Origin of the sequence: Streptomyces chisholmiae (assembly GCF_031845445.1) — a bacterium.
Classification (GTDB): Bacteria; Actinomycetota; Actinomycetes; order Streptomycetales; family Streptomycetaceae; genus Streptomyces; species Streptomyces chisholmiae.
Genome location: NZ_JAVREO010000017.1, coordinates 112,903 through 154,746, shown reverse-complemented (window position 1 = coordinate 154,746; position 41,844 = coordinate 112,903). Strand labels below are relative to the sequence as shown.

The 41,844-nt window shown below is 74.7% G+C and carries 41 protein-coding genes and 1 pseudogene (1 of these 42 only partly in view); 11 read left to right on the top strand and 31 right to left on the bottom strand.

The features are described 5' to 3' along the window. Both RM844_RS25205 and RM844_RS25200 read right to left on the bottom strand, forming a co-directional pair. Positions 1-1,024: pseudogene (locus tag RM844_RS25205) on the bottom strand (SUKH-4 family immunity protein); the annotation flags it as partial. Positions 1,025-1,029: 5 nt separating this feature from the next. After that, positions 1,030-2,004 carry an SMI1/KNR4 family protein gene (locus RM844_RS25200; protein ID WP_311669659.1) on the bottom strand — a complete coding sequence of 325 codons (975 nt, stop codon included), beginning with the start codon at positions 2,002-2,004 and terminating at the stop codon, positions 1,030-1,032. A 142-nt stretch (positions 2,005-2,146) separates the two neighbouring features. Between RM844_RS25200 and RM844_RS25195 the strand changes: the two genes are divergently transcribed. Beyond that, positions 2,147-3,073, top strand: coding sequence for an SUKH-3 domain-containing protein (locus RM844_RS25195; RefSeq protein WP_311669658.1), 927 nt, complete (start codon positions 2,147-2,149; stop codon positions 3,071-3,073). 59 nt (positions 3,074-3,132) lie between these two features. Here RM844_RS25195 and RM844_RS25190 read toward each other — a convergent pair whose 3' ends face one another. Then, on the bottom strand, positions 3,133-4,113 hold the full coding sequence (locus RM844_RS25190; RefSeq protein ID WP_311669657.1) for a nucleoside triphosphate pyrophosphohydrolase: 981 nt from the start codon (positions 4,111-4,113) through the stop codon (positions 3,133-3,135). Between the two features lie 85 nt (positions 4,114-4,198). Further along, positions 4,199-4,867 (bottom strand): SurA N-terminal domain-containing protein, encoded by a 669-nt coding sequence (locus RM844_RS25185; protein ID WP_311669656.1) that lies wholly within the window; start codon positions 4,865-4,867, stop codon positions 4,199-4,201. A gap of 433 nt (positions 4,868-5,300) precedes the next feature. On the opposite strand from RM844_RS25185, the gene RM844_RS25180 reads away from it, so the two are divergent. Further along, positions 5,301-6,089 carry an ABC transporter ATP-binding protein gene (locus RM844_RS25180; protein ID WP_311669655.1) on the top strand — a complete coding sequence of 263 codons (789 nt, stop codon included), beginning with the start codon at positions 5,301-5,303 and terminating at the stop codon, positions 6,087-6,089. Beyond that, a complete protein-coding gene (locus RM844_RS25175; RefSeq protein ID WP_311669654.1) occupies positions 6,086-8,644 on the top strand; it encodes an ABC transporter permease in 2,559 nt (852 codons plus the stop codon). The genes RM844_RS25180 and RM844_RS25175 overlap by 4 nt, the downstream gene beginning before the upstream one ends. 85 nt (positions 8,645-8,729) lie before the next feature. Here the strand turns inward: RM844_RS25175 and proC are convergent, their stop codons facing one another. From proC to RM844_RS25150, 5 genes are all read right to left on the bottom strand, one after another. Next, positions 8,730-9,539: a pyrroline-5-carboxylate reductase gene (gene proC, locus RM844_RS25170; RefSeq protein WP_311669653.1), complete on the bottom strand. Its 810-nt coding sequence runs from the start codon at positions 9,537-9,539 to the stop codon at positions 8,730-8,732. Between the two features lie 292 nt (positions 9,540-9,831). Beyond that, a complete protein-coding gene (locus RM844_RS25165) occupies positions 9,832-10,611 on the bottom strand; it encodes a class I SAM-dependent methyltransferase (protein WP_311669652.1) in 780 nt (259 codons plus the stop codon). 207 nt (positions 10,612-10,818) lie between these two features. Continuing rightward, on the bottom strand, positions 10,819-11,106 hold the full coding sequence (locus tag RM844_RS25160; RefSeq protein ID WP_311669651.1) for a hypothetical protein: 288 nt from the start codon (positions 11,104-11,106) through the stop codon (positions 10,819-10,821). Beyond that, positions 11,103-11,450 carry an ArsR/SmtB family transcription factor gene (locus tag RM844_RS25155; protein ID WP_311669650.1) on the bottom strand — a complete coding sequence of 116 codons (348 nt, stop codon included), beginning with the start codon at positions 11,448-11,450 and terminating at the stop codon, positions 11,103-11,105. Before RM844_RS25155 ends, RM844_RS25160 begins: the two co-directional genes overlap by 4 nt. Positions 11,451-11,637: 187 nt before the next feature. Next, positions 11,638-12,165 (bottom strand): hypothetical protein, encoded by a 528-nt coding sequence (locus RM844_RS25150; protein WP_311669649.1) that lies wholly within the window; start codon positions 12,163-12,165, stop codon positions 11,638-11,640. Positions 12,166-12,297: 132 nt separating this feature from the next. Between RM844_RS25150 and RM844_RS25145 the strand changes: the two genes are divergently transcribed. Beyond that, the gene (locus RM844_RS25145; RefSeq protein ID WP_311669648.1) at positions 12,298-14,469 is read left to right on the top strand and encodes a protein kinase domain-containing protein; all 2,172 of its coding nucleotides are present in this window, start codon (positions 12,298-12,300) and stop codon (positions 14,467-14,469) included. 59 nt (positions 14,470-14,528) lie between these two features. Here RM844_RS25145 and ilvD read toward each other — a convergent pair whose 3' ends face one another. After that, entirely contained in the window at positions 14,529-16,370 is a 1,842-nt protein-coding gene (ilvD, locus tag RM844_RS25140; RefSeq protein ID WP_311669647.1) for a dihydroxy-acid dehydratase, read from the bottom strand. 373 nt (positions 16,371-16,743) lie between these two features. Next, the gene (locus tag RM844_RS25135) at positions 16,744-17,637 is read right to left on the bottom strand and encodes a hypothetical protein (RefSeq protein WP_311669646.1); all 894 of its coding nucleotides are present in this window, start codon (positions 17,635-17,637) and stop codon (positions 16,744-16,746) included. 37 nt (positions 17,638-17,674) lie between these two features. Here RM844_RS25135 and RM844_RS25130 point away from each other — a divergent pair, with 37 nt between their 5' ends. Then, on the top strand, positions 17,675-18,607 hold the full coding sequence (locus RM844_RS25130) for a Ppx/GppA phosphatase family protein (protein WP_311669645.1): 933 nt from the start codon (positions 17,675-17,677) through the stop codon (positions 18,605-18,607). 13 nt (positions 18,608-18,620) lie between these two features. Here RM844_RS25130 and RM844_RS25125 read toward each other — a convergent pair whose 3' ends face one another. Together RM844_RS25125 and RM844_RS25120 are read right to left on the bottom strand one after the other, a co-directional pair. Beyond that, positions 18,621-19,358, bottom strand: a complete 738-nt coding sequence (locus RM844_RS25125; protein WP_311669644.1) for an ABC transporter permease — start codon at positions 19,356-19,358, stop codon at positions 18,621-18,623. 2 nt (positions 19,359-19,360) lie between these two features. Beyond that, the gene (locus tag RM844_RS25120) at positions 19,361-20,233 is read right to left on the bottom strand and encodes an ABC transporter ATP-binding protein (RefSeq protein ID WP_311669643.1); all 873 of its coding nucleotides are present in this window, start codon (positions 20,231-20,233) and stop codon (positions 19,361-19,363) included. Between the two features lie 65 nt (positions 20,234-20,298). Here RM844_RS25120 and RM844_RS25115 point away from each other — a divergent pair, with 65 nt between their 5' ends. Continuing rightward, positions 20,299-21,144: a sugar phosphate isomerase/epimerase family protein gene (locus RM844_RS25115; RefSeq protein ID WP_311669671.1), complete on the top strand. Its 846-nt coding sequence runs from the start codon at positions 20,299-20,301 to the stop codon at positions 21,142-21,144. Then, the gene (locus tag RM844_RS25110; RefSeq protein ID WP_311669642.1) at positions 21,141-21,779 is read left to right on the top strand and encodes a TetR/AcrR family transcriptional regulator; all 639 of its coding nucleotides are present in this window, start codon (positions 21,141-21,143) and stop codon (positions 21,777-21,779) included. The genes RM844_RS25115 and RM844_RS25110 overlap by 4 nt, the downstream gene beginning before the upstream one ends. A gap of 10 nt (positions 21,780-21,789) precedes the next feature. Here the strand turns inward: RM844_RS25110 and RM844_RS25105 are convergent, their stop codons facing one another. Together RM844_RS25105 and RM844_RS25100 are read right to left on the bottom strand one after the other, a co-directional pair. Beyond that, on the bottom strand, positions 21,790-22,131 hold the full coding sequence (locus RM844_RS25105; RefSeq protein ID WP_311669641.1) for a DUF5713 family protein: 342 nt from the start codon (positions 22,129-22,131) through the stop codon (positions 21,790-21,792). Positions 22,132-22,276: 145 nt separating this feature from the next. Beyond that, positions 22,277-23,881, bottom strand: a complete 1,605-nt coding sequence (locus tag RM844_RS25100; protein WP_311669670.1) for a BACON domain-containing protein — start codon at positions 23,879-23,881, stop codon at positions 22,277-22,279. Between the two features lie 169 nt (positions 23,882-24,050). Here RM844_RS25100 and radA point away from each other — a divergent pair, with 169 nt between their 5' ends. Both radA and disA read left to right on the top strand, forming a co-directional pair. Further along, the gene (gene radA / locus RM844_RS25095) at positions 24,051-25,448 is read left to right on the top strand and encodes a DNA repair protein RadA (RefSeq protein ID WP_311669640.1); all 1,398 of its coding nucleotides are present in this window, start codon (positions 24,051-24,053) and stop codon (positions 25,446-25,448) included. Between the two features lie 45 nt (positions 25,449-25,493). Continuing rightward, positions 25,494-26,618 carry a DNA integrity scanning diadenylate cyclase DisA gene (gene disA, locus RM844_RS25090; RefSeq protein WP_311669639.1) on the top strand — a complete coding sequence of 375 codons (1,125 nt, stop codon included), beginning with the start codon at positions 25,494-25,496 and terminating at the stop codon, positions 26,616-26,618. A gap of 501 nt (positions 26,619-27,119) precedes the next feature. On the opposite strand, the gene RM844_RS25085 is transcribed toward disA, so the two are convergent. Continuing rightward, positions 27,120-27,917 (bottom strand): hypothetical protein, encoded by a 798-nt coding sequence (locus RM844_RS25085; protein WP_311669638.1) that lies wholly within the window; start codon positions 27,915-27,917, stop codon positions 27,120-27,122. Positions 27,918-28,082: 165 nt separating this feature from the next. Here RM844_RS25085 and RM844_RS25080 point away from each other — a divergent pair, with 165 nt between their 5' ends. Further along, positions 28,083-29,015, top strand: coding sequence for an HhH-GPD family protein (locus RM844_RS25080; protein WP_311669637.1), 933 nt, complete (start codon positions 28,083-28,085; stop codon positions 29,013-29,015). On the opposite strand, the gene RM844_RS25075 is transcribed toward RM844_RS25080, so the two are convergent. Beyond that, positions 28,991-29,677, bottom strand: a complete 687-nt coding sequence (locus RM844_RS25075) for an NADPH-dependent F420 reductase (RefSeq protein WP_311669669.1) — start codon at positions 29,675-29,677, stop codon at positions 28,991-28,993. The genes RM844_RS25080 and RM844_RS25075 overlap by 25 nt on opposite strands. 84 nt (positions 29,678-29,761) lie before the next feature. On the opposite strand from RM844_RS25075, the gene RM844_RS25070 reads away from it, so the two are divergent. Beyond that, the gene (locus RM844_RS25070; protein ID WP_311669636.1) at positions 29,762-30,178 is read left to right on the top strand and encodes a winged helix-turn-helix transcriptional regulator; all 417 of its coding nucleotides are present in this window, start codon (positions 29,762-29,764) and stop codon (positions 30,176-30,178) included. Here RM844_RS25070 and RM844_RS25065 read toward each other — a convergent pair. The 14 genes from RM844_RS25065 to RM844_RS25000 all read right to left on the bottom strand — a co-directional run. Next, entirely contained in the window at positions 30,100-30,546 is a 447-nt protein-coding gene (locus RM844_RS25065) for a GNAT family N-acetyltransferase (RefSeq protein ID WP_311669635.1), read from the bottom strand. The two genes, RM844_RS25070 and RM844_RS25065, sit on opposite strands and share 79 nt — an antisense overlap. A 67-nt stretch (positions 30,547-30,613) precedes the next feature. Next, positions 30,614-31,198, bottom strand: coding sequence for a DNA-3-methyladenine glycosylase I (locus tag RM844_RS25060; protein WP_311669634.1), 585 nt, complete (start codon positions 31,196-31,198; stop codon positions 30,614-30,616). 56 nt (positions 31,199-31,254) lie between these two features. Further along, positions 31,255-31,476 carry a hypothetical protein gene (locus RM844_RS25055; RefSeq protein WP_311669633.1) on the bottom strand — a complete coding sequence of 74 codons (222 nt, stop codon included), beginning with the start codon at positions 31,474-31,476 and terminating at the stop codon, positions 31,255-31,257. Between the two features lie 233 nt (positions 31,477-31,709). Continuing rightward, positions 31,710-34,232: an ATP-dependent Clp protease ATP-binding subunit gene (locus RM844_RS25050; RefSeq protein WP_311669632.1), complete on the bottom strand. Its 2,523-nt coding sequence runs from the start codon at positions 34,230-34,232 to the stop codon at positions 31,710-31,712. A gap of 505 nt (positions 34,233-34,737) precedes the next feature. Next, entirely contained in the window at positions 34,738-35,088 is a 351-nt protein-coding gene (locus RM844_RS25045) for a histone-like nucleoid-structuring protein Lsr2 (protein ID WP_311669631.1), read from the bottom strand. A 159-nt stretch (positions 35,089-35,247) separates the two neighbouring features. Further along, positions 35,248-35,766: an amino-acid N-acetyltransferase gene (locus RM844_RS25040; RefSeq protein ID WP_311669630.1), complete on the bottom strand. Its 519-nt coding sequence runs from the start codon at positions 35,764-35,766 to the stop codon at positions 35,248-35,250. Positions 35,767-35,776: 10 nt separating this feature from the next. Then, a complete protein-coding gene (locus tag RM844_RS25035; RefSeq protein ID WP_311669629.1) occupies positions 35,777-36,187 on the bottom strand; it encodes a BlaI/MecI/CopY family transcriptional regulator in 411 nt (136 codons plus the stop codon). 75 nt (positions 36,188-36,262) lie between these two features. Further along, positions 36,263-36,466: a hypothetical protein gene (locus tag RM844_RS25030; RefSeq protein ID WP_311669628.1), complete on the bottom strand. Its 204-nt coding sequence runs from the start codon at positions 36,464-36,466 to the stop codon at positions 36,263-36,265. Positions 36,467-36,533: 67 nt separating this feature from the next. Beyond that, complete coding sequence (locus RM844_RS25025; protein WP_311669627.1) at positions 36,534-36,749, bottom strand: hypothetical protein; 216 nt, start codon at positions 36,747-36,749, stop codon at positions 36,534-36,536. 82 nt (positions 36,750-36,831) lie between these two features. Further along, the gene (locus tag RM844_RS25020) at positions 36,832-37,629 is read right to left on the bottom strand and encodes a type III pantothenate kinase (protein WP_311669626.1); all 798 of its coding nucleotides are present in this window, start codon (positions 37,627-37,629) and stop codon (positions 36,832-36,834) included. 2 nt (positions 37,630-37,631) lie between these two features. Then, the gene (gene nadC, locus RM844_RS25015) at positions 37,632-38,690 is read right to left on the bottom strand and encodes a carboxylating nicotinate-nucleotide diphosphorylase (protein WP_311669625.1); all 1,059 of its coding nucleotides are present in this window, start codon (positions 38,688-38,690) and stop codon (positions 37,632-37,634) included. A 13-nt stretch (positions 38,691-38,703) separates the two neighbouring features. Next, positions 38,704-40,407, bottom strand: coding sequence for an L-aspartate oxidase (locus RM844_RS25010; RefSeq protein ID WP_311669624.1), 1,704 nt, complete (start codon positions 40,405-40,407; stop codon positions 38,704-38,706). Then, positions 40,404-41,267 (bottom strand): pantoate--beta-alanine ligase, encoded by an 864-nt coding sequence (gene panC, locus RM844_RS25005; RefSeq protein ID WP_311669623.1) that lies wholly within the window; start codon positions 41,265-41,267, stop codon positions 40,404-40,406. The genes RM844_RS25010 and panC overlap by 4 nt, the downstream gene beginning before the upstream one ends. Then, positions 41,264-41,844, bottom strand: the 3' portion of a protein-coding gene (locus RM844_RS25000; RefSeq protein WP_311669622.1) for a Rossmann-like and DUF2520 domain-containing protein. The gene runs 397 nt beyond the window's last position; the window shows 581 of its 978 coding nt (coding positions 398-978); the start codon falls outside the window, past its right edge; the stop codon is at positions 41,264-41,266. The genes panC and RM844_RS25000 overlap by 4 nt, the downstream gene beginning before the upstream one ends.

Here is a 41,844-nt window from a genome sequence, read left to right as displayed (position 1 = left end):
GGAGGGCGCCGGGGGGTGGCGGGGTCCCCGCGCCGGGCGGCGGGGGCGTGCCGGGGGCGTGCGGCCCGCCGGGCGGCGGGGGGGTGCCGGGCGCGCCGGGCGGCGCCGGCGGCGGGCCGAGGGGCGCCCCGGCCGGCGCGCCGGACAGGCCGGCCGGCCGGTCGCCGGCGGGCGGCGGCTGCACGGTCGTGGGCGGCAGCGCGCTGCCGGCCGGCAGCACCGTCGTCCTGGCCTCCGACGCCGCCGCCGGGCGGGCGGCGGGCGGCTCGTGGTCGGAGTCGACCAGCGGCGGCGAGAAGACGGTGGCCGGCGGGGCCATCGCCTCGGCGCCGTCGGCGCTGCCCGAGGTGTCGGTGCCGGCCCACGGCGAGGCGCCGCCGGCCGGCGGCTTGCCGACGCCCGGCGTCACGTCCGCCGCCGCCCACGGGCTGTCGGCGGCCGGCGCGGCCGGCGTCGCCGCCGCTGCCGGCTTGGGCGGCGCGAAGGGGTCGGGCTTGGCGGCGGCGGGCTTGGGCGGCGCGAAGGGGTCGGGCTTGGCGGCGGCGGGCTTGGGCGGCGCGAAGGGGTCGGGCTTGGCGTCCGCCGGCTTGGGCGGCGCGAACGGCTCCGGCGCGTCGGCCGCCGCCGGCGGGGCCGGGGCCGCCTTCGGCCGGTTGTCCGGGATGCCGGCCTTGTCCGCCGCCTCCTGGAGCCACTCCGGCGGCGTCAACAGGAAGGACGTGGCCTCCAGGTCGAGGGACTTCGCCGGCGCCGGCGCCGGCTGGGCCACCTGGCTCCGGCCGTACTCCTCCTCGTAGCGGCGGATCACCTCGCTGACCGGCAGCGCCGGCCAGTACGTCGTCTCCCCGCTGTCCCTGGCGATCACCAGCCGGCCGCCGCCGACCGGCCCGCCGGCCGCGTCCTCGGCCCAGGCGACGAAGCCCAGGTCGAACTCGCGCACCCGGACCTCGTGGGCCGGCGCCCCGGCGCCCGCGCCGTTCACCCACCGCTCGGCGCGTTCCTGCGCCTGTGCGAACGTGACCACCGCGCTCACCCCTCAACCGGGACGGCGGTCGCGAAGCCGCCGTCCACCATCAGATTGGCCACGGTCTCCAGCTCCGGCGGGGAGCCGGCCAGCCGCAGCAGGAAGTCGTCGAAGTCGTCCCCGCAGGGCAACAGCAGCTCGGCGACCCGCTCGGTGACGCTCAACCCGTCCCGGTCCCGCGCGTCGTCGACCGGGCAGAGCCAGACCGAGCCGGCGCCCTCGCCGCGCACCCGGACGGCCACGATGCCGCCCTGCACGAAGGCCACCGCCAGGTAGTCCTTGGTGAGGTGATCCCGCAGGCACTTGTTGATGTAGACCAGGTCGTTGACCGCGGCCTCCTCGCGGAGGGTGAAGAACGGCTGGTCCACCAGCAGTCCCAGCTCCGCGTCGAGGGCCACCCCGACCGGCGCGCCGCCCCCGGCGGCCTTGAGGAACGAGCGGTAGGCGGGCGGCAGGCCGTAACCGAGCTTCTCCTCGGCGGCCCGCAGCCGCTCCTCCGGCACGGCCAGCCCGGCCGGCGCCTTGAAGTGCGCGGGGCGCGGGTCGGCCAGCGGCCGGGTGCCGCGCTTGTGCTGGTCGACGGTGGTGGTGGCCAGGCCGCCGTGGTGCCGCAGCAGCGCCTTGACCTCCACCGGCACCAGCTCCAGCCGGCGCGAGCGCGCCACATGGTGCCAGGTCCAGCCGTGCGGGGTGGCCACCGCCGGCAGCTCGGCCCACAGCTCGTGGCCGGCGGCGTGCAGCGCCGCGTTGGCCGACACGTAGTCGGTCAGGCGCAGCTCGTCGACGCCGAACCCCTCGGGGGGCTCGGCGATCTCGGCCGCCGCTCTGGCGTAGGGCGAGAAGTCGGGATAACCATCCGTGTCCACCCGGACACCGTGCGGATACCGCGCCGCGCGGACCGGGTCGGGGAACTGCACCACCTGGCCGGCGTAGGCCCGGTTGGGTGGCGCGGCCTGTTGCCCGAGCCGACCTGTCGTCATGGCGTGAACGCCCCCTGCTCTTGCCTCTCGCTGTCGCGGCACAGCCTATGGGGTCCCATCAGTCGGTGGCACGATCGTCCTCGTGATATCGGATATCCACGGCCAACCGGCGGGCGTTCCCCACGACGGGGACGCCCGGCCGATGGCGCCCACGTTGCTGCGCCGCCGCGACAGCATCCTGCCGACCACCGCCGCCGCGCTCTCGCTGCCGTCCCGCGCCCAGCCGCTGACCGGGACCGCGAGCCGGACCACCGCGCCGCCCGAGCCACACCCGGTGGTCGGCGAGATCCTGGGCGGACTCGGCACCGCCCAACGGGAGCGGTGCCTGGGGCGTTGCCCGGAGCCCGCGCTGCTCTCCCGCTGGCTCACCGAGTGCGGCGCCGGCGACCTCGACGAGGCCCGTCGGGTGCTGGACGGGGCCGGCATCACCAGCCGGCACATCAGGGAGGAGGGCGACCCCAGGCACGGGGCGCACGCCCCGCACTGCCGCTCCTGCGCGGTGCTGCTGGCCCGGCTCGGGGTGCCGAGCCTGGCCCCGGCGGTGCCGGTCCTGGCCGCCGGCGGCGAGCCGGGCGGCGACCCGCACGGCGGGCCGGCGGCCGGGGCGCCCTGGTCGGTCGGCACCGTGGACCAGGCGCTGGCGGCGGCCGGCTGGCGGCCGGGCCGGGAGCACACGGTGTGCGCCGAGCGCTGGGCCGACGCGCTCACCGGGCACCAGTCGGCGCACCCGCACGTGCTCTTCCCCGCGGCCTTCGAGACCTGGGCCGAGCTGGGCGAGATCACCCTGCGCCCCACCGGCCCCGGCGTGGCCATCGCCCCGAGCCCGGTGCTGGTCAACCCGCTCGCCGGGCTGCACTGGGCCCGCGTGCTCGGTAGCCTCGGCGACGCGCTGGGCACACAACTGGCGCCACTCGGCGAGGAGTTGGGCGGCGCGGGGCTGGTGGCGGTGGACCGGGAGGCCCGGTTGTACGTCCTGGACCACGCCGGGGACTGGTTTCTGGGCCAGGACGTGATCACCGGCCTGGCCGCCCTGCTGACCGGCACGGCGCCGCACCGCCTCGAAGCGTGACCCCCCGGGCCCGACCGGGCGGCCGACCGGCCGGAACGGGCCCGGAGGGGCGCGAACGGTCAGCCGCCGGCGGCCACGATCGCGTCCCGGTAGGCGCGGGCCGCCGCCCGCAGCGCGGTCTCCGGGTTGACCCCGGCCGCCTCGGCCTCGGCGGCCAGCGCCAGCAGCCGGTAGCCGTACCCCCCGTCGTGCGGGGTCTCGGGCAGCGGCACGGCGAGCCCCGACGCCCGCGCCCGGCCCAGCAGCTTGGCCGCCAGCGCCAGCGCCGGCTGCCCCAACGGCACCCCCTCGGTCACCGAGGTACGCCCCTTCTCGGTGGCCTTGGCCGCCAGCCACAGCGCCTTGACGTCCGCGGCGGTCTCGGCCCGCGCGTCGCCGAAGACATGGGGGTGCCGGCGGACCAGCTTCGCCACGATGGTGCCGGCGACGTCGTCGATGTCGAACGGCTCCGCCGGATCGTCGGCGGCGATCCGGGCGTGGAAGACCACCTGGAGCAGCACATCGCCCAACTCCTCGCGGATCTCCGCCCGGTCGCCCAGCTCCACGGCCTCGACCAGCTCGTAGACCTCCTCCAGGCCGTACGCCGCCAGCCCCTCGCTGGTCTGGACGGACGCCCACGGGCAGCTCGCCCGGATCTGGTCCATCACCCGCACCAGGTCGAGCAGCCGGGCCCCGGGCAGGTCGTAGGAGCCGGGCAGCAGCTCCAGGTCGGGCAGCGCCCGGGAGCGGCCGGAGCCGGCCAGCGCGGCCAACTCCTCGGTGAGCCGGGGCTCGCCCTCCGCGCCGGCCAGCACCACCACGGTGCGGCCGCCGGCGCAGGCGGCCACCAACTCGGCGGCGGACGGCACCCCCTCGGCCACCGTGACGCCGGCCTCGCGCAGGTAGGGGCCGTGCGGCTGCCCGCCGTCCCGGCCGACCACCAGGTCGGCCGCGTGCAGCACCTGCCAGGCGGGCCAGGACAGCAGGCCGGGCGCCACCCGGTGGCTGGTGGTGAGCAGCACGATCCGGCCAGCGGCATCGTTGACTTCGCGCACGGTCATCCGTCGAGGGTAACGACACCGGGACGGCCGCGAGTCGGGGGTACCGGGCGACCGCCGGAGCGGGCCCGCGAGGGGTCGGCGCAGGTCAGGCCGGCGGGGCCGGAATCCCCTCGGTGCCGGCCGCGGGCGCCTCGACGCGCAGCCACGGGGTGTCGGCGTCGGCGAGGACGCTCTGCTGGCTGTCCCACTCGCCGTAGCGCGGGTTGACCTCTACGCCGATCTCCTCGGCGGTCTCGGCCAGGGCCTGCTGGATCAGCTGGTCGCCCTCGGGTCCGGGCGGGGCGTTGAGCCGCGACGCCAGGCCCTGGAACATCAGCTGGCCGGCCAGCATCTGCTCGATCTGCTCCTCGCCGGCCATCGGCAGCGCGTTGGCGACCAGCGCGCTGCGCTCCAGCGCCTCGGCACCGCCCGCGCTGGCCTCGGCGAGCGCCCGGCTCTCCTGGATCTCCCGGCGGGTGATCTCGACGCCGTTCGCCTCAGCCGTCTGCTCCAGCACCTCCAGGTAGACCAGGAAGCTCACCGTCTGGCGGGTCAACCCGCCGCTGGCCTGGAGGAGTTGGTCGCCCTCCGGCTGCTCGCGCTGCGCCTGACGGACCGTCTCGACCCGCTCCTGCACGCTGGCGATGGTGATCCGCTCGTCCCCGACCACGGCCGCGGCACCCGGGTGGGCTTCGGTGGAGCAGCCGGTCAGCAACGGGGCGGCGACGAGCAGGGCTGCGGCGGAGACCGCCGTTACGGAGGTGCGGCGCTTCACTGGGGAACTCCCGAGGACGAGCCAGTGGGGTGGTTGATCTTACGCCGCCCGATCCTATGCAGCGGCCGGGGTCCTGACCACAGGTCCGACGCGGATCCTCAGGGAACCCGGGGCCCGTCTCGGGGGTGCGGGGCCCGTCCCGGCCGGCCGGGGGACCGTCGGGCGCCCGGCTACCGCCCGGCTGGAGCGGATCGCGAAGTTCGTCCGGAGTTCGCCGTCGGCTTCCGTGGCGGCGCCGCCCCCTACACCGATGTGTGGCCCCCTTAGGGGACATCTGCTACTTCTCACTGATTCCCACTTCATCCCGGGGGCTGACGAGGACGCGCCAGGCGCCTTTTAGGCTCTATGGAGTCCTGATCGGTGGACTGGGCGAGCACCGCCCGCGTCCCGGGCACGAAGCCCGGCACCATTCGCACAGCACAAGGAGACGCACGTGACAACGGCTGTAGTCAATCCGGCGACCGGGGGCGACGGGGGGCACTCGGCCGTGGCAGCGCGGGCGGAGAACGTGGTGAAGGCGTACGGGGAGGGGGAGACGCGGGTCGCGGCGTTGGACGGGGTGAGTGTGGATATCGAGCAGGGGGTGTTCACGGCGATCATGGGCCCCTCGGGGTCGGGCAAGTCGACGTTGATGCACTGCCTGGCCGGGTTGGACACGGTCTCCAGCGGGCGGATCTGGATCGGTGGGACCGAGATCACCGGTCTGAAGGACAAGCGGCTGACGAAGCTGCGGCGGGACCACGTCGGATTCATCTTCCAGGCGTTCAACCTGCTGCCCACGCTCAACGCCATCGAGAACATCACCCTCCCGATGGACATAGCCGGCCGCAAGCCCGAGCAGGAGTGGCTGCGGCGGGTCATCGACACCGTCGGTCTGGGCGAGCGCCTCAAGCACCGCCCCAACCAGCTCTCCGGCGGCCAACAGCAGCGCGTCGCCGTCGCCCGCGCGCTGGCCGCCCGCCCCGACATCATCTTCGGCGACGAACCCACCGGAAACCTCGACTCCCGCGCCGGCGCCGAGGTCCTCCAGTTCCTGCGCCGCTCCGTCGACGAACTCGGCCAGACCATCGTGATGGTCACCCACGACCCCGTCGCCGCCGCCTACGCCAACCGCATCATCTTCCTCGCCGACGGCCAGATCGTCGACGAGATGCGCGACCCCACCGCCGACCGCGTCCTGGACCGCATGCGCGGCTTCGACGGACAGGGGCGCACCTCGTGACCGTCCTCAAAACCTCCCTCCGCAGCTTCTTCGCCCACAAGTGGCGCATGCTGCTGTCCGGCGTGGCGATCGTGCTGTCGGTGGCCTTCGTGAGCGGGACGCTGGTCTTCAGCGACACGATGACCAGCACCTTCGACCGGTTCTTCGGCGCGACCAGCGCGGACGTGACGGTGGCGGCCGAGGAGGTGGAGCACGCCCAGGCCTCGGGCACCGCGCGCACCGTGCCGGCGGAGCTGGTGGAGCGGGTGCGGGCGGTGGACGGGGTGGCCGACGCGCACGGCGTGGTGGAGACCACCAACCTCACCGTGGTGGACGCGGACAACGAGGATCTCGGCTCGGGCAGCGGGGCGCCGACCATCGGCACCGGCTGGGGGCCGGTCAGCCAGCGGGCGATGGAGCTGGTGGCCGGCGCGGCGCCGGCCGGCGCCGACCAGGTGCTGGTCGACGCGGACACCGCGGACCGGCACGAGGTGGCCGTCGGGGACCAGCTGACGGTGGTCTCCACGGCGACCGGCAGCCACCGGGTGACGGTCAGCGGGCTGGTGGACTTCCAGGGCAGCAACCCGGGCGTCGGCTACCTGGTCTTCGAGCCGGCCGCGGCCAGCTCGACGCTGCTGGGCGCGGCGGACGCGGTCAGCTCGGTCGCGGTGGACGCCGCGGCCGGGGTGGGCGACGCGGAGCTGCGGGACCGGATCGCGGACGAGTTGGGCGGCGGCTTCGAGCTGCGGACCCGGGAGGAGAACCGCGCGGAGGCGATGAAGGAGGTCGGCTTCCTGGACGTGCTGCGGTACGGGATGCTCGGCTTCGCGGGGGTCGCGGTGCTGGTCGGGATCTTCCTGATCGTCAACACCTTCTCCATGCTGGTCGCCCAGCGCACCCGCGAGATCGGCCTCATGCGGGCGGTCGGCACCAGCCGCCGGCAGGTCAACCGCTCGGTGCTGATCGAGGCCCTGCTGCTGGGCGTGATCGCCTCGGCGGTGGGGGTGGTGGCCGGGATCGGGCTGGCCCAGCTGCTGATCCAGGCGATGGACGCGGTGGGCATGAAGGTCGCGGACTCGTCGTTGACGGTGAAGCCGACAACTCCGGTGGCCGGCCTGCTGGTCGGGGTGCTGGCCACGCTGGTGGCCGCCTGGCTGCCGGCGCGGCGGGCGAGCCGGGTGTCGCCGGTGGCCGCGCTGCGGGACGCCGGCACGCCGGGCGACGTCCGCGCCGGCCGGGTGCGGGCCGCGATCGGCCTGCTGCTGACCGGCGCCGGCGGGGTGGCGTTGCTGTTGGCGGCGCGGGCCGAGGAGACGGCGGACGGCGCCGGCTTCCTGGCGCTCGGTCTGCTGGGCACGCTGGTGGGCGCGGTGGTGGGGGCGCCGCTGCTGGCCTCGCTGGTGGTGCGGGTGCTGAACGCGATGGTGCTGCGGGTGTTCGGCCCGGTGGGCCGGCTGGCCGGGCGGAACGCGACGCGCAACCCGCGACGCACCGGGGCGACCGCGGGCGCGTTGATGATCGGGCTGGCGCTGGTGAGCGCGCTGTCCGTGGTGGGTTCCTCGGTGGTGGCCTCGGCCTCCGACCAGCTGGACCGGACGGTGGGGGCCGACTTCATCGTGGACAGCATGGGGCAGCCGCTGGTCGAGGAGGCGGCGCTGGCGGTGCGGGAGACGCCGGGGCTCAGCCATGTGACGGACTACACCGGGGTATGGGCCGAGGTGACCACGCCGGACGGGGTGGGCCGGGACGAGGAGCTGGTGGCGGCCTCGCCGACGTACGCGACGGACGTGCGGTTCGAGACGGTGGCCGGGGCGCTGCCGGACGCCTTCGAGCCGGGCGCGATGTCGGTGCCGGAGGGCTTCGCCGAGGAGCACGGGCTGGCGCTGGGCGACACGCTGCGGGTGGACTTCGTCGACGGGGACGGCGCCGAGCTGACGGTGGCGGCGATCACCTCCGAGGACACGGTGATCGACCAGGGCGCGTTCTATGTCGGCTTCGACACGGCGCGGGCGGCGCTCGGGGACGGGATGCCGCTGAACGTGGCGATGTTCGCGGCGGCGGCGGACGGCCAGGAGGCGGCGGCCTACGCGGCGCTGAAGGACCGGCTGGCCGGGTTCCCGCAGTACCACGTGGCCAACCAGGCCGACTACAAGCAGCAGTTGGAGGAGGAGATCGGCGGGTTGCTGAACCTGGTCTACGCGCTGCTGGCGCTGGCCATCCTGGTGGCGGTGCTCGGCGTGGTCAACACGCTGGCGCTGTCGGTGGTGGAGCGGACCAGGGAGATCGGGATGCTGCGGGCGCTCGGGCTCTCCCGGCGGCAGCTGCGCCGGATGGTGCGGTTGGAGTCCGTGGTGATCGCGCTCTTCGGCGCGGTGCTGGGGCTGGGCATCGGGCTGGCCTGGGGGCTGACGACGCAGCGGCTGCTGGCGCGCAGCGGTTTCGGGGTGCTGGAGATCCCGTGGCCGACGCTGGCCCTGGTGCTCGGCGGCTCGGCGGTGGTCGGCCTGCTGGCGGCGCTGCTGCCGGCGTTCCGGGCCGGGCGGCTGAACGTGCTGCGGGCGATCGCCACCGACTGATCCGGGCCGCGCGCCCCGGTGCCCGTGGCGGGTGCCGGGGCGCGCGGGCTCGGCGAACTCGGCGGGCCCAGCGAACTCGGCGGGCTCAGCGGGTGCTGGCGCCGAGTTCGCGGCTGCGGTCGCGGGCCGCCTCCAGGGCGGCGATCAGCGCGGCGCGCACCCCGTGGTTCTCCAGTTCGCGGATGGCGTTGATGGTGGTGCCGCCCGGCGAGGTGACCGCCTCGCGGAGGGCGACCGGGTGTTCGCCGGTGTCCCGGAGCATCACGGCGGCCCCGACGGCGGCCTGCACGATCAGCTCGTGGGCCTTGTCCCTGGGCAGGCCGAGCAGGATGCCGGCGTCGATCATGGCCTCGACCAGGAAGTAGAAGTAGGCGGGGCCGGAGCCGGAGAGGGCGGTGGCGGCGTCCTGCTGGGACTCGGGGAGCCGCAGCGTGCGGCCGACGCCGCCGAAGATGGCCTCGGCGCGGTCCAGGTGCTCCTCGGTGGCGTGCGCGCCGCCGGAGATCACCGACATGCCCTGCTCGACCAGCGCCGGCGTGTTGGGCATCACCCGGACCACCGGGGTGCCCGGGGTCAGCCGGGACTCGACGGAGGCCGTGGTGATGCCGGCGGCGGCGCTGATCACCAGCCGGTCGGCGGAGGTGTGCGGGGAGATCTCGTCCAGCAGGGCCGGCAGGTCCTGCGGCTTGACGGCGAGGATCAGGGTGTCGGCGGCCTTGGCGGCCTCGGCGTTCCCGACCGCCACCACCCCGTGCCGGGAGCGCAGCTCCTGGGCGCGCTCCGGGCGGCGGGTGGTGACCAGCACGTCGGCGGGGGTGCGGCCGGCCCGCAACAGGCCGGCCAGCAGGGCCTCGCCGATCTTTCCCGCGCCGACGACGGCGATCTTCCCGGACATCGCGTGGCTCACCTGCTCCGTGTAGACGTGAGGGGACGGGCCGAGGGACGCGGGGGCGGCCCTCGGTCGTCGCCATCCTCGCACCGGGGAGCGGGTCGGCGCCGAGGCGTCCGGGTGCCGGTCGCCTCGCGGTCGCCGGTGGTCGAGAGGCGTCAAAACGCGGTCGATAGGTAGTCGGCAGGTGGTCGGTAGCCGGTCAGCGGACGGTCGGTAGCCGGTCGGGGGCGGTCGTTTCCGGCGGCAGTGCCGTAGCCGGGGCCGTTCTCGGTGGGTGGGCTCCCGGGCCCGCGGGTCAGCCGGCCGGGCGGGGCAGGTAGGTGAGCCGGACCACGTAGGGCTCCTCGACCAGCCCGTCGGGGAACCGCCGTCCCACCACGGCCTCCTCCTCGGCCAGCACCGGCCGGCGCTCCGCCGGGTCGAGGACCGCGAACGCCGAGTGGGTGGCCAGGTTGGCGAGATGGGTGGCGAGCGGCACCGTGCGGCGCCAGGGGATCTCCCGGTAGACCGGCCGCAACGCCGGCTCCAGCGCGGTGAGTTCCCGTCCCACGCTGCGGGTGATGTCGGGGGCGCCGCGCCAGGGCAGCCGCTCGCGCAGCCGCTCGGTCTGCCGGGCCACCCAGTCCACCGTGTGGTCGTTGGTGTTCCACCACAGCGCCAGGCCGCCGCCGGGGCGCAGCACCCGCAGCGCCTCCGGGAGCGCCAGCTCCGGCCTGGTCCAGTGCCACGCCTGGGCGTAGCCGACCAGGTCGACGCTGGCGTCGGCGAACGGCAGCCGGTCTCCGTTGCCCCGGACCAGCGGCACCTCCGGGCAGACCGTGCGGAGTTGGGCCGCCATCCCGGCGCCGGGCTCGACGGCGGTGACCCGCGCGCCGCGCTCGGCCAGGCCCCGGGTGGACTTGCCGGTGCCGGCGCCCACGTCCAGGGTCAGGGCGCCGGCCAGCGGGCGGCCGAACGCCGCTTCGAGTGCGGTGTAGAAGGCGGGTGGGTAGTCGGGTCGGGCCGCGGCGTACTCGGCGGCGACGGCGTTGAACGAGGTGGCGAAGTCGGACGTGGCGAGGTCTGGGGTCCGCATGGGATCAGCCTCGCTGACCGGCTCCCTCCGCACCAGGGTGCTTCGGCGCCCGCCGCTCCCGGGCACTGGGGTGCTCCCGGGGGAAGCCGTCGTCGTCGTAGTCCCCCCGCGGCGGGGCGGGGAGCAGGATGCGGACGAGTCGTTGTAGGGCCTGCATGGTGGTGACTCCCTTCTGGACAGAGCCGCTGAACGGGACCGCTGCCGGCCCTAGTCGACCTCGCGCATCATGCGCTCCACCGAGCTGACCGAGCGGCGGGTGGCGGCGAGTTCGTCGGTGTAGCGGCGGAGGATCTCGGTGTTGTCCTCCAGTAGTTCGGCGTACTTGGCGGCCAGCCGGCGGTACTCGTCCTCCCGGGTGGCCAGCATCCGGGCCCGCCAGGTCGCGGCGACCTGCCAGACCACGACGATGAGCAGGACGAAGACGCCACCGGTACCGAGGGCTGCGGCCCAGACGCCGGCCGGGTCGGCGGCCAGGGTGCTCACAGAGTCGTTCACCGCGTTTCCTCTTTCTGCCCGGTCCGGGTGAGGGTCTCGGCGGCCTGGGCGATGCTGTCGGGGGTGAGCTGGTAGAGGAACGGAGCCACCTCGTAGAACCGCATCGCCTTTCCGTCGGCGGAGAGTTCCAGGGTGCCGCTGACCAGCCCGGCCGCCTCCAGGCGTTGGAGGTGCATGTGCAGCAGGGGGCGGCTGATGCCGGTCTCCCTGGCCAGCTGGCTGACGTAGTTCCGTTCCTTCGCGAGCGCGGCGACGATCCGCAGCCGGTGCGGGTTGTTGAGGGCGCCGAGCACCTTCAGCAGGTGGTCGCCGGTGCGGGTGGGCTCCGGGGGGTTCTCGTTCACCCGTCTCCTTCCGCCGCGGTGCCCGGACCCGTCGACGCGGTCCGTGCCGTGCTCACCACCGAAGCGTTTCAGCGGCGCGGGACACCGGTCAAGAAAAGCTGACACATGCCAGGGACCGCTGGGGGTTCCCCCTGAGTCGTCCCCTGAGCCCACCCCCGAGGCGCGGCCCGGGATGTCCCGGGGAGGGTCAACGCCGCCCGCGGCGGGCCGGGTTGCCGGAGCGCTTGGTGACCAGCCGGCGGTGCCGGGCGAGCGCCGCCTCGTAGTCGGCGCGGAGCAGCCGCTCCCCCGGCGCCTCAACCGCGCTGCGCAGCGTGTAGGCCAGCAGCACGCCGACGAAGCCGACCACGTTGATGCTGCGGAACGCCGACTCGTCCACCTGCGTCTCGGGCGCCGGCCTGGTGTACCGCAGCCACTGCCGGGTGAAGGCCAGCACCGTGCAGATGGCGAACGCCAGGGCCACCAGCGCGGCCAGCCAGCCCGGGGTCTCGGCGCCCGCCAGGCCGCCGTACCCGAGGGTGAGCACCAGGGCGCCGGCCACCGTGACCAGCAGACCGCCGACCGACAACGCGACCCGGCGCAGCCGGTAACCGCCGGCCCGCTCCACCCAGCTGGTGCCGTAGAACCGGATCGGCTCGGGGCGCGGCGGCTCCTGGGCGGCCGAGGGGTGTCCGGGCACGGAGGACCCGGGGGTGGGCTGTACAGACTTGGACATGTGGCCGATTATCTCCGTGCCCGTGCCGGAGGCCCACCCCGGCCACGGAAGTACGCTGTCTTCCGGCGGAATCGCGACAGACCGACGTACCCCACACGGAAAGGGGTACCGGCCGCTTCCAGGGGGAGTCGCATGGCGGATGGTGGCGAGACCCGGCCGGAGCGGATCGGTGGCTATGTCATCGAACGGCGGCTGGGCAGCGGTGGCATGGGCGTTGTCCACCTCGCCAGGTCGGTCGCCGGGCGGCAGCTCGCGATCAAGGTGATCCGCCGCGAGTACGCGGAGAACCCGGGCTTCCGGGCCAGGTTCCGGCGCGAGGTCGAGGCCGCCAGGCGGGTCAGCGGCGCCTTCACCGCGCCGGTGGTGGACGCCGACCCGGACGGCGACCCGCCGTGGCTGGCCACCCTCTACGTGCCGGGCGGCTCGCTCACCGAACGCGTCGACCGGCAGGGCCCGTTGGGCGCCCGGGAGGCGGCCGGGGTGGGCGCCGAGCTGGCCGAGGCGCTGCTGGACATCCACCGCTGCGGGCTGGTGCACCGGGACCTCAAGCCGGGCAACGTGCTGCTCGCCGAGGACGGGGTGCGGGTGATCGACTTCGGCATCTCCCGGGCGCTGGGCGACAGTCACCGGCTGACCGAGGACGGCGCGGTGCTGGGCTCACCGCCGTTCATGGCGCCCGAGCAGCTGTCCGGCGACGGCGAGGTGACCGCGGCGGCCGACGTGTTCGCGCTGGGCGCGGTGGTGGCGTACGCGGTGACCGGGCACAGCCCGTTCGACTCGGGGCGCGGCCTGGGCGACGACCCGCTGGCGGTCGCCTACCGGGTGGTGCACGAGGAGCCGGAGCTGTCCGACGTGCCCCCGGCGCTGCGCGACCTGGTGCGGCTGTGCCTGGCCAAGGACCCGGAGGAACGGCCCGAGGTGGCCGCCGTGTTGCGGATGGCCGCCTGGGCCGACACCCGGGCGCAGGCCTCCGACGTGCGCTCCTCCCCCGCCTGGCGGGGCGCGCGGCGGGAGCCGCCGACCCCGCACGGCGACGGCGGTCGGGGCGAGCCGCCGGCGGCGCCGGCCGCCCGGCGGGGGTCGGGCCGGCGCGGGCGGCGCTGGGCGGTGACCGCGCTGGCGCTGGTCGCCACCGGGGCGGTGGCCACCACCCTGTGGCTGACCCGGACCGGCGCCGGCGGCGAGGCCGAGCCGACCGACGGACCGACCGACCGGCCGACCGCGGCGGGGCCCGGCGACCCGGCGGTCGGTCCCTGGGAGATCGACCTGCGGGAGTGGGGCCTGGAGGACGCGGTGACCAGCGGCTTCCGCTGCCAACCGGTGCCGGACGAGGGCCTGCTGTGCTCGTCGGGCGGCCAGTTCACGGTGCTGGTCAACGCGGACGGCACCGAGCGGTGGCGCTACTACGGCCCGCGCACCGGCGGGGGCGGCCCCAATGCGACCGTGCTGGGCGACTCGATCCTCACCCAGTCGGCCACCGGCCTGGCGGCCCTCGACCCGGCCGACGGCGAGGTGCGCTGGGAGGTCGACGCCCCCGAGCTGCGCGAGACGCTGGCGCTGGGGGACGGCACGGTTGCCCTGCGCAACGGCGACAGCACGGTGCGGGTCTACGCCGCCGATGGGCCGGAGCGGCTGGGCGGTTGGGAGACCCCGGGCCGGTACATCACGGACCTGCTGGGCCACGGCGACCGCTTCCTGTCGCTCAGCCGGGAGGACGAGACCGGGGCCGACCCGCAGCTGGAGCTGCACGCGACGAACGGCCAGGAGCTGTGGCCGACCCCGCTCACCCCGCCGCCCGAGGTGCCGGGGCTGCTGGAGGCGATCGGCATGGACGAGGAGGCCGCCTACTTCGAGGAGCGGGACGTGGACCTGCCGATCGCCACCGCCGTCCACCGGCTCGACCTGGCCAGCCGGGAGTGGAGCCGGGTCGAGCTGCCCGAGCCCACCGAGCCGCGGACCGTGCTGGCCGACGGGCTGCTCTACGCCTCCACCATGGGCGGCACCTTCATGGCCGTCGACCCGGCCGCCGGCGAGGTGCTGTGGCACCGGGCGACGGGGGTGACGACCGCCTCGCTGCCCGCCGTCAGCGACGGGACGCTGTACCTCTCCGACCACGAGGGCGCGTTGCACCAGCTGTCCGCCGAGGACGGCCGGCCGCTGGCGACCGGCGAGCCGCACCCGGGCACCGAGGGCCCGGGCAGCGGGGCGGCGACCCCGCCGCCGGCGGTGGGCGAGGGCGTGGCGTACGTGCCCACGCTGGGGAACACCCTGTACGCCACGCCGCTGGACGAGCCGGCGGCTTAGGCCGGCTCGTCCGCCTCCGCGCGGAAGCAGCGCGGGGTCAGCGCGGGGTCAGCGCGGGGTCAGCGCTCCAGCTGGCTCAGGTCCCGGATCGCGCCGCGGTCGGCGCTGGTCGCCATCGCGGCGTAGGCGCGCAGCGCCAGGGAGACCTTGCGCTCCCGGGCCACCGGCGCGTACCGGCCGTTCAGCTCGGCGCGCCGCTGGGCCAACTCCTCGTCGGACACCTTCAGTTCGATGGACCGGCCGGGGATGTCGATGCGGATCGGGTCGCCGTCCCGCACCAGCGCGATGGTGCCGCCGGCCGCCGCCTCGGGCGAGACGTGGCCGAGGGAGAGGCCCGAGGTGCCGCCGGAGAACCGGCCGTCGGTGATCAGCGCGCACTTGGCGCCCAGGCCGCGGCCCTTGAGGTAGGACGTCGGGTAGAGCATCTCCTGCATCCCCGGACCGCCCCTGGGGCCCTCGTACCGGACGACGACCACGTCGCCCTCCTTGACCCGCTTGGTGAGGATCGCCTCGACGGCCTCCTCCTGGGACTCCACGACCACGGCCGGGCCCTCGAAGGTCCAGATCGACTCGGCGACGCCGGCCGTCTTCACCACACAGCCGTCCTCGGCCAGGTTCCCGAAGAGCACCGCCAGGCCGCCCTCGGTCGAGTAGGCGTGCGCCACGTCCCTGATGCAGCCGCGCTCGGCGTCGGTGTCCAGCGACTCCCACCGCTCGGACTGCGAGAACGCCTCGGCCGAGCGGACGCAGCCGGGCGCCGCGTGGAACAGCTCGACCGCCTCCGGCGAGGGCGCCCCGCCGCGGATGTCCCAGGTCTTGAGCCAGTCGCCGAGCGAGTCGCTGTGCACGGTGTGCACGTCCTCGTTGAGCAGACCGGCCCGGTGCAACTCGCCCAGGATGGCGGGGATGCCACCGGCCCGGTGCACGTCCTCCATGTAGTAGCTGCCGTTGGGCGCGACCTTGGAGAGGCAGGGCAGCCGCCGGGAGAGCGCGTCGATCTCCTGGAGCCCGAAGTCCAGCTCGGCCTCCTGGGCGGCGGCCAGCAGGTGCAGGATGGTGTTGGTGGAGCCGCCCATGGCGATGTCCAGGGCCATGGCGTTCTCGAACGCCGCCCGGGAGCCGACCGCGCGCGGCAGCACCGTGGCGTCGTCCTCCTCGTAGAAGCGGCGGGTGATCTCCACCACCGCGCGGCCGGCGTCCTCGTAGAGCGCGCGGCGACCGGTGTGGGTGGCCAGCAGCGAGCCGTTGCCCGGCAGCGAGAGGCCGAGCGCCTCGGTCAGGCAGTTCATCGAGTTGGCGGTGAACATCCCGGAGCAGGAGCCGCAGGTGGGGCAGGCGTTCTCCTCGATCCGGGCCAGGTCCTCGTCGGAGACGGAGTCGTTGGCCGCCTCCGACATGGCGCTGATCAGGTCGAGCTTGCGGACCGTGCCGTCCACCAGCGTGGTGGTGCCGGACTCCATCGGGCCGCCGGAGACGAAGACCGTCGGGATGTTGAGCCGCATCGCGGCCATCAGCATCCCGGGGGTGATCTTGTCGCAGTTGGAGATGCAGATCAGGGCGTCGGCGCAGTGCGCCTCCACCATGTACTCGACGGAGTCGGCGATCAGGTCCCGGGACGGCAGGGAGTAGAGCATCCCGCCGTGGCCCATGGCGATGCCGTCGTCCACCGCGATGGTGTTGAACTCCCGGGGCACGCCGCCGGCCTCCTTGATCGCCTCGGAGACGATCCGGCCGACCGGCTGGAGGTGGGTGTGGCCCGGCACGAACTCGGTGAAGCTGTTGGCGACCGCGATGATCGGCTTGCCGAAGTCCTCCCGGGCTACCCCGGCGGCGCGGAGCAGGGCGCGGGCGCCCGCCATGTTGCGGCCGTGGGTGACGGTTCGGGACCTCAGGCTGCCCATGATGATGCCTCTCCTCGCGAGACGGTGCGGCTACCCTCCCGAGGCTACGCCCGTGGGCCGCGTTCCGGGACGCCGATACCGAAATGCGGACGGGCCCGGCCCGAGGCCAAGGCGCCGGCCGGACCCGCGCCGCCTCGCCGGGGACCGGCCGTGGCCCGGCTCCGAGGCCGCCGAGTTCAGCTCGGTCGGGCCCGGCCGGCCCGACGTCGCCGGTCACCGGGGTCCGCTCGGACCGGCCCCCGTCACCGAGGGCGTCGGCCCGCGCCGGCGCCGCGGCCGGTCCGCCCAGCCCGGTCCGCCCAGCCCGGCTTCCACGCACACCGGCTTCCGCTCAGACCGGCTTCCGCTCGGACCAGGCCGCTCGGACCGGGACTCAGACCAGGTCCGGTGTCGCCGGCTCGACCGGGTCCGCCGGGTGCGGCGCCAGCAGCGGCAACGGACGGACGCCGGGCGGGGTGACGCGCTGTGCCGCGAGCCGCGCCTCGCACAGCTCGACCAGCTGGTCGTAGCCGTCCTTGCCCATCAGCTCGACCAGCTCGGCGCGGTAGCTGGCGTAGAGCGGCTCGGCCGCGCCGTGCGCCGCCGGGGCGCCGGTGCACCACCAGTGCAGGTCGTGGCCGCCGCCGCCCCAGCCCCTGCGGTCGTACTCCCCGATCGAGACAACGAGCTTCTGCTCGCCGTCCGGCTGTTCCACCCACTCGTAGGTGCGCCGGATCGGCAGCTGCCAGCAGACGTCGGGCTTGGTCTCCAGCGGCTCGCGCCCCTCGGCCAGCGCCAGGATGTGCAGCGCGCAGCCCTCGCCACCGGCGAAACCCGGGCGGTTGTTGAAGACGCAGGCGCCCTGGAACCTGCGGGTGCGCCGCTCGCCGTCCTCGTCCAACTCCACCCAGCCCGCCCGGGAGTTGCCCTCGGTGTGGAACTGCCAGGTGTCGGGTGTGAGTCGCGTCACGTGCTCGGCGACCCGCTGCTCGTCCTCCTCGTCGGAGAAGTGCGCGCCCAGGGTGCAGCAGCCGTCCGTCGCCCGGCCGGGCTGGATGCCCTGGCAGCCACGGCCGAAGACACAGCCCCAGCGGGAGGTCAGCCAGGTCAGGTCACAGCGGAACACCTGCTCGGGGTCGGCCGGGTCGGGGAACTCGATCCAGGCCCTCGGGTGGTCGAGCGCCACCTCGTCGCCGGCCGCCCGGCGCCGGGCGCCGTCCCAACCGCCGTCGCGCGCCGTGTCGGCCGGGACGCTTCTGTCCGGCTTCGCCCTCTTCGTCTTCGCCACACGCCCAGAGTAGTAGGGCGGGGTAGCGTTGCCGGTCATGAGACTCGGAGTTCTCGACGTGGGGTCCAACACGGTTCACCTGCTCGTGGTTGACGCCCGACCCGGCGCGCGGCCCCTGCCCGTCTCCTCCCACAAGGCGGAGCTGCGGCTGGCCGAACTGCTGGACGAGGCGGGGGCGATCGGCCCGTCCGGCGTCGACCGGCTGGTGGCCAGCGTCCGGGAGGCGCTGGAGGTGGCCGAGGAGCACGGCGCCACCGAGCTGCTGCCGTTCGCCACCTCGGCGGTGCGGGAGGCGTCGAACGCCGAGCAGGTGCTGACCCGCGTGACGGCCGAGACCGGGGTGGTGCTCCAGGTGCTCTCCGGGGCGGACGAGGCCCGGCTGACCTTCCTGGCGGCCCGGCGCTGGCTGGGCTGGTCGGCGGGGCGGCTGCTGCTCTTCGACATCGGGGGCGGCTCGCTGGAGATCGCCTGCGGCCTGGACGAGGCGCCGGACACGGCGGTCTCGCTGCCGCTGGGCGCCGGCCGGCTGACCGCGGCCCGGCTGCCGGGCGACCCGCCGGAGCGCCAGGCGGTGCGCGCGCTGCGGCGGGACGTGCGCACCGAGGTCGCCGCCGTGGTCGGCCGGTTCAGCCGGCAGGGGCCGGCGGACCGGGTGGTCGCCACCTCCAAGACCTTCAAGCAGCTGGCCCGGATAGCGGGCGCCGCGCGCTCCGCCGAGGGACCGCACGTGCGGCGTGAGCTGAGCCGGAACGATCTGCGGACCTGGAGCCAGAAGCTGGCCGAGATGCCGGTGGCGGAGCGGCTGGAGCTGCCCGGCGTCTCGCCGGGACGGGCCCGCCAGCTGCTGGCCGGGGCGCTGGTCGCGGAGGCCGCGATGGACCTCTTCGACGTGCCGTCGCTGGAGATCTGCCCGTGGGCGCTGCGGGAGGGCGTGATCCTCCGCCGGCTGGACCGGATGCGCGCCGCCTGAGCCGGCCGGCACCTCAGGCGGTGCGCCGGCGCAGCGTCGCCGCGCCGAGCGCCAGCACCAGGCCGGCGACCCCGCTGACCACCAGCACGTCCCGCACGTAGTCGCCGGTGATCGAGGAGTGCCGCAGCACCTCGGTCATGCCGTCGACCGAGTAGGACAGCGGCAGCACGTTGGACGCGTACTCCAGCACCGGCTGCATGCTGTCGCGCGGCGCGAAGAGGCCGCAGAGCAACAGCTGGGGGAAGACGAGCGCCGGCAGGAACTGCACCGCCTGGAACTCGGAGGCGGCGAAGGCCGAGACGAAGAGGCCGAGCGCGGTGCCCAGCAGCGCGTTGAGCAGCGCCACCAGCAACAGCAGCCAGGGCGAACCGGCCACCTCCAGGCCCAGCAGCCAGAGCGCGACCCCGGTGGCCAGCGCCGCCTGGAGCACCGCGAGCCCGCTGAACGCCAGCGCGTAGCCGACGATCAGGTCGCCCTTGCCGAGCGGCATCACCAGCAGCCGCTCCAGGGTGCCCGAAGTGCGCTCCCGGAGCGTGGTGATCGAGGTGACCAGGAACATGGTGATCATCGGGAAGACCCCGAGCAGCGAGGAGCCGACGCGGTCGAACGCGCCGGGGTCGCCGTCGAAGACGTAGCGGAGCAGGACCAGCAGCAGGACCGGGACCAGCAGCAACAGGGCGACGGTGCGCGGGTCCTGGCGCAGCTGGGCGAGGACCCGGCGGGCGGTGGCGAGGGTGCGGGCTGGGCTCATGGTCAGGACTCCTCGCGACGGGGCCCGGCGGCGGGCGGCCGGGCGGTACCGGCGGGGTCGGGGGCGGGCGGTTCAACGGCCGGTTCAGGGGTGCCGGCGGGGCGGCTCGGAGAGGCGGCGTCGGCCTCGACCAGCGCGAGGAAGGCCGCCTCCACGGAGTCCACGCCGCTGTGCCGACGCAGCCCCGCCGGAGTGTCCTCGGCCAGCACCCGCCCCTCGCGCAGCAGGATCAGCCGCTGACAGCGGTCGGCCTCGTCCATCACGTGCGAGGAGATCAACAGCGTGGTGCCGCGCTGGGCGGCCAGCCGGTGGAAGAGGTCCCACAGCGAGCGCCGCAGCACCGGGTCGAGCCCGACCGTCGGCTCGTCCAGCACCAGCAGCTCCGGGGTGCCGAGCAGGGCCGCGGCCAGCGACACCCGGGAGCGCTGGCCGCCGGAGAGGTCCCTGGTCAGCGAGGTGGCGTGGTCGGTCAGGTCGACCTCGTGGAGCACCCGGTCCACCTCACCGGCCCGGGCGGCGCGGGGCAGGCCGAGGACCGCGGCGAAGTAGTCGAGGTTCCGCCGGACCGTCAGGTCGGCGTAGACCGAGGGCGCCTGGGTGACGTAGCCGAGCCGGGCCCGCAGCCCTGCCGCGCCGGCCGGCTCGCCCAGCACCCGCAGCTCCCCGGCGACCTGGCGCTGCGCGCCGACGACGGCCCGCATCAGGGTGGTCTTGCCGCACCCCGAGGGGCCCAGCAGGCCGGTGACCGTGCCGGCGGGCACCGTGAAGTCCAGCCCACGGAGCACCTCCCGCCGGCCGCGGGTCACCCGCAGACCCTGTGCGCGCACCGCTGGTCCGGGGTGGTCGGGCGGCCCGCCGGGGCTTTTATTCGTCATGCGTTTAATTATTTGTCCGGTGGCCTCCCGACGTCAAGCAGGGGCGCGCCGGCGGACGCCGTAGGCTGGGCGCCGTGGCAGATCAGGTTCCCGTCGAGGCGGTGAAGGTCGGGCTCTCCACGGCTTCCGTCTATCCGGAGAACACGGCGGCCGCCTTCGAGATAGCCAGCAGACTCGGCTACGACGGGGTGGAGGTCATGGTGTGGACCGACCCGGTCAGCCAGGACGTGTCCGCCCTGCGCCGGCTCTCCGACGAGCACCGGATCCCGGTGCTGGCCGTGCACGCGCCCTGCCTGCTGGTCACCCAGCGGGTCTGGTCCACCGACCCCTGGCGCAAGCTGAGCACCGCCCAGGCCGCCGCCGAACGGCTCGGCGCCGACACCGTCGTGGTGCACCCGCCGTTCCGCTGGCAGCGCGCCTACGCCCGGGGCTTCGTCGAGGGCATCCGGCGGCTCGGGGAGGAGAGCCCGGTGCGCTTCGCGGTGGAGAACATGTACCCGTGGCGCTACCGGGACCGCGAGATGCAGGCCTACGCGCCCGGCTGGGACCCGACCGAGGAGGACTACCAGGACCTGACCCTGGACGTCTCGCACGCGGCCACCGCCAGGGGCGACGCGCTGACCCTGGCCAAGCGGATGGGCGACCGGCTGCGCCACGTGCACATCGGGGACGGCTCCGGCTCGGGCAAGGACGAGCACCTGGTGCCGGGGCGCGGCGCCCAGCCCTGCGCCGCCCTGCTCGAACGGCTGGCCGCGGACGGCTACCGGGGCCATGTGATCGCCGAGATCAACACCCGCCGGGCGATGTCCGCCCGGGAGCGGGAGGCCGACCTCGCCGAGGCGCTGGCCTTCACCCGGCTGCACCTGGCCGGGCCGACGCCGACCCCGCCGGGCGGCGGGCCCGCCCGATGAGCACCCCCACCGGCCGCCGCCGCGGCCGGCCGCCCCGGGCCGCCGCCCAGGACGGCGCCCCGGGCACCAGGGAACGCATCCTGGACGCGGCCCGGGCCGAGTTCGCCCGGCGCGGCTACGACCTCGCCGCCATCCGGGCCATCGCCCGGGCCGCCGACGTCAACCCGGCCCTGGTGCACCACTACTTCGGTCCCAAGGAGGCGCTCTTCGCCGCCGCGGTGGGCGCCGCCGTCGAGCCCGTCAGCCGCCGGATCGCCGGCGAGCCACTCGCCGAGGTCACGGAGCTGGGCGAGCGCTTCACCCGGCTCTTCCTCGGCGTCTGGGAGAGCCAGGACACCAGGGAGCCGCTGCTGGCGGTGCTCCGCTCCGCGCTGAGCAACGAGACCGCCGCCGCGATCTTCCGCCGGCACGTCACCGACCTGCTGCTGGCCCGGCTCGTCGAGACGCTGCCGGGACCCGACGCCGCGCTGCGCGCCGAGCTGGCCGCCACCCAGCTGGTCGGGGTGGCGCTGGCCCGCTACGTGCTGCGCCTGGAGCCGCTGGCCAGCACCGACGTCGAGACGCTGGCACGGCGGCTGACCCCCGCCGTCCAACTGCACCTCACCGGGCGGCCGGACGCCCCGGCCGGCGCCTGACCGGCGGGCCTCACCAGTCCCTGGTGGCTATCAGCTTCTCCGGATCGGCGTCCGGAAAGCCGTAGGCCGTGGCCACGAAGGCGAAGTCGCCGGCGATCTCGTCCCGCGCGACCGTCTCGATCTCGCTCCCCGCCTCCTCCAACGCCTCACCCCAGGCGTTGAACTCCTCGGTGGCCGCGTGGGTCAGCGGGTAGAGCGCGGCCAGGTCGGCCGGCCGGACCGCCTCGATCCGCTCGCACAGCCGGCGCAGGATGTCCGCGCCCCCGTCGAGCAGCTCGTCGGGGAAGTACGGATCGGAGTAGAGCGGCTGGAGGAAGACGTGCTCCCGCGCCTGCTGGTTGGTGATCGGCATGAGTCGAGGGCCTTCCTGCACTGGACGGCGACCGGCCGTCCGGGAACGGTCCGACCGATCCTGCCCCATGCCACTGACAGTCGGCCCGGGCCGGCGCCCCACCCGGGCCGCCGGCCGGTCAGACCGGGCGTGGCCGCGCGCTCGGTCAGACCGGGCGTGGCTGCGGCACCGGCTCGTCGGCGGGCGGCTCCGTCGGCTCCTCGGCCGGCGGCTCCTCCGTCTCCGGCGGGGGCTGCTCCGTCTCCGGCGACTCGCCCGCCCCCTCCACCGTGACCACGGTCCCGGTGGGCTCCACCACGATCGCCGCCCGCCAGGGCCCGACCGGCTGCCGCGCCGGGTCCACCAGCACCTCGATCACCAGCGTCTCCCCCGGCCAGAGCGTCCCCGACGAGCGGCCGAGGAGCAGCCAGTCGGCGCCGCTGGCCGCCGACCAGCTGACCGGGGAGCCACCGGAGACCGTGAGCGTCAACAGCGTGCCGGACTCCGTGGTCACCGCGTCCACCGACAGCTCGCCGGGCGCCGGGGTCACCGGCTCCCGCGGCGCCTCGTCCGCCGGCTCGCCCGGCCCGGCCGAAGCCTCGGGGGACGGCTCCGCGCGCTCCCCCTCGGCGCCCTCCTCCGTCAGCTCGTCCGCCGGCGGCGCGTCCGGCAGCGCCGGCCGCCCCTGGTCCCGCTCGCCGGCCGGCTGCCGGCCGGTGCCCGGGTCGTCAGCCGGCTCGTCCGGCACGCTCGCCGACATCCCCTCCAGCTCGGCCGCCTCGCCGGTCACCGGCGCGCCCCGGTAGGCGGCCCAGAGCGCCAGCACCGGGGCCGCCAGCACCGTGGCCACCACCGTGCCCGTGACGGCCCGGCCCCGCAGCCGCTCGCGGCGCGCCGCCCGGTCCTTCTCCGGCAGCGGGAAACCGCCCCGGTCCCAGCGCGGGCCGGCCTGGGAGCGCGCCCGCCGCACGGCCAGCCGGGCCGCGTGCACCGCCGGCCGGGGGGCGCCGACCACCGCCAGCCGGGCGCGGCCGGTCGGCGCCGTGCCGGGCCAGCCGAGCCCGGCCAGCGCCCGCTGGGCCACCAGCCGGCAGGCCGGGCACTCGTCGACATGGCGCACCAACTCGCGGCGCAGCGTGGGCCCGAGCAGCACCCGCCGGTCGTCCCCGGAGAGCGTGGCCATCGCCGGGCAGTGCGCCAGATCCACCGCGGCCAGCGCGGCCCTGGTCCGCTCCACCTCGCAGGTGGCCCGGGTCAGCAGCGCGTGGGCAGTCTCCTCGGGCAGCCGCAGCACCCGGGCGATCTCCGCCGTGGAGAGCCGGTGCCTGGCGGCCAACTCCAGCGCCTCGCGCTGCTCCTGGGTGGTGCCGGCGGCCTCCGGCCAGGCCAGCAACGCCAGCTCGCGGCGGCGCTGCGCGTCCTCCCCGACGGCGCGCGGGGCGGCGGCCAGGCCCTGCTCGCGCTGCCTGGCGAGCCGGCGCAGGCAGCACCACCGGGCCAGCGCGTACAGCCAGGGGCGGGCCAACTCGGGCTCGGCCGGCCGCCGGCCGCGCTCGTGCTGCCGCTCGGCGAGCGCCAGCGCCTCACCCAACGCGGCGATGGCGGCGTCGTGTTCGCACATGACGGAGAGGCAGTAGGTGAACAGCCCGTCCAGGTCGGCGTCGGCGTACGCCGCCGGGCGGGCGGCGCGCCTGGCTCGCGAACTCCGGGAGGCGGCGTGCTGTGGGCCCCTCCCGGTCAGCGGGGAAGGCTGGGCGCGGCAGCTGGTCATCACCTCGTGACGGTAGGCGCCAGGCGGCCGACCGGCGGAGCTGGGCGCCCCAGGTTCCCTCCAACGGGTGATGTTCGCGGCGTCGTTGCGACGCCCCCCGGGGCTCCGGCCGCCGGTGCCCCGGTGGGCGGGCGACCCGCTGTCGGTGCCCGGCGGTAGCGTTCCGTCCATGGCTCGTAAAACTGACCGCCCGGCATACCGCTGCAGCGAGTGCGGCTGGTCCACGGTGAAGTGGCTCGGCCGCTGCCCGGAGTGCCACGCCTGGGGGACGGTCGAGGAGGTGGGCGGCGCGCCCGCGGTGCGCACCCTGCCGGCCTCCCGGGTGGCCTCGCCGGCGCTGCCCATCGGGCAGGTGGACGGCGCGGCGGTGACGGCCAGGAGCACGGGCGTGCCCGAGCTGGACCGGGTGCTCGGCGGCGGGCTGGTGCCGGGCGCGGTGGTGCTGCTGGCCGGCGAGCCCGGCGTCGGCAAGTCCACGCTGCTGCTCGACGTGGCGGCCAAGGCCGCCTCCGAGTCCCGGCCCACGCTCTACATCACGGGGGAGGAGTCGGCCGGCCAGGTCCGGATGCGGGCCGACCGCATCGGCGCCCTCGCCGACCACCTCTACCTCGCGGCCGAGACGGACCTCAGCTCGGTGCTCGGCCAGTTGGACACGGTCAAGCCCGCCCTGCTGGTGCTGGACTCGGTGCAGACGGTGGCCTCGGGCGAGATCGACGGCGCCCCCGGCGGGATGGCGCAGGTACGGGAGGTCGCCGGCGCGCTGATCCGGGCCTCCAAGGAGCGCGGCATGTCCACGGTGTTGGTCGGCCACGTCACCAAGGACGGCGCCATCGCCGGCCCCCGGCTGCTGGAGCACCTGGTGGACGTGGTGCTGCACTTCGAGGGCGACCGACACGCCAGGCTCCGCCTGGTGCGCGGCGTGAAGAACCGCTACGGCGCGACGGACGAGGTGGGCTGCTTCGAGCTGCACGACGAGGGCATCACCTCGCTCGCCGACCCGTCCGGTCTCTTCCTGACCCGCCGCGACGAGCCGGTCCCCGGCACCTGTCTGACGGTCACCCTGGAGGGCCGCCGGCCGCTGGTCGCCGAGGTGCAGTCGCTGACGGTGGACAGCCAGATCCCCTCGCCCCGCCGCACCACCTCCGGCCTGGAGAACTCCCGGGTCTCGATGATGCTGGCGGTGCTGGAGCAGCGCGGCCAGATAGCGGCCCTCGGCAAGAACGACATCTACACGGCGACGGTCGGCGGGGTCCGGCTCTCCGAGCCGGCGGCCGACCTGGCGGTCGCCCTGGCCCTGGCCAGCGCCGCCAGCGCCACGCCGCTCCCGAAGAACCTGGTGGCCATCGGCGAGGTCGGCCTCGCCGGTGAGGTGCGCCGGGTCACGGGGGTGCAGCGGCGGCTGGCCGAGGCGTCCCGGCTGGGCTTCGGCCACGCGCTGGTGCCGGTGGACTCCGGTGACGTGCCCGCCGGGATGCGGGTGCTTGAGGTGGCGAATATCGGGGAGGCGCTAGGTGTGCTTCCCGCCTATCGGGCGGAGTCCACCGGGCGGCAGAAGGCACGCCGGTAGACTCAGCGGCGCAGAGCGCGGTTTATCGTCCCCCCGGAGGAGTGCATGGCAGCCAGCGACCGGCCGGCGAGTCCCGGCAGGGCCGGGGGTGGCTCGGGCGCGGAAAGCCTGCTGCGCGCCGCGCTCAGCGCGGTCGCCCCCGGCACCCAGCTGCGGGACGGGCTGGAGCGCATCCTCCGGGGGAACACCGGCGGCCTCATCGTGCTCGGTGTGGACCGCACGGTGGAGTCGCTGTGCACCGGCGGCTTCGTGCTGGACGTGGAGTTCACCGCGACCCGGCTGCGGGAGCTGTGCAAGCTGGACGGCGCGGTGATCGTGGACCGGGACATCTCCCGGATCGTGCGGGCCGGCGTCCAGCTGGTGCCCGACCCGAGCATCCCCACCGAGGAGACCGGCACCCGGCACCGCACCGCACAGCGGATCTCCATCCAGACGGGCTTCCCAGTGGTCTCGGTCAGCCAGTCGATGCGCTTGGTGGCGCTCTACGTGGACGGCCAGCGGCGGGTGTTGGAGGACTCCGGGGCGATCCTCTCCCGCGCGAACCAGGCGCTGGCCACCCTGGAGCGGTACAAGCTGCGGCTGGACGAGGTGGCCGGCACGCTCTCCGCGCTGGAGATCGAGGACCTGGTCACGGTCCGGGACGTGGCGGCGGTGGCGCAACGGCTGGAGATGGTGCGCCGGATCGCCGCGGAGATCGCCGAGTACGTGGTCGAGCTGGGCACCGACGGGCGGCTGCTCTCGCTCCAGCTGGACGAGCTGATCGCGGGCGTCGAGCCGGAGCGGCAGCTGATCGTGCGGGACTACCTCCCGGACGCCGCCGGCAAGCGGTCCCGCAAGGTCGGTACCGCGCTGGCCGAGCTGGACGCGCTCGGCCACGCCGAGCTGCTCGAACTGCCCCTGGTGGCACGGGCGCTGGGCTACAGCGTGGCCGCCGAGGCGCTGGACACGGGCGTCTCGCCGCGCGGCTTCCGGCTGCTGGCCAAGATCCCCCGGCTCCCCGGGCTGGTCATCGACCGGCTGGTCGACCACTTCGGCGGGCTCCAGAAGCTGCTGGCCGCCAGCGTGGACGACCTCCAGGCGGTGGACGGCGTCGGCGAGACCCGGGCCCGCTCGGTCCGCGAGGGCCTCTCCCGGCTGGCCGAGTCCTCCATCCTGGAACGCTACGTCTGACCGGCCGACCGCCCGCTTGCCGGCCGGGCCAATCCGGTCCGTCTTGGTCCAACCGCGCCTCGTTCACCCGAGCCCGGCCACGTCGGTCCCTGCCGCGGCTCGGAACTCGGTCCGTCGGTAGTCGCCGAACGCGCCTCCCGGGTCCGCCGGACTCGATCGGGCCGTGGTCCCACCGGCCCGCGCGGGCGGCCGGCCCCGTCCGACCTGCCAGCCCGGGGCTCCGCCCCCGAGCCCGGCCACGTCGGGCCGCGCCGCGGCCCGGGCCGGTTCGACCGACCGGTGCACGACCCCGCCGCGCTCCGGGACCCGGGCCGATCACCTCAAGGGCCCGCCGACTTCCCGGGCCCGGCCGGTCGGCGCTCGTCGGTCGCGTCCCGGACCAGTCAGGGCCGGTCGGGCAACGGCCACGCCGGACGGTCCCGGGACCCGTCCCGGTCGGCTGGCGGACCCAACTCGCGCATCCGGCCGGGCCGGTCGGGGCCGGGGTGGCGGCGCCGGCGGTCAGTCGGCTTCCAACCGGAAGGACGTCTGGGCGACCGGGTACCCGGCGAGCTGGGCTTCCGCCAGGTAGGTGCCGGGCGCGGCGGCCGCGCCCCGCCCGGCGTCGCAGTCGGCCACCGAGTGGCGCAGGTCCCAGCTGACCGTGTGGTCGGCGGTGCCGCCGGCCGGCACCGCGGTGCGCGCGGTGGCCGGGGTCGCCGGGCAGTCGGCCGACGACCACACCTCGTTGTCCTCGGCGTCGGCGAGGGTCATGGTCAACGCCTGGTGGCCGAAGTCCAACCCGCAGGCCGCCGAGCCCGAGTTCTGGGCGGTGAGCCGCAACTCCGGCTCCTGACCGGGGGCGTAGTCGTTGGCGTCGCTGCGCAGCGAGAGGGTCACCTCGGCCGGGGCGCAGTCCGGCAGCCCGGAGGCACCGCCCTGGCCACCACTGGTGTCGGCGGCGCCCTCCTCGTCCGAGCCGGCGTCGCCCCCGCCCTCGCCGTTCGCCCCGTCGTCCTCGCCGGCCGAGCCGTCCTCGCCGTCGCCACCGGCGGAGCCGGCGCCGCCGTCCGAGTCGGCCTCACCGTCGCCGTCCTCGTCGTCGCCCTCCTCGCGGCCGCCCGGGCGCTCCTCGATCAGCGACTCCGAGGGGGTGGGCCCCGGGGTGATCGACTCGACCGGCCCCTTGCCGTCGTCCGATCCGGCGGTGGGCGAACCACCGCCCCCGGTCGAGCGCACGGCCCAGAAGACGAGCAGCAGCACCACCGCGAGCAGGAACAGCACCGCCGCCCTACGGCGCCAGTAGATGGTCGAGGGCAACGGGCCAACGGGAGTTCGCAGTGATCCCACGCGGAAACCTTACGAGACTTCGCCCACACCCGAATGCCCTACCCTCGGCTTGCCAGGACACCTTTCCGCATCAACACGCGCGAACCGGGCGTCCGCTTTGTGCCGTGCCCCGCTCATGTCAGGATCGCCCTTGCCATGACTGCGACGACTGCGACTGACACAACGCCGGGCGAGGCGCCCCCCGGGGCCGACCCCACCGCCCTGCACGCGCCGGTGATCGAGTGGTTCCACCACAACGCCCGTGACCTGCCCTGGCGTCGGCCCGAAGCCGGCGCCTGGGGGGTCATGGTGAGCGAGTTCATGCTGCAACAGACCCCCGTCAACCGGGTGCTGCCGGTCTACGAGGAGTGGCTCAAACGCTGGCCGCGCCCCGCCGACCTGGCCGCCGAACCGGCCGGCGAGGCGGTGCGCGCCTGGGGCCGGCTCGGCTACCCCCGGCGGGCGCTCCGGCTGCACGGAGCGGCGGCGGCCATAGCGGAACGGCACGGCGGCGAGGTCCCGACGGACCACCACCAGCTGCTGGCCCTGCCCGGGGTGGGCGAGTACACGGCGGCCGCCGTGGCCTCCTTCGCCTACCGCCAGCGGCACGCGGTGCTGGACACCAACGTGCGCCGGGTGTTCGCTCGCGCGGTCACCGGCACGGAGTACCCGCCGAACGCCACCACCGCCGCCGAACGCAAGCTGGCCCGGCTGCTGTTGCCCGAGGAACCGGCGACGGCGGCGCGGTGGGCGGCGGCCACCATGGAGCTGGGCGCGCTGCTGTGCACCGCCCGCAACCCGGACTGCGGGCGCTGCCCCATCCTGGAGCAGTGCGCGTGGCGGCGCGCCGGCGCCCCCGCGCACCAGGGCCCGCCGCGCCGGGGCCAGACCTATGTGGGCACCGACCGGCAGGTGCGCGGGAAGCTGCTCGCCGTGCTCAGGGAGGCACCGGCCCCGGTGTCCCGGATGCTGCTCGACCGGGTCTGGCACGATCCCGAGCAGCGCTCCCGGGCGCTGGGCGGCCTGCTCAGTGACGGGCTGGTCGAGCGGCTGCCCGACGGGCGTTACCGGCTGCCGGGCACCGGCTGAGTGTCGTCGGGTGGGCCGGCGGCGTAGGCCAGCGGCGGCAGCATCGCCCTGGCGTCCTCGTTCGCGCCCACCCACAGCCCGATCACCAGCGCGGCCGTCGCCTCCAGCAGGCCGGCCCTGGCCAGCCCGCCGCCGGCCTGCGGCACACAGCCCAGGTCCCGCACCAGCCGGCCGGCGACGGCCAGCGCCGCCGGCTCGTCCCCGCAGAGCGGCACGGCCAGCGGCGCACCGTCGAAGGCCGGCGGCGTCATCCGCCAGACGTCCTCATGGCAGAGGTTGAAGCCCTTCACCACCCACGCGCCAGGGGCCGCGGCGGCGACCCGCTCGGCCATCGACCGGCCGCCACCGTCCGCCAGCACGAAGCCCGCGGCCACCGGGTTGACGCAGTCGATCAGCGTGCGGCCGGCCAGGGCGCCGTCCCCCGCGCCGGCGGCGGCCAGCACCGGCAGGGCACCCTCGGCCCGGACCGCCAGCAGCACCACCTCGCCGAACCGCGCCGCCGCGGCGAAGTCGCCGGCCGCCGTCCCGCCGCCGAGCCGGCCGGCCAACGTCTCGGCCCGCGCCGGGTCCCGGCCGCTCACCAGCAGCCGGTGGCCGGCCCGCACCCAGTGCGCGCCCAGCGCCTCGGCCATCCGCCCCGCACCCAGCACCCCGATCCGCATGTCCATCCCCTCTCCGGTAGCCGGCTATGGTCGGGAGCGTAGGTCGCCCGACAGGCACCGATCGGTAACCAGGGGGGCCACCCGATGCCCGAGTTCATCGCCGACTGCCCGGCGCGGCTGGCCCTCGACGTGCTGGGCAACACCTGGCACGGGGTTCTGCTCTGGGCGCTGCGCGACGGCCCGAGCCGGCCCGCCGAGCTGCGCCGGCCGTTCGGCGGGATCAGCAACAAGGCGCTCACCGAGGCGCTGCGCCGACTGGAGCGGGACGGGCTGGTCGCCCGCCGCCGCTACCGGGAGGCGCCGCCCCGGGTCGAGTACCGGCTGACGCCGCTGGGCCGCGGGCTGCTCCCGGCGCTGCGGGCGGCCGGCGACTGGGCCGCCACGCACGGCGCCGAGGTGCTCGCCGCCCAGGACGCCTGGGCTCAGCGGGCCGACGGACCGGGGAACTCCCAGACCGGGACGAGGCAGGGCTCCGCCGTGGCACCGCCGGCCGACCGGTAGGTGGCCAGGGCCGGCTCGTTGTCCAGCTCCACCGCCGACCACATGCCGTAGCAGCCGTGCACGCGGGCCAGCTCGGCCAGCGCGGCGACCAGCGCCCGGCCCACCCCCCGACGCCGGTGCGCGTCGGCGACCCCCAGCTCGTAGAGGAACATCTCGGTGCCCTTGTCCGGGTGGGTCAGCTGGACGCCCGTCACCATCCCGACCGGGGCCCGCTCGCCGCGCGCCCTGGCCAGCAGCAGATGGTGCCCCGGGGAGGCCAGGAACCGCTCGGCCCAGGCCCGCCGGGCCGGCCCGTCGTAGAGCGCCTCGGCGCCCACCACCTCCTCCACCGTCTCGGCCTCGACGATCCACCAGTCCTGTGCGTCCATGCCACCTCACTCCCTCGTCAACGCTGACGGATGCCGCCCCGCCCCGCGGCGACCCACCGGGCAGCGGTCAGCCGCCCCGGGCGTGGCAGTCCCCGAGATGGTCGTTGACCAGCCCGCAGGCCTGCATCAGGGCGTAGGCCGTGGTGGGGCCGACGAATCTGATGCCGCGCCGCTTCAGCTCCTTGGCCAGGGCCACCGACTCCGCCGTGGTCGCCGGGACCTCCGCGGTGCTGCGGGGCGCCGGGCGGCCCGCCGGGTCGGGGGCGAACGACCAGATCAGCTCCGTCAGCTCTCCCTCGGCCCAGCCGGCTATCACCGCGGCGTTCCGCAGGGTGGCCTCGATCTTCAGGCGGTTGCGGATGATGCCGGGATCGGCCAGCAGCCGGGCCGCGTCCGCCTCGGTGAAGCGGGCCACGGCGGCGATCTCGAAGCCGGCGAAGGCGGCGCGGAAGCCGGGCCGGCGCCGCAGGATGGTCAGCCAGGAGAGCCCGGACTGGAACGCCTCCAGCGAGATCCGCTCGAAAAGCGCGTCGTCCCCCCGGACCGGGCGGCCCCACTCCTCGTCGTGGTACGTCCGGTACACCTCGGGCGTCAGGCCCCAGGGACAGCGGGCCAGCCCGTCGGCTCCCGTGATGGCCAGGGTCTCAGTCATACGGGCAGTCTGCACCAGCCCACTGACAGTCGATCCCGGATCGGTGTCGGCCCAGGTCAGGGCACCTCGCGCAGATAGAGCGCGCCGCAGGTGTGACACATCGGCTCGGGGGTGCGGCCCCACTCCGCGTCGGAGAGCCCCCGGGCGTCGGGGCGCAGCTCCCGGCCGCACATCGCGGCCCGCTCGCCCTGGCGCACCATGTGCCAGGTCTTCACCGGCCACGGCGGGGACTGCTCCGTGTCCGTCTCCCAGTACTCGGCCCGCATCTCGTGCTGCATGGCGCCGCACCTCCCGCCGCTCCACCGGCTCGACCCCGGTGCCTCGCTTCCTCCTCCATCGTGGGCGGAATCGGCCCGGCCGGCGAGCGCAGCGGGCCGGCCGGGGACGCGGGAACGCCGGGGCGGGGCAGCGGGCGACGGGCGACGGCCGGAAACGCGGCGGGCGGGCGCCCCCGGCGACCGTGTGGTCGCGGGGACGCCCGCCCGTTGCCGTGCGGGGGCCGAGGAGAGCCTCAGTCCTTGGAGAGCTTCGGCCCGCCCTTGGCGGCCTGCTCCACCAGCGGCGTGTCCGGCAGCGCGGACTTCTCCTCACCCCGGAAGGTGAAGGAGCGGTCCTTGCCCTCGCCCTCGGTGTCCACCACCACGATGTGACCGGGGCGCAGCTCACCGAAGAGGATCTTCTCGGAGAGCACGTCCTCGATGTCGCGCTGGATGGTGCGCCGCAGCGGCCGAGCGCCGAGCACCGGGTCGTACCCGCGCTTGGCCAGCAGCTCCTTGGCGTCCGTGGACAGCTCGATCGCCATGTCTCGGTCCTTCAACCGCTCGTCCACCTGCGCGATCATCAGGTCGACGATCTTGATGATGTCTTCCTGGGTGAGCTGGTGGAACACCACGGTGTCGTCGACACGGTTCAGGAACTCCGGGCGGAAGTGCTGCTTCAGCTCGTCGTTGACCTTGGCCTTCATCCGCTCGTACCCGGTGGCGACGTCGCCGGCCACCGCGAAGCCGAGGTTGAAGCCCTTGGAGATGTCCCGGGTACCGAGGTTGGTCGTCATGATGATGACGGTGTTCTTGAAGTCGACCACCCGGCCCTGGGAGTCGGTCAGCCGACCGTCCTCCAGGATCTGCAACAGGGAGTTGAAGATGTCCGGGTGGGCCTTCTCGACCTCGTCGAAGAGGACCACGGAGAACGGCTTGCGGCGCACCTTCTCGGTGAGCTGGCCGCCCTCCTCGTACCCGACGTAGCCGGGCGGGGAGCCGAAGAGCCGGGAGACCGTGTGCTTCTCGCCGAACTCCGACATGTCGAGGGAGATCAGCGCGTCCTCGTCGCCGAAGAGGAACTCCGCCAGCGTCTTGGACAGCTCGGTCTTACCGACGCCGGACGGGCCGGCGAAGATGAACGAGCCGCCGGGCCGCTTCGGGTCCTTCAGGCCCGCCCGGGTGCGGCGGATGGCCTGGGAGAGCGCCTTGATCGCGTCCTGCTGGCCGATGACGCGCTTGTGCAGCTCGTCCTCCATGCGCAGCAGTCGCGAGGACTCCTCCTCGGTCAGCTTGAAGACCGGGATGCCGGTGGAAGCGGCCAGCACCTCGGCGATGAGGTCCTCGTCCACCTCGGCGACGACGTCCATGTCGCCGGCCTTCCACTCCTTCTCCCGCTGGGCCTTCGCGGTGAGCAGCTGCTTCTCGTCGTCCCGCAGCGAGGCGGCCTTCTCGAAGTCCTGCGAGTCGATCGCGGACTCCTTCTCCCGACGCACGTTCGCGATCTTCTCGTCGAACTCGCGCAGGTCCGGCGGGGCCGTCATCCGGCGGATGCGCATCCGCGAGCCGGCCTCGTCGATCAGGTCGATCGCCTTGTCGGGCAGGAAGCGGTCCGAGATGTAGCGGTCGGCCAGCTGCGCGGCGGCGACCAGGGCGGCGTCCGTGATGGAGACCCGGTGGTGCGCCTCGTAGCGGTCCCGCAGGCCCTTGAGGATCTCGATGGTGTGCGGCAGCGACGGCTCCGCGACCTGGATGGGCTGGAAGCGGCGCTCCAGGGCCGCGTCCTTCTCCAGGTACTTGCGGTACTCGTCGAGCGTGGTGGCACCGATCGTCTGCAGCTCGCCGCGGGCCAGCATCGGCTTGAGGATGCTGGCGGCGTCGATCGCGCCCTCGGCGGCGCCCGCCCCGACCAGGGTGTGCAGCTCGTCGATGAACAGGATGATGTCGCCGCGGGTGCGGATCTCCTTGAGGACCTTCTTCAGGCGCTCCTCGAAGTCACCGCGGTAGCGGGAGCCGGCGACCAGCGCGCCGAGGTCCAGGGTGTAGAGGTGCTTGTCCTTGAGGGTCTCGGGCACCTCGCCCTTGACGATGGCCTGCGCCAGCCCCTCGACGACGGCGGTCTTGCCGACGCCGGGCTCGCCGATCAGCACCGGGTTGTTCTTGGTGCGGCGGGACAGCACCTGCATGACCCGCTCGATCTCCTTCTCGCGCCCGATCACCGGGTCGAGCTTGGTCTCCCGAGCCGCCTGGGTGAGGTTCCGGCCGAACTGGTCGAGCACCAGGGAGGTGGACGGCGTGCCCTCGGCCGGGGCGCCGGCCGTGGCCGCCTCCTTGCCGCCGGAGTAGCCGGAGAGCAGCTGGATGACCTGCTGCCGCACCCGGTTCAGGTCGGCGCCGAGCTTCACCAGGACCTGGGCGGCGACGCCCTCGCCCTCGCGAATCAGGCCGAGCAGGATGTGCTCGGTGCCGATGTAGTTGTGGCCGAGCTGGAGTGCCTCCCGGAGCGACAGCTCCAGGACCTTCTTGGCCCTGGGGGTGAAGGGGATGTGGCCGGACGGCGCCTGCTGGCCCTGCCCGATGATCTCCTCCACCTGCTGACGGACCGCCTCAAGCGAGATCCCGAGGCTCTCCAGGGCCTTAGCGGCGACACCCTCACCCTCGTGGATCAGGCCCAGAAGGATGTGCTCAGTGCCGATGTAGTTGTGGTTGAGCATCCGGGCTTCTTCCTGAGCCAGGACGACAACCCGCCGCGCGCGGTCGGTGAACCTCTCGAACATCGATAATCGCTCCTCAGAGCGGTCAGGCAGTAAAGGGGTCGGTCCCCTCCCTGTCCTTCCGCAGCTTAGTCCCGCAACGGGGGACCGCTCATTCCAACGGTGTGCTCCTGTCCCCGGCTCCGTGCCCCGAACAGGCGACAACAGCTCCAACCCGATAGTGCGAGACGATGTTCCCGCAGGCCAAGACAGAGCGCCCGAGACGACTACGCCGATGGCGAACGCACCCCGGAATGCCGGTCATGGCCCACAACCACCGCCCCCTCACCTATGAGGGACTTCTTACCCCCCAAGGCTGACACTCCATGCCGCCGAGCGGCCGGACATCCGCTACAGGCGAACGCGGACACCCTGAGTGGCGGCACCCGGGCGGGCTGTCACGCCCGGCCGACCAGGCCGGACACGCCTCGGGGGGCCGCACACGGCGACCCCCCGTACAGGGACCGGGGCTCCGCGGCCGCGCCGACGGGGGTCGGCGGGGACGAGGGGCCGGTCACCGTCTGGTCCCTCAGACGCCGGCCTTCTCGTAGGCCTCGCGGATGTTCGCGGGAACGCGACCCCGGTCATTGACCTCGTATCCGTTCTCCTTGGCCCACGCACGGATTTTCGCGGTGTCCTGGGTGGCGCCACCGGACGTCGCGCCCGCGGCGGCGCCGCGGCCACGACCCCGCGCCGGCCGTCCACTACCGGCCCGCCGCCCCGCCTTGACATAGGGGTCAAGGGCGTCCCGCAGCTTGTCAGCGTTTTCGGAGTTGAGGTCGATCTCGTAAGTCTTCCCGTCGAGCGCGAACGTAACTGTCTCGTCCGCCTCGCCCCCGCTGAGGTCATCGAGGAGAAGGACCTGAACCTTCTGTGCCACCGGGCTACTCCTCTTTCATAGTTCCGAATACCATTAGGGGTACTGCGGAAGTAATCAAACCGCCGATGCCGGAAAAACACAAACCCCGGGGCGAGATTACGAGGCCACCCATAAGACAGGACAGGACGATTCGGACATAACCTCCGCTCGTCACATGATTCAGAGATGCAACAGCATCCGGCTGTTACCCAAAGTGTTGGGCTTGACGCGTTCCAGACCAAGGAACTCGGCGACACCCTCGTCATAGGAACGCAGCAGCTCACTGTAGACATCCCCGTCCACCGGGGCGTCACCGATCTCCACGAAGCCGTGCCGGGCGAAGAACTCGACTTCGAAGGTGAGACAGAAAATGCGACGAACCCCGAGCCACCTGGCGGTCCCGACCAGCTTCTCCAGCAGCCGGTGCCCCACCCCCCGACCCTTCACCGCCGGATCCACCGCCAGGGTGCGCACCTCGGCCAGGTCCTCCCACATCACGTGCAGGGCGCCGCAGGCCACCACCGCGGCGTCGTCGTCCCGCTCGGCCACCCAGAACTCCTGAATGTCCTCGTAAAGGGTGACCGTCGCCTTGTCCAGCAGGATGCCCTGCCGGGCGTACGCGTCGATGAGCCGGCGCACGGCCGCGACATCGGTAGTCCTCGCCCGGCGCACGGTGACTTCAGTTGCGGTTTCCGACACAGCCGCGAGGTTATCGCTGCGGCGCGTCGTCTTCCTCTTCGGGGGCGGTCACCCGAACTCCGGGCACATCCACGACCCGCAGGGCCCCGCGCAATGCCGCCGTCTGCTCGGGTGACATCATGCCGAAGAATGCCACGAGTGCCGCCGCCGGGTTGTCGCTCTCCGACCACGCGTCATTCATCAAAGCGGCCGAGTACGCGGCCCGGGTGGAGATCGCCTCATAGCGATAGGCGCGCCCCTCCTGCTCCCGGCGGACCCAGCCCTTCTGATGCAGGTTGTCCAGAACCGTCATCACCGTCGTATAGGCGATCGAACGCTCCTGGCGCAGATCTTCGAGAACTTCCCGCACCGTCACCGGGCGGTTCCACTCCCACACGCGGGTCATCACCGCGTCTTCCAACTCTCCCAAAGGCCGAGGCACAGGAAGCACAATAGTGCCGCCGGGACAAAACGGGCGCTCTGCCGCCCCGCCCCGGCGCTCCGCGGGAAGCCGGCGTCAGTCGGCCGAGCGCGTGGCGCCGCCCCGCTCGGATTCGGCGGGGGCGGCCGGCTTGGCGCTGGCCGCGGCCAGCGCCGCGTCCACGGCGGCGTCCTCCTTGTACTTGTTGGCGCCGCCCTGGCTGCGCACGATGGTCACGATCAGGCAGGTGAAGGCGATGGCCATCACCGTGGGGGCGAAGAGCGCGGCGAGATAGTCCACGGGGAATCGGCCTCCTTGGGGCTGCTCGGGTGAGCCAGCCTACCGACCGCCTTGTGCCGGCTTCTCCTCACTCCTCCCCTTCGGCGCGCTCCCCCGCCCCGCCGCTCTCGTCGTCCTCGCCGCCCGGGGCGGCGGGCGGCGGCGCGGGGCGCTTGCGGCGCGGCGGGAAGACGTCCGCGGGGGTGGGCATCGGCCGGCGGGCCGCCGGCCGGCCTGACTGCTGCTCACGGTTGTCGTCCCCGTCGCCGCCGGGAGCGGGGGAGGAAGTCTGAGACATAGCCATAAACCGACTTTAATTACTAAACAGACAATCCCGGCTCATTGTCGGTCGGCGGCGTGTTCCCGGAAACCCCGGCGGCGAGCCGTCAGAGCCGCGAGATGTTCCGTTCGTAGACCATCCGCAGCCCGATCAGGGTCAGCCACGGCTCGTGCTCGTCGATCACCGTCGACTCGCGCAGCACCAGCGGCGCGACCCCGCCGGTGGCGATCACCGTCACGTCGTCCGGGTCGTCCGCCAGCTCCCGGGACATCCGCTCCACCATGCCGTCCACCTGGCCGGCGAAGCCGTAGAGGATGCCGGACTGCATGGACTCCACGGTGTTCTTGCCGATCACGTGCCGTGGCCTGGCCAGCTCCACCTTGTGCAGCTGGGCGCCGCGCAGCCCCAGTGCCTCCACCGAGATCTCGATCCCGGGGGCGATGGCGCCACCCGCGTACTCGCCGCGCGCGGAGACCGCGTCGTAGGTGGTGGCGGTGCCGAAGTCGACCACGATGCAGGGGCCGCCGTACAGCTCGACGGCGGCGACCGCGTTGATGATCCGGTCGGCGCCGACCTCCTTGGGATTGTCGGTGAGGATCGGCACCCCGGTCTTCACTCCCGGCTCGACCAGCACCGCCGGGATGTCCCCGTAGTAGCGCCGGGTCACCTCGCGCAGCTCGTGCAGCACGGACGGCACGGTGGAGCAGATGGCGATGCCGTCGATCCCGTCGCCCAGCTCCTCGCCGAGCAGCGGGTGCATCCCCATCAGGCCCTGCAGGAGCACGGCCAGCTCGTCCGCGGTGCGGCGGGCGTCCGTGGAGATCCGCCAGTGCTCGACGATCTCCTCGCCGTCGAAGAGGCCGAGGACGGTGTGCGTGTTCCCGACGTCGATGGTGAGCAGCATGGTCAGTCGCGCCCCTCGGAACGGAGGTCGAGACCGATGTCCAGGATCGGCGCCGAGTGGGTGAGCGCGCCGACCGCCAGGTAGGTGACGCCGGTGGCCGCGTAGTCGGCGGCGTCCGCCAGGGTCAGCCGCCCGGAAGACTCCAGCTCGGCCCGGCCGGCGACCAGCTCGACCGCCGCCGCCGTCTGCTCCGGGCTGAAGTTGTCCAGCAGCAGCAGGTCGGCGCCCTCCGCCAGCACCGGCTCGATCTGGTCGAGACGGTCCACCTCGACCTCGACCGGCACGCCGGGGAACTCGGCCCGCACCCGGCGGAACGCCTCGGCCACCCCGCCGGCGGCGATCACGTGGTTGTCCTTGATCAGCGCCGCGTCGGAGAGCGACATCCGGTGGTTGACGCCGCCGCCGCAGCGCACCGCGTACTTCTCCAGGGCGCGCAGCCCCGGCGTGGTCTTGCGGGTGTCCCTGACCCGGGTCCCCGTGCCGGCCAGGGCGTCCGCCCAGGCGCGGGTCGCGGTGGCGATGCCGGAGAGCCGGCAGAGCAGGTTGAGCGCGGACCGCTCGCCGGTCAGCAGGTCACGGGTGCGGGTGGTGACCGAGAGCAGCACCTGGCCGGCCTCGACCCGGTCGCCGTCCTCGACCAGCCGCTCCACCTCCAGCTCGTCGGTGCAGACCACCGAGAGCACCGCCTCGGCGACCCGCAGCCCGGCCACCGTGCCGGCCTGCCGGGCGGTGAAGTCGGCGGTGGCGACAGCCGTCTCGGGGATGGTGGCCACGGTGGTCACGTCCACCCCCTGGTCCAGGTCCTCCTCGACGGCCAGGTGCGCGATGTCCTCGACGAGCACCGGGTCCAGGCCGGCCGCGGTCAGCAGCGCGGCCAGCTCCGGGTCGAGCCCGCAGGTCAGCGGGTCGAAGTCGGCGTCGGCCTCGGGGCCGGCGCCACAGCCGCAGCCGTCGCCGCAGCCGCCGACCGGCTCGTCCGCCGCCGGGCGGCCGCCGATCGGCAGCAGGGTCAGCTCGACCGGCGGCGCCGGCGGGGTGCCTGGGGTTCGGGGGCTGGTCACGGTGAAGGCTCTCCTAGGGGACGACCGGGCCGTCGGGGAACGCGGTCGATTCGGTGGGGTGGACGGCGAGGCGGGGCCCCGCCGCTCCGGGGCGCAGGGCGGCGACCAGGTGGTGCCGCCCCGACGCCTCGTCGGGTCCTGGGTGGTCCTCGCGCCAGTGACTGCCGCGGGTCTCCGCGCGCCCCTGGGCCACGGCGACCAGCACCCGGGCGACCAGACGCAGGTTAGCCGTCTCCCAGGTGTCGGCGCCCGGCTCGGCCGGCTTCCGGTCGTCGCCGTCGGCCAACGCGTCCAGCGCGGCGGCCGTCTCGGCCAGCCCGGCGGCGGACCGCAGCACCCCGGCGCCGGCCGTCATCAGCCGCTGGACCGTGCCGCGGGCCTCCGGCGGGAGCAGCCAGGACGGCTGGCCGGCGGCCGGCGGCGGCACCGGCGGGCCGGCGACGGGGGCGTCGCCGAGCACCGCCGCCGCGATCCGCTCCGCGAAGACCAGCCCTTCGAGCAGCGAGTTGGAGGCCAGCCGGTTGGCGCCGTGCACCCCGGTGCAGGCCACCTCGCCGCAGGCGTAGAGGCCGGGCACCGTGGTGCGGCCGGCCAGGTCGGTGCGCACCCCGCCGGAGGCGTAGTGCGCGGCCGGGGCCACCGGGACCAGGTCGGTGACCGGATCGATGCCGTGCGTCCGGCAGGCGGCCAGGATGGTGGGAAACCTGCGCTCCCACATCGCGGCACCGAAGTGCCGGGCGTCCAGGTACATGTGCTCGGTGCCCAGCTCGCGCATCCGGCGGGTGATGGCCTTGGCGACGATGTCCCGCGGGGCCAGCTCGGCCAGCTCGTGCTGGCCGAGCAGGAAGCGGACGCCGGCCGCGTCCACCAGGTGGGCGCCCTCGCCGCGCACCGCCTCGGAGATCAGCGGCTGCTGCCCCTCGGCGTCCGCGCCCAGGTAGAGCACCGTCGGGTGGAACTGGACGAACTCCAGGTCCGAGACCTCGGCCCCGGCGCGCAGCGCCAGCGCCACCCCGTCCCCGGTGGAGACCGGGGGGTTGGTGGTGGCCGAGAAGACCTGGCCCATGCCGCCGGTGGCCAGCACGACGGCCGGCGCCAGCACCGCGCCGACCCCGTCGTGCCGGCCCTCGCCCATCACGTGCAGGGTGACCCCGGCGGCCCGGCCGTCGGCGTCCTTCAGCAGGTCGAGGGCGAGCGCGTGGCGCACCGTCTCGATGCCCGCGGCGCGGACCGCGGCCAGCAGCGCCCGGGAGATCTCCGCGCCGGTGGCGTCGCCGCCGGCGTGCGCGATGCGCCGCCGGTGGTGGCCGCCCTCGCGGGTCAGCGAGAGGTCGCCGCCCGGCTCGGTGTCGAACGTGGCGCCCAGCGCGATCAGCCGGCGCACCGCCGCCGGGCCCTCGGTGACGAGGGTGCGCACCGCGCGCTCGTCGCAGAGGCCGGCGCCGGCCACCAGGGTGTCGGCCAGGTGCTGCTCGGGACTGTCGCCGGCGCCCAGCGCGGCGGCGATGCCGCCCTGCGCCCAGCGGGTCGAGCCGTCGTCCAGCCGGGCCTTGGTGACGATCACCGTCCGCCGGCCGGCGGCGGCGCAGCGCAGCGCGGCCGTCAGGCCGGCGACGCCGGAGCCGACCACCACCACGTCCGCCTCGATCGCCCAGCCGGGCGGCGGCGCGGGCAGCGGCCCGGCTATCCCGGGGGCCAGCGGCCGGGCGGCGCTCATGCCGGGCCGCGCAGTGTCAGCGTGCGGTTGTCGATCAGCCGGGTGGCGCCGACCCGGGCGGCGACCGCCAGCAGCGCGTCCCCGACGTGGTCGTCGGCGACCTCCAGCAGGTCGGCCGGGTCGAGCAGGGCCAGGTAGTCCAGCTCAAGGGGCGGGTCCTGGCCGGCCGCCTCGGCCAGCACGGCGTCCGCCGCGGCGCGGGCGCCGGCCGCGTCCGGCCGCGCGGCCGCGGCGGCGAGCGCCCCGGAGAGCGCCAGCGCGGTGCGCCGCTCGGCCGCCGAGAGGTAGCGGTTCCGGCTGGACCGGGCCAGCCCGTCCGGCTCCCGGACGGTCGGCACCGGCACGATCTCCACCGGGAAGTCCAGGTCCCGCACCATCCGGCGGACCAGCGCCAGCTGTTGGGCGTCCTTCTCGCCGAAGGTCGCCAGGTCGGCGCGGGTGAGGTGGAGCAGCTTGGCGACCACGGTGAGCATCCCGTCGAAGTGGCCGGGCCGGGACGCGCCCTCCAGCCGCTCGCCCAGCGGGCCGGCGGCCAGCGTCACCAGCGGCCGCCCGGTCGGGTACATCTCGGCGTCCGTGGGGGCGAAGAGCAGGTCGGCGCCGGCCGCCTCGGCCAGCGCCAGGTCGGCGTCCAGGGTGCGCGGGTAGCGGTCGAAGTCCTCGCCGGCGCCGAACTGGAGCGGGTTCACGTAGACCGTCACCACGACCTGCCCGGCGGGGCCGACCCGCTCCCTGGCGGCGCGGATGTTGGCCGCGTGCCCCTCGTGCAGGGCGCCCAGCGTCATCACCACGGCCCGCCGCCGGCCGGGCGCCTCGTGCGCCCGCAGCTCGGCGGCGGTGCGCGTCACGGTCAGGGTCATCGGTCAGCTCCGTCCGTTCCTTGGCCACCCGGGCCACCGGCGCCGCCGCCCGGGCCGCCGTCGGGGCGGCCAGCCAGCACGTCCAGCAGCGCCTCGGCGGACTCCGGCCGCAGCAGGCCGTGGTCCAGGGCGCGGTCGGCGGTGGTGCGGGCCAGCGCCAGGTAGCTGGCCAGCGTCCCGGGGGCGTGCGCGCGCAGCTCGTCGAGGTGCGCGGCGACCGTGCCCGCGTCGCCACGGGCCACCGGGCCGGTCAGCGCGGCGTCGCCGGAGCGCAGCGCGTTGTCCAGCGCGGCGCCCAGCAGCGGGCCCAGCATCCGGTCCGGCGCCGCCACGCCCACCTCGCGCAGCACGTCGAGGGACTGGGCGACCAGGGTGACCAGGTGGTTGGCGCCCATCGCCAGGGCCGCGTGGTAGAGCGCGCGGTCCCGCTCCTCGATCCACTCCGGCTCGCCGCCCATCTCGATGACCAGCGCCTCGGCCGCCATCCGCAGCTCCGCCGGGGCCGTCACGCCGAACGAACAGCCGGCCAGCCGCTGCACGTCGACCGAGGAGCCGGCGAACGTCATCACCGGGTGCA

Excerpts from the sequence above, each read along its gene's own strand:
- RM844_RS25025 (WP_311669627.1), bottom strand. The coding sequence starts at position 36,749 with ATGGCTATGTCTCAGACTTCCTCCCCCGCTCCCGGCGGCGACGGGGAC.
- RM844_RS25165 (WP_311669652.1), bottom strand. The coding sequence starts at position 10,611 with ATGCGGACCCCAGACCTCGCCACGTCCGACTTCGCCACCTCGTTCAAC.
- RM844_RS25070 (WP_311669636.1), top strand. The coding sequence starts at position 29,762 with ATGCCCGAGTTCATCGCCGACTGCCCGGCGCGGCTGGCCCTCGACGTG.
- RM844_RS25145 (WP_311669648.1), top strand. The coding sequence starts at position 12,298 with ATGGCGGATGGTGGCGAGACCCGGCCGGAGCGGATCGGTGGCTATGTC.
- RM844_RS25060 (WP_311669634.1), bottom strand. The coding sequence starts at position 31,198 with ATGACTGAGACCCTGGCCATCACGGGAGCCGACGGGCTGGCCCGCTGT.
- RM844_RS25125 (WP_311669644.1), bottom strand. The coding sequence starts at position 19,358 with ATGAGCCCAGCCCGCACCCTCGCCACCGCCCGCCGGGTCCTCGCCCAG.
- RM844_RS25105 (WP_311669641.1), bottom strand. The coding sequence starts at position 22,131 with ATGCCGATCACCAACCAGCAGGCGCGGGAGCACGTCTTCCTCCAGCCG.
- RM844_RS25050 (WP_311669632.1), bottom strand. The coding sequence starts at position 34,232 with ATGTTCGAGAGGTTCACCGACCGCGCGCGGCGGGTTGTCGTCCTGGCT.
- RM844_RS25010 (WP_311669624.1), bottom strand. The coding sequence starts at position 40,407 with ATGAGCGCCGCCCGGCCGCTGGCCCCCGGGATAGCCGGGCCGCTGCCC.
- proC (WP_311669653.1), bottom strand. The coding sequence starts at position 9,539 with ATGTCCGGGAAGATCGCCGTCGTCGGCGCGGGAAAGATCGGCGAGGCC.
- RM844_RS25075 (WP_311669669.1), bottom strand. The coding sequence starts at position 29,677 with ATGCGGATCGGGGTGCTGGGTGCGGGGCGGATGGCCGAGGCGCTGGGC.
- RM844_RS25080 (WP_311669637.1), top strand. The coding sequence starts at position 28,083 with ATGACTGCGACGACTGCGACTGACACAACGCCGGGCGAGGCGCCCCCC.
- RM844_RS25200 (WP_311669659.1), bottom strand. The coding sequence starts at position 2,004 with ATGACGACAGGTCGGCTCGGGCAACAGGCCGCGCCACCCAACCGGGCC.
- RM844_RS25020 (WP_311669626.1), bottom strand. The coding sequence starts at position 37,629 with ATGCTGCTCACCATCGACGTCGGGAACACGCACACCGTCCTCGGCCTC.
- RM844_RS25150 (WP_311669649.1), bottom strand. The coding sequence starts at position 12,165 with ATGTCCAAGTCTGTACAGCCCACCCCCGGGTCCTCCGTGCCCGGACAC.
- disA (WP_311669639.1), top strand. The coding sequence starts at position 25,494 with ATGGCAGCCAGCGACCGGCCGGCGAGTCCCGGCAGGGCCGGGGGTGGC.
- panC (WP_311669623.1), bottom strand. The coding sequence starts at position 41,267 with ATGACCCTGACCGTGACGCGCACCGCCGCCGAGCTGCGGGCGCACGAG.
- radA (WP_311669640.1), top strand. The coding sequence starts at position 24,051 with ATGGCTCGTAAAACTGACCGCCCGGCATACCGCTGCAGCGAGTGCGGC.
- RM844_RS25195 (WP_311669658.1), top strand. The coding sequence starts at position 2,147 with ATGGCGCCCACGTTGCTGCGCCGCCGCGACAGCATCCTGCCGACCACC.
- RM844_RS25190 (WP_311669657.1), bottom strand. The coding sequence starts at position 4,113 with ATGACCGTGCGCGAAGTCAACGATGCCGCTGGCCGGATCGTGCTGCTC.
- RM844_RS25100 (WP_311669670.1), bottom strand. The coding sequence starts at position 23,881 with ATGACCAGCTGCCGCGCCCAGCCTTCCCCGCTGACCGGGAGGGGCCCA.
- RM844_RS25110 (WP_311669642.1), top strand. The coding sequence starts at position 21,141 with ATGAGCACCCCCACCGGCCGCCGCCGCGGCCGGCCGCCCCGGGCCGCC.
- RM844_RS25130 (WP_311669645.1), top strand. The coding sequence starts at position 17,675 with ATGAGACTCGGAGTTCTCGACGTGGGGTCCAACACGGTTCACCTGCTC.
- ilvD (WP_311669647.1), bottom strand. The coding sequence starts at position 16,370 with ATGGGCAGCCTGAGGTCCCGAACCGTCACCCACGGCCGCAACATGGCG.
- RM844_RS25055 (WP_311669633.1), bottom strand. The coding sequence starts at position 31,476 with ATGCAGCACGAGATGCGGGCCGAGTACTGGGAGACGGACACGGAGCAG.
- RM844_RS25120 (WP_311669643.1), bottom strand. The coding sequence starts at position 20,233 with ATGACGAATAAAAGCCCCGGCGGGCCGCCCGACCACCCCGGACCAGCG.
- RM844_RS25065 (WP_311669635.1), bottom strand. The coding sequence starts at position 30,546 with ATGGACGCACAGGACTGGTGGATCGTCGAGGCCGAGACGGTGGAGGAG.